Here is a 55,735-nt window from a genome sequence, read left to right on the forward strand (position 1 = left end):
CGTTTGGCGCGCAGCAGCCAGCGCAATTGGCTCACGCGGAAGCCTCCGGGGCATCCTCATCCTCAAACACAACTGTGCCAATATAGGGCAGATTGCGGTTGGCTTGGGCAAAATCAATACCGTAGCCGACGACAAAGGCGTCGGGGATTTCAAAACCGGTCCAAGTCGCTTTCAGCGGCACTTCGCGCCGCGCCGGTTTGTCCAAAAGGGCAATGGTTTCCAACTTGCGCGGATGGCGCGAGCGCAACAGCTCCAACACCGCCGTGAGGGTGTGGCCGGTGTCGACAATGTCCTCAACCACCAACACATCACGGCCCTCAATCGCCCCACGCAAATCCTTTAAGATTTTGACTTCGCGGGAACTTTCGGTTGTATTGCCATAAGAGGAGGCCTCGAGAAAATCGACCTCCACATTCATCTCCAATTCGCGCACCAGATCGGCGATGAACACAAATGAGCCGCGCAACAGCCCGACCACCACCAATTTTTCGGTGTCCTTATACTCATCGCGAATGAGGCGGGCGAGTTCTTCGATCCGTGCGGCGATGGCCTTGGCCGAAATCATGACGTCGATGTGATATGGCCGTTGCGACATGCTAACCCCTTGCATTTTGTGTCTCAGGCATAGACATACCGAGGGACGACACAGAAAACCAGTGACCATGCCGACGCACCAAGAAACAAAACATCTGCCCTATAGCGCCGATCAAATGTATGCGCTTGTCGCAGACGTTGAAAGCTATCCCAAGTTTTTGCCGTGGAACGCCGCCGCGCGCATCCGCTCGCGCACGAGTGTGGGCGATCACGAGGTGATGTTGGCTGATCTGGTGATTTCGTTCAAAGTGTTCCGCGAAAAATTCGGCTCCCGCGTTACGCTGTTCCCGAATGACAAAAAGATCGACACCGAATATCTCGACGGCCCGTTTCGCTATATGAAAAGCTGGTGGCGCTTTCAGGATGCGGAAGACGGTGGCTGTGACGTCGAGTTTTTCGTCGATTTCGAGTTCAAAAATGCGATTTTACAGGGGATTATTGGCATGGTGTTCAATGATGCGATGCAACGGATCGTGCGCGCCTTTGAACGCCGCGCGGCAGAGCTTTATAAATAAACTTTTCGACTTTGAGATGTGAAAAAGGCGGGAGAAACCCCGCCTTTTGTGTTTTAGGCCGTGATCTTTACGAATTGTGGTCGTAGGCGCTTTCCCCATGTTGGGAGAGGTCAAGCCCGGCGTGTTCCGTCTCCGCATCGACCCGAAAGCCGATCAAAACCTTGGTGATATGGACCAAAGCCACGGTCACCACGGTGGTGAACAGGCCAACAATCGCCAAAGCGCCAAGCTGCGCCGTCCAAGTGCCCGCACCAAAAGCGGCGATCATGATCGTGCCAAAAATCCCGCCCACGCCATGGACCGCAAACACATCGAGCGTGTCGTCGATTTTCATTTTGCCGCGGATCAGATTGACCATCTCCTGACAAAGAATGCCCGCGATCGCGCCAATCACCAGCGCCTCCACCGGGGTGACAAAGCCCGAGGCCGGGGTGATCGAGGCCAGTCCGGCGATGGTGCCGGTGACGATGCCCACAAGCGAGGCTTTGCCATATTTGATCCGCTCCCAAAGCGCCCAGGTCATTGAGGCGGCCGCGGCCGAAATATGCGTCACGGTGATCGCCATGGCGGCCCCGCCATCGGCGGCCAATTGTGATCCGCCGTTGAACCCAAACCAACCGACCCAAAGCATCGCCGCCCCGATCATCACATATCCGGGGTTGTGTGGTGGTTTGTTGTCCACTTTTCGACGGCCCAGCATCACCGCGATGATCAGTGCCGCAAGCCCTGCGGTTTCATGCACAACGATGCCACCCGCGAAATCACGCGTGCCCGTGGCACCGAAAATCCCGCCATCGGCCATAAAGCCACCGCCCCAAATCCAATGGGCCACCGGTGCGTAGCACAACAGCATCCACAGCCCGGAAAAGGTCAGCACGAACCCAAAGGAAATCCGTTCGACATAAGCCCCGACAATCAGCGCCGGGGTGATGATGGCAAAGGTCATTTGAAAGGCAAAAAACAGCACCTCGGGCAGGGTGCCTTTTACGGTGCCAGCATCGATGCCCAGGAGAAAGATTTTGCCCAAACCACCCCAATAGCCATTGCCTTCCCCAAAGGCGATGGAATAGCCGACCGCAAGCCAGAGCAGGCTCATCAAACAGGCGATGGCATAGACATGCATGAACACGCTCAACACATTGCGCGCCCGCACCAGCCCGCCGTAGAACAGTGCCAATCCCGGCAATGACATGAATAAGACAAGTGCCGTGGCGATGAGAATCCACGCTGTATCCGCTCCGACCATATTCCCCTCCTAAGGTCAAAATTTACGCTTAGTGGCGCGTAAAGCGTCTTTGGCAGGGGTTAAAAAAGGGCAATTGCGGTTTCATAGGGCTTAAAAATGGAGCAAATTATAAAAAGTCTAAAAAATATCCTCAAAAATAAGCCTGAGCATAAAAAGTAATCGAAAAAGGAATGTCAGTCTTGGGAGGTGCGCACCAAGGCCGCTTTCAGCAGGTTCAGTGCATGTGTCACAGTTGCCGCGCGCACATGCGTGCGCCCCAAAGCGCCAAATTCGACGGTCTCAACGCGGCATTCTTTGCCTGTGTGTGCCAGTCCAAAACACACCCGACCTTCGGGTTTATGCTCTGATCCGCCCGGTCCGGCGATGCCTGTCACCGAAATCGCAAGCCCCACACCCGCGCGCATCAGAGCGCCCTCGGCCATCTCGCGCGCGATTGGTTCGGAGACGGCGCCATGGGCGTTTAGGGTGGCGGGGAGAATGCCCAACATCTCGATCTTGGCGGCATTGGAATAGGTGATGAAGCCGCGATCTACCACATCCGAGGAGCCCGCGATTTCGGTCAGCGCACCGATGATCAAGCCGCCGGTGCAGCTCTCGGCGGTGGCGATGGTCACGCCCTGCGCACGCGCCAAAGCCAAGACCTCTGTAGCAAGCGCCGCTTGGGTCATCGCATGATGATCCCGTGATAGACGCCGGCAAAAGCCACCACCACAAGCGCCGCAAACACCCCGGCGATCACATCATCCAGCATCACACCCATTGCATCACCCCGGCGATCGGCCTTGCCGATGATCCAAGGTTTCCAAATGTCGAACAGGCGGAAGGCGAGAAAGGCCGTGGGCCACGCAGGCCACAGCGCGGTCGAAGGGGCGCCCGCCATGGCCGATCCAATCGCGACCGGCAACAGCGCAATCCATTGCCCGACCACCTCGTCGATGACGATTTCAGAGGGGTCGTGATTGTCCGCCCCCTTGGTCATCACGCCGGTGGCCCAAAGCCCGGCCACAAAGGCGACAACGATTCCGATGATCACGCCGGGCACGCCAAAGGCCAGATCGAGCGCCCAAAACAGCGGTACAGCGGCGGCCGAGCCCCAAGTGCCGGGGGCAGGGGTCATATAGCCGACGCGGGCGAGGGTGGCGATCAGTTCTGCAATGGGTTTCATGTCAACGATCCTTGATCAGCGCTGTTTCATCAATGCGGCTGTTGCCAGTGCGGCAATGCCTTCTTCGCGCCCGGTGAACCCGAGCCGTTCCGAGGTGGTGGCTTTGACAGACACTTTATCCATCGCGATGTCCATAATCTCGGCCAAGGCCAGGCGCATTGCCTGCGCATGTGGCCCGACTTTGGGGCGTTCACAGACCAAAGTGACATCGCAATTCATCATCTCATAGCCCTTGTCGCGCGCAAGTTTGATCGCATGGCGCAGGAAAATATGGCTTTCGGCGCCTTTCCATTGCGGGTCTGAGGGGGGGAAATGTTGACCAATGTCGCCTTCGGCCAGCGCGCCGTAAATCGCATCGGTCAGCGCGTGCATCCCCACATCGGCGTCCGAATGGCCCTGAAGACTGCGACCATGTGGCACTTTCACACCGCAGAGCCACACATGATCGCCCTCGCCAAACCGGTGCACATCATAGCCATTGCCAAGCCGAAATTCCATGCCATGCGTCTCCTTTGGTCCCACCTGATTTGCGGCCTCGCGCGCGGCCAAAAGCCGCTCTGCGCGGGCGAAATCTTCGGGGTGAGTGATTTTAAAATTATCTTCCGAGCCTTGGGTGATCCTCACCTCAATCCCGGCCTTGCGCGCCACTTCGACATCATCGGCGGCCTCACCCAGATGGGTTTGATGCGCGCGCAGGATGGCGTCAAAGTCAAAGCCCTGTGGCGTTTGGGCGCGAAACACTCCGCTCCGCTCGCGGGTGCCCTCGACACGGGTGCCGCTGTCATGCTCTGCACCGACCCAAAGCGCATCCGTGACGGCCAAGGCCGGGGCCGCGCCCGAGCTGGTGTCGAGTGCCGTCATCACCGCTTGGATCACCTCACGGGGCACCAGGGCGCGCGCTGCGTCATGGATCAACACCTGATCCACGCCCTGACCGTCCAGCGCCGCAAGCCCGGCTTTGACCGAGCCAGAGCGGTGCGCCGCACCCGGCACAAGCCTCACCTTTTCAAGCCTGTGCGCCAACGCCAGATCGTCGGGGTGATGCACCACCACGATCTCATCAACCAGATCGCGAAAGGCCGCCACGGCGTGATCAATCACCCGGGTTTGACCCAGCGCCTGCCATTGTTTGGGCAAAGCTCCGCCCGCGCGGGTTCCGCGTCCGGCAGCGACGATCAAAGCGGCGCGTTTTGGAAGTCTTTTTGTCATGCGGATGGGATAATCGGTGATGCGCAGCCTTGCAATGGCGCTGTTTTCACCGCCAGTGCGATTAAATTTTGTGCGTCGGCCTGTTTTCGCACCTTTTTTACCCTCATTCCTTTGCGACTCGCGGGCGTGAGCGCTACCCCTGTTTGAAATGCACAAGGATTAATCGCTTGCCCGTTCGTTTGGCGCACCTCACCCTCGACCCGCCGGTGTTCTTGGCTCCTATGGCCGGAATCACCGACCTGCCGTTCCGCGCGCTGGTCGCCTCCTTTGGGGCCGGACTGGTGGTCTCTGAAATGGTTGCCTCTCACGATATGGTCAACGCCCGTGCCGGATCGCGTGAAAAGGCCGAGCTGGGGTTTGGCGTCGACAACACCGCCGTGCAATTGGCCGGGCGAGAGGCGCATTGGATGTCTGAGGCCGCCAAGATGGTCGAAGCCAATGGCGCGAAACTCATCGACATCAACATGGGATGTCCGGCGAAACGTGTGGTCTCGGGCTACTCCGGCTCGGCATTGATGCGCGATCTGGATCATGCTCTGAGCTTGATCGAAGCCGTCGTGGCGGCCGTGTCGATCCCGGTGACGTTGAAAACCCGGCTGGGCTGGGATGACGCGCTGCGCAATGCCCCGAACTGGCGCGTCGCGCCGAGGCGGCGGGCATCGCGATGATCACCATTCATGGCCGCACCCGCTGTCAACTTTACAAAGGTCAGGCCGACTGGGCCGCGATCCGCGCCGTCAAAGAGGCGGTCAGCATCCCGGTGATTGCCAATGGCGACATCATTTCGACCGATGCCGCGCGCCGTGCGCTTGCGGCCTCAGGGGCCGATGGTGTGATGATCGGACGCGGGGCGCAGGGGCGGCCTTGGCTGTTGGCACAGGTCGCGGCCAATCTGACCGGCGCGCCCGCGCCAATTGCGCCGACGGGTCGTGATTTTGCCGATTTGGTGGCCGGACATTACGAGGCGGGCCTGGGCTTTTACGGCACAGAGTTGGGCGGCCGGGTCATGCGCAAACATTTGGGATGGTACATGGACGAGGCGGGCACGATGGATGAGTTGCGGCGGCGGATTTTAACCGCAAAAGCCCCCAAGGCGGTGTTCGACCTCTTGCCTGACGCGTTTTGCACAGAAGGACTTGCCGCATGAGTGATGCGCGTTTTGACACGCTCTGGCCCTCGCTGCCCGTGCCGGCCTTGATGATCAATGAGGCCGATCAGATCGTTGAGATCAATTCGAGTGCGGAGTTGTTCCTCAACGCCTCGGCCAAATCGCTTAAAAACGTGCCGGTGTTTGACAAATTGGCCATCGACGCACCGCTGGAAGAAGCCTTTTCACGGGTCCGTCGCGACAATTCGGCGATGTTCATCAACAACGTTGATGTGTCGGGGGCAATGCCGCCCCGGTGCAATGCAATATCCAAATCGCGCCACTGCAAGGCGTCGAGAACTGGCTCATCCTGTTGATGGAACCGCGCCAGATCGCCGACCGTCTGGGGCGTTCGCATCAGGTCAAAACCTCGGCGCGTTCTGCCATTGGCATGGCGGAAATGTTGGCGCATGAGATCAAAAACCCACTGGCGGGGATCACCGGTGCGGCCCAGCTTTTGTCGATGAGCCTGAGCCCCGAGGATTTGGAACTCACCGATTTGATCGTCGCTGAAAGCCGCCGGATCGTGGCCCTGTTGGAGCAGGTTGAACAATTCGGCAATCTGCGCCCGCCGGAAAAGCGCCCGATCAACATCCACGACCTGTTGGACCGCGCCCGCAAATCCGCCGAGCTGTCTTACGCGGCCTCGATGAAATTTGTTGAGGAATTCGATCCCTCTTTGCCGCCGACCTATGTCGATGGCGATCAATTGTTGCAGATTTTCCTGAATCTGTTCAAAAATGCATCAGAAGCTGCGGGAAAAGCCGGTGGGACGATCCGTTTGCGCACCTTCTATGACCTCTCTTTGCGCCTGCGTCGCAAGGATGGCTCGGGGGCGGCCCTGCCGCTTCAGGTCGAGATTATTGATGATGGCCCCGGCCTGCCGCCGGAGATTGCCGCCGATATTTTTGAACCTTTCGTCTCAGGACGTGAAAATGGCACCGGGCTCGGCCTTGCCTTGGTCTCAAAGATTATTTCCGACCATGAAGGTTGGATTTCCGTGGACTCCGTGCCCGGTAAAACAGTGTTTCGGATTTCTCTCCCCGTCGCCCCGCGTGATGAACGCGCCGATGGTTAACGAGAGACGTCATATAAGTGTGAAAATCCCCGTTCAAAAGGGGCAGAGCGCGGAACAGGTCCTTATTGGTCTGTTCCCAACGCGAGACGGACAAGGAGAACGATAATGGATGGCACGATTCTCGTCGCGGATGACGACCGTACAATCCGCACGGTTTTGACCCAAGCGCTGACCCGCGCGGGGTGTAAAGTCCATGCGACCTCATCATTGGTCACTCTGATGCGCTGGGTGGAAGAGGGCAAAGGCGATCTGGTGATTTCCGATGTGATCATGCCCGATGGCAACGGGCTTGAGGCCCTGCCGCGCATCGCGGAACTGCGCCCCGGCCTGCCGGTGATCGTGATTTCGGCGCAAAACACCATCATGACCGCGATTCAGGCTGCCGAAGCGGAGGCGTTTGACTACCTGCCCAAGCCCTTCGATCTACCGGATTTGATGAAACGGGCAGCGAAAGCTTTGGAGGTCAAGCGCCGCGCCAATCCTGCGCCCTCAAATGCCAAAGCGCCCTCGGAAACGGTGCAAGAAGACCTGCCTTTGGTGGGCCGTACCCCCGCGATGCAGACGCTGTATCGGTTGGTCGCACGGGTGATGAACACCGATCTTCCGGTGTTGATCACCGGCGAAAGTGGCACAGGAAAGTCCCTGATTGCGCGCGCCATTCATGATTTCTCGGATCGCCGCAGCCTGCCGTTTGTGGTGGTCTCTGCCTCGGATTTGGCAACGATGGAAGGCCCGGCGACGGTGATTTCGCGGGCTAAAAACGGCTCGATCCTGTTTGATGAGGTCGGCGATCTGGACGAGGACGCACAAGCGCGGATCGTGCGGATGCTTGACAGTTTCACCGACAATGCGCCACGCATCATGGCCACATCTCAGGCCGATCTGGGCGCGAAAATGGAAACCGGTGCCTTCCGTCAAGACCTGTTTTACCGCTTGGGCGGGGTGACAATTTCTGTGCCCTCGCTGCGCGAACGGGTCGACGATATTCCGCTTTTGGCCGATTTCTTTCTGAGCAAGGCCGAGCGCGATGGCATGGCGACGCGCCGCTTTACCAATGAGGCGCTGGATCTTGTGCGCGCTTACAGCTGGCCCGGCAACGTTCGGCAGTTGGAAAACACCATCCGCAGACTGATTGTCACCGCCCCCGAAGAGGAAATTACCCGCACCGAGGTCGAATTGGTGCTCGGCAATCAGCCCGCGATCGAGCCTTTGCAAGGCGGGGGGGAGGGTGAAAAGCTGTCCTCGTCTGTGGCCAAGCATCTGCGCCGCTACTTCGACCTGCACGGCGGGGTTTTGCCCTCTCCGGGCCTGTATCAGCGGATTTTGAAGGAGGTCGAAGGGCCGTTGATCGAAATCGCGCTCGATTCCGTTGGCGGAAATCAGGCCAAATGTGCCGATTTGCTTGGGATCAACCGCAATACCTTGAGAAAAAAGATCAACGACCTCGATATTCAGGTGACACGCCGCCGCAAACTGATGTAAATAGGCCACATCCGTGGTGATTTGGGCGCAGTGACAGGAATATCACGCCGCTGCGACCTTCGTGCCACGGTGAAGGGGGGCGTTTTGGCATCGGGTCACCGGGCCAGAGCGGTCTGGTGGATCTGTACGAGGTGGGCTTTTGGCACAGACAATCGGCAAGCAAAGCTGGAACAGGCTCATGCGCCTGCGACGCCAGCGTCGGTTGCAAAACGCTGCAACTGTGGCGGTGTTTGTGCTTGGCCCGGTCTTGGCGATCTCGACCTTTTTGGTGCTTGGTCCGTTGGACCACGGTCCCGCGTCGGGGTCGCTGCGTGCCGTACTTTTGGCCGATGTGGTCTATGTCCTTGTGGTGGCGGGGCTTGTTGCCCAACGCATCGCTCGGGTCATCGCCGCCCGCCGCGCCCATTCCGAGGGCTCTCGGCTGCACCTGCGCCTCTCTGGCGTCTTTGTTCTTCTTGCCCTGATTCCGACCATCACTGTGGCGATTTTTGCCGTGGTGACGGTGAATTTTGGTCTTGAGGGCTGGTTCTCGGATCGGGTGCGCAATGTGGTCGGGTCCTCCTTAGAGGCCGCCAAAGCCTATGAGAGCGAGCATCACGACGGTCTGGCCGAAGACACGCGGGCGCTGGCGAATTTCATCATCGAGCGCCGTCGGTCCATGACGATCCTGCCCGATGGCGCGCTGCGTCAGGTGCTCAATCAGGGGCAAGGGTTGATCCAGCGCGGTTTGCGTGAAGCCTATGTGATTGATCGCGCGGGCGACATCCGGGCGCGGGGCGAACGCTCCTATCTGTTTGATTACGAACAGCCCTCAGAGGCTGATCTGCGCCGTGCCGAAACCGGCGAATTGGTGTTGATTGACGATTGGGATCGCAACGAGAGCCGCGCCTTGCAGCGGCTTGCGGGCTTTTCGGATCGCTATCTTTATGTCACCCGCGATGTCGATGGCAAAATCCTCAATCTGCTCGACGACACCCAAGATTCCATCGCGCTCTACAACCAGTTGGAAAGCGAACGCGGACGGCTTTTGTTCGAATTTGGCCTTTTATATCTGGGCTTTGCGATCATTTTGATCTTGGCGGCCACCTGGCTTGGCCTGTGGTTTGCCGAACGTCTGGCGCGCCCCATCGGGCGGTTGGCGGGGGCAGCGAAACAGGTCGGTGAGGGGGACCTGTCGGTGCGGGTTCTGGTCGAGGATGGCGATGATGAGATTGCGACGCTGGGGCAGGTGTTCAACCAAATGACCGGCCAACTCAACATCCAGCGCAACGAACTTTTAGATCGCAACGAACAAATCGACAGCCGTCGCCGCCTGTTTGACTCGGTGCTTTCATCGGTGACGGCGGGGGTGATGGGCCTGGACGCCGAGGGGCGGGTGACCCTGTCCAACCGCTCGGCGCACGCGCTTTTGTCCGTGGGGGAGCGCGATGTGACGGGCGAGGCGCTGGCGGTGGTGGTGCCGGAATTCGGCCCGCTGTTTGACCTGTTGCGCAGTCAGGCGCGCGAAGTGGTGCAAGAGGAAATCCGATTGATCCGATCCGGCGCGCAAGAAAGCCTGTTGGTGCGGATCGCCACGCGGCGCGACGTGGACGGGTTGCTTGAGGGCTATGTGGTGGTGTTTGACGATGTGACGGACCTTGTTTCGGCACAGCGTTTGGCCGCTTGGGGCGATGTGGCGCGCCGGATCGCGCATGAAATCAAAAATCCTCTGACGCCAATCCAATTGTCGGCCGAACGCATTTTACGCAAATTTGGCAAAGGCCTCTCCGCGGAGGGGCGGGCCGATTTGGAGCAATACACCTCGGTGATCGTGCGTCAGACCGGGGATTTGCGCCGCATTGTCGATGAGTTTTCAAAATTCGCCCGGATGCCGACGCCTGAGCGGCGTGATCATGATCTGGTCGAATTGGTCAAAGGTGCCGTGTTGTTGCAACAAAATGCCCAGCCCGATGTGACCATCACCGCCGAGATCACGCCCCGGTCCGCCTGGGCCGAGGTGGATGCGACGATGATCGGTCAGGCGTTAACAAATCTTATCAAGAACGCTGGGGAAGCCATTGAAAGCCTTTATGAAAACGGCATACCAGAGGGCCACGCGCCGCATATTCATGTGGCATTGAGGCGCGACGGCACGGATGCGGTTGTGACCATCACCGACAACGGGATCGGCCTACCCGAAGACCGTTCGCGCCTGTTTGAGCCCTATGTGACGACACGCGAAAAGGGCACCGGGTTGGGCTTGCCGATTGTAAAGAAAATCATCGAGGAACATGGGGGCACCCTGACATTGACGGACGGTGTGCCTCTTGATCCCTCGGGACAGATCGGGGCACGGGCGACGTTACGTCTGTCCTTGATCGAAGAGGTGGAAGTAGATGAAAAACAAAAGCTTGCAGTATAATGTTGAGGTAAAGGGTGTGACACATGGCTGACATTTTGATTGTCGATGACGAACGCGATATCCGGGAATTGATCGGAGATATTCTACGCGACGAAGGCTATGACACGCGCTTGGCGTCGAACTCTGAGGAATGCCTCAAAGAGATCGCCGATCAGGTGCCCTCGCTGATGGTGCTCGACATTTGGTTGAAAGACAGCGGCATGGATGGGATCGACATTCTCAAACATGTCAAACGCGAACATCCCGACGTGCCGATCATCATCATTTCCGGTCATGGCAATATCGAAATTGCCGTGGCGGCGATCAAACAGGGCGCTTACGATTTCATCGAGAAGCCGTTCAATATTGATCAGTTGATGGTCGTTGTTGGCCGGGCGATGGAGACTTCGCGGCTGCGGCGCGAAAACGCCTCGCTCAAACGTTCCGGTGGTGCCGAGGTTGAAATGATCGGCGTGTCCTCGGCGTTCAAACAGCTCAAAATCAACCTCGATAAGGTGACCAAATCCAACGGGCGGGTGATGTTGACCGGGCCTGCGGGCGTGGGCAAAGAAGTGGCTGCGCGCTTCATTCACACTCATTCCGATCGCAAGGACGCCGCCTTTGTGACCGTGTCCTCGGCCACGGTCGAACCCGACCGGATGGAAGAGGTGCTGTTTGGCCGCGAAAGCCCGGAGCGCGGGATTGAAAAAGGCTTATTGGAACAGGCCCATGGCGGGGTGATCTATTTCGACGAGGTGGCGGATATGCCGCTTGGCACCCAGTCGAAAATCCTGCGTGTGCTGGTTGATCAGAGGTTCACCCGCGTCGGCGGCACGGCGAAAGTGTCAGTCGATTTGCGGGTGATTTCGTCCACTGCGCGCGATTTGGCGACGGAAATTGCCGCGGGCACCTTCCGCGAGGAGCTCTATCACCGGCTCAATGTGGTGCCGATTGAGGTGCCCGCGTTGGAAAAACGCCGCGAGGACATCCCGGAACTGGCCAATCATTTCATTGAGATGCTCAACCGTACCCAGGGTCTGCCGCTGCGCGCGCTCTCCGAAGATGCCGCCGCGATGCTGCAAACCATGACGTGGCCGGGCAATGTGCGGCAGTTGAAAAACGTGATCGAACGGGTGTTGATCCTGGGCGAGGCATCAGGCGACATCGAGGCCGAAGAATTGCCGTCGCAGGAGGGGGCGACCGAGGATGACACGCGTGCCATTCTGTCGCCCGCCATCGCAACCTTGCCCCTGCGAGAAGCGCGCGAATTGTTTGAGCGTGAATATCTTTTGACGCAAATCAACCGCTTTGGCGGCAATATCTCCCGCACCTCGACCTTTGTCGGCATGGAACGCTCCGCTTTGCACCGCAAACTCAAATCCTTGGGTGTGATGACCGGCAACAAACAGGGCGGGCGCGTCGCCTATATCTCTGAAGATGCCGAGTGAAGCCCGCGAGACGAGTTGACCGAAGGGATCAGACATGACAAGCCTCTTAGCTGAAACGACGATGTCAAAACAGTCAGGGATGATGCAATGAAAGTCATCATTTGCGGCGCGGGGCAGGTGGGTTGGCAGATCGCCAAGCAACTCTCGGGCGAAAAAAACGACGTGACCGTCGTCGACAACAACCCCGCCCTGGTGCGCCGCGCGACCGATACGTTGGACGTGCAGGGGATCGAAGGCTTTGCCTCCTACCCGGATGTGTTGGAAAAAGCGGGCGCACGCGATGCCGATATGATCATCGCCGCGACCTATTCCGATGAGGTCAATATGGTCACCTGTCAGGTGGCGCATTCGGTTTTTGCCGTGCCGCGCAAAATCGCGCGTCTGCGGGCACAAAGCTATCTGACCGCGATTTATTCCGATCTTTACCGCCGTGATCACATGCCGATTGATGTGGTGATCAGCCCGGAAAAAGAGGTGGCCGAGGCCGCGCTGCGCCGTCTGGCCGCGCCTGCCGCCTTTGACACCCAAGCATTTTTGGCGGGTCGAGTGCATCTTATGGGCATCTCCTTGGTCGAAGATTGCCCGGTGCTCAACACCTCGCTGCGCGAATTGTCGGACCTGTTTTCCACCCTGCGCGCCATCGTTGTCGGTGTGCGCCGCGACGGACGTTTGTTTGCCCCGGACCCGAATGATCAACTCTATGCGGGCGATGCGATTTACGTCTTTACCCACTCGGATGACATCACCCGAACCCTTGAAATCTTTGGCAAAAAGCAAGGCAAACAAGACCGGGTCGTGATCCTTGGTGGCGGCAATGTTGGATTGGCCGTGGCGCAGGCTTTGGAGGCGCGCACCGACCGGGTGCGGGCCAAGATCATCGAGAAAAACCGCAAAGTGGCCGAACGCGCTGCCGACAGTTTGGAGCGCACCATTGTGCTCAATGGTGATGCGTTGGACCAGGAACTGCTCTCTGAGGCGGGCATCAGCCGCACCGACGCGGTGCTTTGCGTCACCGACGACGATAAGGTCAATATGCTCTCCGCTGTGCGCGCCAAACAGGCGGGCTGTTCGATGGCGATCTGTCTGGTCAATGACCCGACCTTGGTGCCGATCCTCACCGCGCTCGACATCGACGCCTATATCAACCCGCGCGCCACCACTGTCTCCTCGATCCTGCGCCACATCCGCCATGGTCGGGTGCGCAATGTCTACTCGGTCGGCGATGGCGAGGCCGAGGTGATCGAGGCGCAAGTGCTCTCCACCTCACCAATTTCCGGCAAGCGGATCAAAGACATCGCTTTCCCCGAGGGCGTATTGGTCGGTGCGATTGTCAAAGGCGATAAATACATCAAACCCACGGGCGACACCCGCGTTGATGAGGGCGATGTGATCACCATCTTCTCGCTCGCCGCTGACGTGCCTGAGGTTGAGCGCCTGTTGCAAGTGTCGATCGACTTTTTCTAATGAACCGCTTTGCGCGCATGCCATTTTTTGTCCAGCTCATGCTGGTGTCTGGGACGGCGATGCTGATCCCGGCGGCCTATGCCATTGGTTTGCGCGAATGGGACGATGCGCGCGCTTTTGTCTATGCGGCGGTGTTGTTTTCCTCGCTTGCGATGTTCATCGCCATCGCCCGGTTTCGCCCCGAACGCACCGAAGATCGCGACAGCACGCGCGACCGCGACCGCGAGGGCCGCAATCAACTTTTGACGCTTCTGGCAACCTACACGTTGCTGCCGCTGATCCTTGCCGTGCCCTTTGCCGAGGCAACCAAAACCACCACCTATTTCAATTCTTATTTCGAAATGGTTTCGGCGCTGACCACCACGGGGGCGACCCTGTTTGATGATCCGACGCGATTGTCACGCCCGGTACATTTGTGGACGGCGTTGGTCGGTTGGCTGGGGGGCTTGTTTGCCTGGGTCACGGCTGTGGCGGTGTTGGCACCGCTGAATCTGGGCGGGTTTGAGGTGATTTCATCGCGCGAGCCGGGCCAAAGCGAGGTCCGCGCCTCACAAATCACCCGTATCGCCGCCGCCCCCGAACGGATGGCGCGCTTCACCGCCAAATTGTTTCCGATCTATCTGGGCCTGACCTTGGCGCTGTGGTTCGCGCTCTCCATGGTCGGCTCCTCCGCCTATGTCGCGCTCTGTCATGCGATGTCGGTCATGGCCACCTCGGGCATCTCGCCTGTGGGCGGGTTGGCGAATGGCAGCGCCGGGTTCATGGGCGAGCTTTTGGTCTTTGCCTTCTTGTTTTTGGCTCTGTCGCGCAAAACCTTCACCGCCGATCACCCGCGTCCCGATGCGCCGCCTCTGTGGCGCGATCCCGAGATGAAAATTGCGCTGGCCCTGATGATCTCCGTGCCGATTTTCCTGTTCCTGCGCCATTGGGTCAGCGTGTTGGAAGTGTCCGGCGATTGGACGTTCTGGCGGGCACTGTCCTCGCTTTGGGGCAGCTTGTTCATGGTGCTCTCCTTTCTTTCGACCGCAGGGTTTGAAAGCTCCGGTTGGGCCGAGGCGCGGCTGTGGTCCGGCTTGCAGGCCCCCGGTGTGTTGTTGATGGGGTTGGCGATCTTTGGCGGCGGCGTGGCGACCACGGCGGGCGGGGTGAAACTGATCCGGCTTTACGCCTTGGTGCGTCACGGCGAACGCGAGATTGAAAAACTGATCTCACCGCATTCGGTCGGGGGCGCGGGTGCCAATGCGCGGCGCATCCGCCGCGAAGGTGCCTATGTTGCCTGGGTCTATTTCATGGTCTTTGCCTTCACCATCGCCTTTGTGATGATGTTGTTGGCGCTGTTTGGCGTGGAATTCGAAGAGGCGGCGGTGTTTACCATTTCGGCGCTGACCACGACCGGGCCTTTGGTCAAAGTCGCAGGCGAAGCCTCGATGAGCTACGCCAGCTTGTCTGACCCGCAAAAAGTGATCTTGGCCGGAACCATGGTTTTGGGGCGGCTTGAGATGTTGGCAATTATTGCGCTGTTGAACCCGGAATTCTGGCGGCGTTAGCGGTCGTAGTGACGCAAAATTGTGCCGCCTTTCCCGGCATCTGGCCAAAATTCATGCCGTTATCTTGACATTCCTTAAGAACTCCTGCGAACGTGTCGCCAAGTGCTGTCGCCCGAGGGGCAGCTCGCATCATAAGCGCAAGAATAAAGGCAAAGTCTCATGGCCGGTGACAAACAGAATCTTCAAGACGCATTTCTCAATCATGTCCGCAAAACCAAAGTCCCCGTAACGATCTTTTTGATCAACGGGGTCAAGCTTCAGGGCGTGATCACATGGTTTGACAATTTCTGCGTGCTTTTGCGTCGCGATGGTCAAAGTCAGCTTGTTTATAAACATGCGATCTCGACCATAATGCCGGCGCAACCGATCAATCTCTACGACGGCGAAGAGTAAGCGTTGGGGGCTGTGCGACGCCGCAGCCTGACAATGCCTTACGACGCATGACACCGGCATTTTGTCCGGGGTGGCATGGGCCTTTGGGGCTGTGCCTTTTTGCGTTTCCCGGTGTCGCACCCTTGTAAATCAGAGTGCAAACCGCTACCTGCGGCAGAGTAGAGATTGGGTGAAATCCGGGGCGCAAACCGCCCGTGATCATCCGCAACCCCTAAGGAACACGATTGTCCGAACTGCACGAACATGAGGTGTTGAAGACCCGCGCATGGGTCATCCACCCAGATATCACATCAGATCGCAGCCGTCGCGACCCGGTCGCAGGGCTAGAAGAGGCCGTGGCCTTGGCCGATGCTTTGCCCGAACTCGAGGTGGTCGGCTCCGAGATCGTGCGCTTGCCGAAAATGCAGCCCGGTCAACTCTTTGGTTCGGGCAAAATCGCTGAACTGAAAGAGCGGTTGAAAGCGGCTGAGGTGGATTTGGTGCTGATCGACGGGCGCGTCAGCCCGGTGCAACAGCGCAATCTTGAGAAAGAGTGGAAGGTCAAACTTCTCGACCGCACGGGGCTTATTTTAGAGATTTTCTCGGATCGCGCCCGCACCCGCGAAGGGGTGTTGCAGGTCGAAATGGCCGCGCTCACCTATCAACGCACCCGTCTGGTGCGGGCCTGGACCCACCTTGAACGGCAACGGGGTGGTTTGGGCTTTGTCGGTGGTCCCGGCGAGACCCAGATCGAGGCCGACCGTCGCGCCATTGACGATCACCTGTTGCGGCTCAAACGCCAGCTTGAGAAAGTTGTCAAAACCCGCGAATTGCACCGTGCCGCGCGCGCCAAGGTGCCGTTCCCGATCGTCGCCCTTGTTGGCTATACCAACGCCGGGAAATCGACGTTTTTCAACAAGGTCACGGGCGCGGATGTGTTCGTGAAAGACATGTTGTTCGCCACGCTCGATCCGACCATGCGCTCCGTGGTTCTTGAGGCACCGCAGGGCGGTACAGACCGCGAGATCATCCTGTCGGACACAGTGGGCTTTATTTCCAGCCTCCCGACCCAACTGGTCGCCGCTTTCCGCGCGACGTTGGAGGAGGTTCTGGACGCCGATCTGATTTTGCATGTGCGCGACATTTCTCATGAGAAAAGCGAAGAACAGGCGGCGGATGTGCGCAAAATCCTCACGGATCTTGGCATCAAAGAAGATGCGCCGATGTTTGAGGTGTGGAATAAAATCGACCTGTTGGACAATGAGGCCCGTCAGGCCCGGCTTGAGCGCGCCCAATCCGAGGATGACAAATTCGCCATTTCCGCAGTGACGGGCGAAGGGGTGGCCGATCTTTTGGCGGCCATTTCGAAATATTTCGAAGAAGAAAAAATCAGCCGCGCGTTTCTGCTGCCCTATGCGCAGGGCAAACAACGCGCTTGGTTGTTTGCGGAAGGTGTGGTGGAACAGGAGACGGCGACCGAGGAGGGCTATCAGATGACGGTGCTCTGGACGCCGCGGCAAGAAAAGCAATTTCGGGAGATCTAAGATGGCGGACAAGATGGTGGCAAAAATGTACATGCTGTTGTTGGAGGCGACGGCAGGGCCGAAAATCGCCAAGCGCCCCGGTCTGCGCAACGCACTCATTGGATTTGTTGTTGCCCCCGCTCATGGCGTGGCTTTGGAACGCGCTGTGTTCAACCTGCGTGCGCAAGGCTGGGACAAAGTGTTTGTCAAAAACTGCAAAGCCATCTCCGCCAACCCCGACCGTCTGACCGATCCGGACCATAAGGCTGCGGCACAAAAGGCGCTGAAAAACGGCGCGGCGTTCATTGTCTTTGCGGGCAAGGCCAAGCGGCGCAAATTGAACGCCTGAGCAAGGTTGAGCAAGGGCTTGGTGTTAGTGCTGCGTGCTCATCACCCGCGCCGGATTGCCGACGACGGTCACACCGGGAGCCACATCTTTGGTCACAACACTGCCCGCGCCAACAATCGCGCCATCGCCGATTGTCACGCCGGGCAAAATGATCGCGCCGCCGCCGATCCAGACATCTGAACCGATGCGGACGGGCAGGGCGCGTTCGATTAACTGGCCGCGCAGCTTCGGATCGCGGTGATGATCGGCACAATAGATTTGCACCTTGGGTCCCAACATCGACCGCGCGCCGATCTCGACCCGGCCACTGTCCAAAATCACGCAGCCAACGTTCAAAAACGCCGCCTCGCCCAGATGGATGTTGAGGCCGTAGACGCAATGAAACTGGCCTTCGATCCGGGCAGTGTCCGGCGCTGATCCCAAAAGTGCGCGCAGCTCGGGGGCGATGTTGCCGCGTTCACTGGGACGCGTGGTGTTATGGGCGTGGACCGCGTCAAAGGCCCGCAAACGGCGTGCGTCCAACGCCGGATCAAGGCAGCAATACCACCCGCCCGCCTGCATCTTGTCAAACTCGTCCATGGCCACTCACCGGATGAAACCACCGCAGGATGTGCGGCTCAATGTGAGAGTTTCATGGTCACAATCCCGGCCAAAATCAAGCCCGCTGCGATCAAACGCGACAGGGTGGCCGCTTCGCCCAAAATGACGATCCCCACGATAAAGGCACCCACGGCACCAATGCCGGTCCAAACCATATAGGCCGTGCCCAAGGGGAGGCTGCGCATTGCCACGGCCAAAAGGCCAAAAGAGCAGAGTGCGATGACGATGGTCAAGAGGGTCTCAACGGGGCGGGTGAACCCGTCGGATTGTTTCATGGTGAAGGCCCAGACCACTTCGAGTAGCCCTGCGATGGTGAGAAAAACCCAAGCCAAATGATGTTCCTTTGAGCGCGTGTGTTGGGACAAGGATGCGGCAGTGCGGCGGCTCTGGCAAGTCCTTGTTAAAAATATTTCCAGTTAGGAAATAGGGGTGATTTGAGAGTGACGCGGATCAATCCTGATGCAGGTCTGATCCGCGTCATAGCGCTCACTGATCTTGCGCATCTGCGGGGATCAAATGGGTCACGCCCACACCCGCCGCGCGCGCCAGATCGGGGTCCAAACTCATCGGCACATATTCGCCGCGCCGCCACAGTTCACCCAGATCATCGTAATGACGTGACAGCGGATGCCCCGATTGCCCGGTGGCGGTGATAAACACCGAACTGTCAGGATCGGCAAAGTCATAGACACCGCGATAGGCCGCGCCATGCACGTTGGCAAAAGGATCATCGCCCTCGCCAGAGGTCACGCCACGCATCAAAGTGTTGTCACCACCTGAGGTCGATTGCCGGATGTTCACCACCCATTTCAGGAACGGCACATGGCCCAAAACCGGATGGTCGTGTTTGGCGATATGCGCGTCCCCCCACCGCAGGCTCTCAAGATTGGTCGAATAATGCTCGCCGATCCACAACAGCGCGTCGTCCAAGGCCAGGCGGGCAATGTCGGTACAGGTCTCGACTGGCGCGGATTGCAACACGTCACACCACACAGAGGCACCGTCGATATTGCGGTAGACCCGTTCGATAAACAGTGGCTCAACATGGGTGAATTCATGCGACAGCGGGCCAATCTCGTCGCGGATCAGGCGATCTTGCAGAGCGCGCATCCAGGCGTAATAGATCAAAGGTTCCGGCAGATGTTCGTTCATCTCACCATTCCATTCCGCCAAAAGATCAAGCGCACGTTGGCGTTGGCGCTCGGGCGTGCCCTCAGGGGCGGCCTCACCAGTGAACCAAAGATCGGCACCCACAAGCGGCAACAGGGCGCGTGCCGAGGGCGATACCACGTCGTTTTGCACTTCGATGAAGCTCTCGCGGGTGTGGACCTCGCGCGATTGCATCAGCCGTTGCCACCGTTGAATGCGCTGACTGTCGCCCCAGTGATAGGACAGGTGATCAGGGAAGGGTGCATCAACGGTTTTGTTGTTGGTGTTGCCGATGATCTCATCCGGCCCTGCGTCGAATTCGGGCAGATCGTCATAGCTGCGCCAGCCCTGCCAGCGGTTGGTTGCGATCCAGCCGGGGGAAGGAATGCGGCCTTTGGATTGATGGGCGGCGTCACGCAGAGGCGCGCGACCGATGACTTTCATCGCCACCCGATCCGGGTCAGTGAGCGCCAGATTGAGCGCAGGGGCGGCGAAATCACGTCCGGCCGCCAAAGCGGAGGTCATCGTATGGGCGTGGTTCAACGCCACAACCCCCGACATCGAGCGGTCATCTGACACCAGCGCCGTCCAAGCCACCGACATGGCATGGCCCGGCGGCGTGATTGTGCCAACATCAAAGGCGCTTGGCGGGAGGATCGGCCCGTTTTCTGACCATTGCAGCGTCAAGGTCACCGGGGCCGCGTCTTTGATCTGGATGATCGAGGGCCGCGTGCGCATGGGTTTGAACCCGTCTGGGGTCAGAACCTCGCCCTCCTTGTCCGGGTTGAGCTTTTCAACATAAAGATCGGCGTCATCGAGATAGGCGGCGGTGATGCCCCATCCGAAATCCTCGCCCCGCCCCGACACAACACCCGGTATTCCCGGCACAGTCGCGCCAATCACGCCTCCGGTGGAGAGTTCCAGCCGCGCCAAATACCACGCCCCCGGAGCCGAAAAGCCCAGATGCGGGTCATTGGCCAATAGTGTTGCGCCCGAGGCCGAGCGTCCGGGGGCGGCGGCCCAAACATTGGACGCACCCGCAAGCCCGGCCTCGGGGAAAGGGGCGAGCGCGTACTTGGTGCCGGAGGCAGGGGTGAAGGGCGCAACATCGGGGAAAAGAGACGCGTATTTCGGCAAAAGGGCCGCGCCTTGACCCGGCGCGTCAGGCATCAAATCGGCCAGCCGTTCGGGCGAAATTAACAAAGAGGTGCGCGCACGCAAAACTTCGTTGGGGATCTGATCGGAAAGCTGCACCGCGACGAGTTTCAGAATGGCGATGGAATCAGTAGGCCGCCAATAGGCAATCTCGGTGGGGAACAAAAAGAACTCGGGCGCACCGCGTCCCAAAGCCCCTTTGTTGACCTCTTCGATCCACGCATTCACACCGCGCGCATAGGCCTCAAGCGCTGCCGTGGTTTCGGGTGTTTGCACCGCAACCGAAGCCTCCGCCGCGGCATAAAGCCCAAGGCGGCGCATCAATGCATCGGTGGCAAAGGTGCGTTGGCCATAAACCTCAGAAAGTTTGCCCTGCGCCGTGCGCCTGAGCAGCATCATCTGAAACAACCGATCCTGAGCATGAGCAAAGCCCAAGCCATAATAGACATCCGCATCCGTGGCGCCAAAAATATGCGGCACATTGGCATTGTCGCGGGCGATCTCGACCGGGGCGGAAATCCCCGCCACGGTGTGAGCGGCGTCATAATCGGGCAGGGAGCGCGAGGCCAACCAATAGGTCAACCAGATGCCCAGGACCGTGATGAGCACAAGGGTGGACACGAGTTTGAGCAACAACGAAAAAATGCGGGGCATGGAGGGCATGGCGAGGGGCATGGGGATCAGTCGTGTTGGGTCGGACCCGAAGGCCCGCTGTGCGGATATGGGTGTTGACGCGCCGCCCTGATGGGCTACGCTTCTGGCCTCGCGTTAAAGCACATAGATTGCAAAGGGGAAAGCCATGGCGAAAGTCGCATTTTTGGGTTTGGGCGTCATGGGATACCCGATGGCCGGGCATTTGACCGCCAAGGGGCACGATGTCACCGTCTACAATCGCACCACAGCCAAGGCACAGGCCTGGGCCGAGGCGCATCAGGGCGGGTGTGCCGCCACGCCGCGTGAGGCGTCTGAGGGGTGTGATTTCGTCATGGCCTGTGTCGGCAATGATGATGATCTGCGCTCGGTCTGTCTTGGCGCGGATGGGGCCTTTGCGGGCATGAAAAAAGGTGCGATTTTTGTCGATCACACCACGGTCTCTGCCAAGGTCACCCGCGAATTGGCCGAGGCCGCCGCCGGGTTTGGCATCGGCTATGTCGATGCCCCGGTGTCGGGCGGCCAAGCGGGCGCGGAAAACGGGGTGCTCTCGGTGATGTGCGGCGGGGCTGAGGCGGATTTTGCGGCCGCAGAGCCGGTGATGGCCGCTTACGGAAAAACCGTAAAACGTCTGGGCGCGGTCGGCATGGGCCAGACCGCTAAAATGTGCAACCAAATCTGCATCGCCGGTCTGGTTCAGGGCCTCTCTGAGGCGCTGCATCTGGCGGAAAAATCCGGGCTGGATGGGGAAGCTTTGGTAGAGGTGATTTCCGGCGGGGCCGCCGGGTCATGGCAAATGGTCAACCGCCACAAAACCATGTTGGCGGATGAGTACAACCACGGTTTCGCCGTCGATTGGATGCGCAAAGACCTGGCGATCTGCCTTGCCACGGCCGACGAGGTCGGCGCATCGCTGCCGGTCACCGCACTGGTCGATCAGTTCTACAAAGACGTCCAGAAAATGGGCGGCGGACGCTGGGACACGTCGAGCCTGATGAAGCGGCTGAAGGCGTTTGAGTGAGGCCTTTTTCGATGACATAGGTGTGTGACATGACGGCAATACTCGGGCGCATCCTCATTTACACGAAGAAGGTCGAAGAGATGGTGGATTTCTACACCGGCCTCTTTGGCTTTGAGGCTCATTGTGAAGAGGGTGACAGGTTGGTTGAGCTGCGTCACCCCGACACAGAGTTCGCGCTGTTGTTGCATCCGGCGTCAAAGGGGCAAAAAGAAGGTCAGGCGCTCATCAAACTCGTGTTTGATGTTCGCGATGTTGCGGGGTTCTGTCGCGAGGCTGAGGCCAAAGGGATCGCCTTTGGCCCGCTCCATCACGCCGACGGCTATGTGTTCGCCAATGCCAAAGACCCGTCCAAAAACTCTGTCTCTGTCTCAAGCCGCGTCTATCGCGACGATGGCGGGGTTTGAGACCGCAACACCCCCTTTCCCCCATGCCCATCCCCCTGCTATAAGGTCCCCGATCAAAGGACCCAAAACACATGACCGAAAAGAAAAGCTCAGGACGCGGTGCGCGCGAACTGCGGGTGAAAGTGAAATCAGCGCGGGGGCGCAAGCTCTCGTCGACGCTTTGGCTTGAGCGCCAACTCAACGACCCCTATGTCAAGCGGGCCCAGGATGAGGGCTACCGCGGGCGGGCGGCATTTAAAATCTTGGAACTGGACGACAAATTCCGCTTTCTCGTGCCCGGCGCGCGGGTGGTTGATTTGGGCTGTGCTCCGGGCGGTTGGTGTCAGGTGGCGGTCAAACGGGTCAACGCTTTGGGCGAGAAATCCGGCAAGAAAATCGGGACTATTCTGGGCGTCGATTTGCAACAGGTCGATCCGATCGCGGGCACCGAAATCCACCAACTTGATTTCATGGAAGACGATGCCGATCAAAAGGTCAAAGAGTGGCTTGGCGGCAATGCCGATGTGGTGATGTCGGACATGGCGGCGGCCTCGTCGGGGCACAAACAGACCGACCACCTGCGCATCATGGCGCTGTGTGAGGCGGCGGCGTATTTTGCCTTTGACGTCTTGGAACCGGGCGGCACCTTTGTCGCGAAAGTGTTGGCCGGCGGTGCGGAGGGCGATTTGCAAAAGCTGCTCAAACAAAAGTTTGAAAAGGTCATGCATGTCAAACCGCCCGCGTCACGGTCGGACAGTTCGGAAAAATTTGTTGTTGCCACTGGGTTTAGGGGCTGATCTTGGAGCGCTGGCTGAGGATTCAAGCGGGGCCTGCGGACCTGGCCTTTGATCCTGAGGTCGGCAATATTCGCCGTTTTTCTCTAAACGGTCACGATATCCTGCACACCGCCCATTGGGTTGGCACGCCCTCGGCGCAGGCCGCAGACAGCGTGATTGACGCCCATTTGGCCGGGGATTTTCTGGCTGCGCCCTTTGGCACGTCTGATCTTGTGGCTGACCCGCCGCATGGCTGGAGCGCCAATTCGCGCTGGCATCTGATCAGCCGCTATCAAGGCGCGGGCTGTGCCGGGATGAAACTGATGTTGGATCACGACATCATGGGCGCGCGGGTGACGAAAGAAATCCGGCTTTGCGAAGACCACCCCGTGCTCTACCAAACCCATGTGATCGAAGGCGGACCACAAGAGGCAACCGCACCGGGTGGTCTGACCTTTGCCCATCACCCGATGATCCGTGTGTCTCCCGGCGATGCCATTGCCACTTCGCCCAAGCGCGCGGCTTTGACGCCCGTTACTCCTTTGGAACCGGCGCATATTTTGGCCTATCCGGGGCGCAGCTCCGATCTGACGCGTTTTCCCGCCGCCAATGGTGGCACGGTGGACCTGACCCAATATCCGCGTGGCAGCGGGCATGAGGATTTCGTCACTTTGGTGGAGGCGGAGGCCGGTGTCGGTTGGACCGCCGTGACCCGTGCGGCGCAAAATGATATTGTCGTGGTGCTCAAAGACAGCGCGGTGATGCCGGTGACAATGCTGTGGATCTCCAATGGCGGGCGCGAGTATGCGCCGTGGGACGGGCGACATGACGGGGTTTTGGGCATCGAAGATGGCTGTACCGCCGGGGCGGAGGGTCATAAAGCGGCGCTTGGCGACAATGCGATTGCCCGCGAAGGCGTGCCGACCGCGCTCACCATCACGCCCAACACGCGCCACACGCTGCGCCATGCCATCGCCGTTCTGCCGCGCCCGGCGGGGTTTGATGGCGTAAAATCGCTGATGATCTGCGAAAATCGGCTTGTTTTGACCGCAATCAACGGGTCTGAGGCCGAAATCCCGTTTGAAAGCGGCTATTTCTCTATTTGAAATATACCTTTCTGATGTAGATCAACGTGGCGCAAAAGCACCGCTTTATAAGCTGCCACAGATCTCACAGGGAGCCCCCCCGCCATGCGGCTGACAATCCGAACCAATCTTGCCATGCGCGTGTTGATGGCCTGTGCCGTGAACTCCGGCCATATGGTGCGCCGCGCCGAGATTGCCAAGGCGGCGAATGCCTCAGAGAACCATTTGGCGCAGGTGGTGCATCTTTTGGCCAATGAGGGCTATATCGACACCACGCGCGGGCGGGCCGGCGGCATTGCTTTGGCACGCAGCCCCGACAGCATCACGATTGGCGACGTGTTTCGCCATTTCGAAGCGGGTGTGCCCTTTGCCGAATGTTTTGCCGGGGCCGACAACACCTGTCCGCTCAGTTCCGTGTGTCGGTTGCGCGTGGCGTTGATGGCGGCACTTGAGGCGTTTTACGGCGTGTTGGACAGTATGACCCTGCAAGATATGGTCGAAGACAACGCCGGGCTTGAGGCGCTGTTGAACCTGCCACACCCGGATATGATGCTGCCGCAGGGGGGCTGCACGATTGCGCCGCAGCTCTAAAGCTCGGATTTATTTTGCCCGGTATGCTTTGGCCCAGACTTATTCCGCTCGGCGTTTGGCCCGCAAATGCGGCTGATCCGGCTCGCGCAGCACCACGGTCAGTCCCGCCGCCAGCACCAAACAAAGCGGCACCACCGACAAAGCCAGAGCGTGATCATTGTCGGTGAAGTCCAAAAGCACCCCCACAAGCGGTTGAAACACCAAAGCCGCCCCAATCCCGATCATATTGACAAAGGCGGTGACGGTGCCGACGGTTGATTGATCCTGGCCCTCTTTGGCCATGGCAAAGGTCAGCATCTGCCCGCCACAAGACAGCCCGCCGAGGAACAACAGGACAGACACGATCCAGAGCTGCGTCAGCGGGAGGAAAATCACCACGCTCCACGCCAGCATCGCCAAGATCGCACAGCCAAACACGATCCATTTGCGATGGCCCAACGCGTCAGACACCGCGCCCCACAGCACCGATCCCAATGCCATCCCCCAAAACACCATCGACACGGCGGTTTCGGCGGCAACGGAGGAGAGGCCGTGATCTGCGGTCAATTCCTCGTTGCCCCAAAGCCCGCCGTAGACGTTGATGGGCATGTAAACCAGAGCGCCAACACAGGCGACCAACCAGACCTGGGGGCTTTTGATCACCTGTTTGAGCGGGCCGATGGGAGAGGGGTGGGTGGCACTGTCCCCCGCAGAGGGCGCATCACGAAAGGCAAAAAGCGCGAGGACAAAAAGCGCCAATCCAAAGACGCCAATGCCAATGAAACTTGGCCGCCAGCCCGCGCTTTGCACCAAAGAGGTGAGCCAAATCACCCCCACCGCCGTGCCCAACATGCCCACCGCATTGACCAGACCTGACAAGAGGGCAAAGCGTTTGGGGGCAAACCAATGGTTGACCACGTAAAGCGCGCCGACAAAGGCGAACGAAGCGCCAAACCCGGTCAAAATCCGCCCCAAAGCCGCGACAAAGGCCGATGGCGCGACCCCGATCAACATCATCCCACCGGCACAAAGCGCAATTGCGGGCACCACAAAGCGGCGCGCGCCATAGCGGTCAAGCAAAAGCCCGACACCGATTTGCATCGGTGCGTAAATCCAAAAGAACAAAGAGGAAAACACCCCAAGCCCGGCGCGTGACAGACCCAAATCGGCACTGATCGTCTCTGTCGCGGTCGAGGGGGAAACGCGGGTGACGAATTCAAACAGAAAAAACACCGCCGCAATGCTCAGCGCAATGATGGCGTGACGAGAGTGTTTTCCGTCCGCAGCGACAAGATTGGGCTTTGAGGTCTTGGACAGTTTGGCGTTTTCCATGGGGTTTGGCCTTTCATTCTTCTCCCCGGTATCTGGGCTTTGCTCCGCTCATGCAAGCCGAAGAGGTTGTCCTGCCGCGCACGCGCTCACGGCGAGAGATGGGGTCGGGGCCTCAACCCGTTAAAGGCCCCTCATTTCAAGAGCCGTAAGAGCGGTGTTCAGCACGGTGTCAAACGGCGCTTTGGCGTCGATCTCAATCACGTCTGGCTCACCTGATGGCGGTTCTAACGTGGCGAACTGGCTGTCGATCAAGGTGGCGGGCATGAAATGATCCGCGCGGGCGCTGACGCGGGTTTGGGCCATGCCTCGGGGCAGGGCAAGGTAGATAAAAACCACGCCCTCCCGCTCACGCAACCGATCCCGATAGGCGCGTTTGAGCGCGGAGCAGGAGACGACGACGCCCGCGTCCTGAGCCATTTCTGCCGCGATCCGGTCCAACCACGGGGCGCGCGTCGTGTCATCCAATGGCCGCCCCGCCGCCATCAGGGCACGGTTTTCGGGCGGGTGAAGATCATCGCCCTCGACAAAGCGTCGCCCAAGCCGCGCCGCAATGGCCCGCCCGAGCGTGGATTTGCCACACCCGCTCACTCCCATAATGACAAGGCTCTGTGCCATGCTGTTCCGCCTGTTCGTTGTTTGTCTCTGTATGGTGTCTCTGTGATCCATCAAAGGCATAGTGATCCATCAAAGGCATAGGCTCCGACAAAGCCGCCCGTGTTTGCAAGACACCATACCCTCTTATATCGGCAAGGCTCGTCCGATCTGAGCGGATTGACCTCACGCGTTTGTGTACTGATCCGTCCTCATATGCTGACGTGGGTCAATGCCATTGTCGTGGTTTTCTGTCAGGCTGCGCCTATTGAACAGGACTCGCTGTCTGGCGTGCTGCGTGCGCGAGGTGGGATTTTAAAAGGGTCAATATACGATGAATGTGACGCCGAAAGAGGCTCAAAGCCAGAGTGATCAACCGGGCAGGGATGCTGCGGATCACAGGCCTCCGGTTGCCCCCGTGCGGGTCACATCGCCGCCATTCGTGGCGGTGTTGTTGATGTCGCCTTTGACGGGGATGTGCCCCATATCCATGATCTGCTCTATGCGGGCGATGTGGCGCTTGAGGTGGCGGCGCTGATCGGCGACGGTTTGGTGCGCGCCATGGCCTTGGCCCCCGTGCGTGGGCTTGGTTTGGGCATGGCGGTGCATAGCACCGGCGGGCCGATCACCGTGCCCGTGGGGGATGAGGTCTTGGGGCGAATGCTGGATGTGTTCGGCGCGCCGATTGACGGACGTCCTGCGCCCAAAGGTGTCGCACAGCGCTCCATCCACCAAGCGCCGCCGAAGCTGAGTGATCGGGTGTTGCAGTCAGAGACGCTTGAGACCGGGATCAAGGCGATTGATCTTTTGTCTCCGATTGAGCGCGGCGGCAAAACCGGACTGTTTGGCGGCGCGGGGGTGGGCAAGACCGTGTTGATCACCGAGTTGATCAACAACACCGTCCAACATCACAAGGGCGTCAGTCTGTTTTGCGGCATTGGCGAACGCTCGCGCGAGGCCGAGGAGCTGTACCGCGACATGGGCGAGGCCGGGGTGCGCGACAAGACGGTGATGCTGTTTGGGCAGATGAACGAAGCCCCCGGCGTGCGATTTTTGATCGGCAACACCGCCCTGACCATGGCGGAATATTTCCGCGACGACAAAGGTCAGGATGTGTTGCTGTTGATCGACAATATTTTCCGATTTGTTCAGGCCGGGTCCGAAGTCTCCGGGCTGATGGGGCGGATGCCGTCGCGGGTGGGGTATCAGCCGACATTGGCGACCGAATTGGCCGGGTTGGAAGAACGGATCACCTCGACCCACAAAGGCTCTATCACCTCGATCCAAGCGGTCTATGTCCCGGCTGACGATTTCACCGATCCGGCGGCGGCGCATATCTTTTCGCATCTCTCGGCCTCGGTGGTGTTGTCGCGTAAACGCGCCAGTGAAGGGCTTTATCCGGCGGTCGATCCGCTCGCCTCGGCCTCGGTGATGTTGACGCCCTCGGTGGTGGGTCAACGCCATTATGACATCGCCCGCGCGGTGCGCCGGACCTTGGCCGACTACGAAGAATTGCGCGACATCATCGCCATGTTGGGCCTCGAAGAACTGTCCTCGGCGGATCGGGCCACCGTCGCGCGCGCGCGTCGGTTGGAGCGGTTTTTGACCCAGCCGTTTTTCACCACCGGCTCTTTCATGGGCACGACGGGCAAATCGGTGCCGATCGCGGACACGTTGGATGGCTGTGAGACCATTCTGGGCCAAAGCCAATTCGATCTGCCTGAAAGTGCCTATTACATGATCGGCGGGTTGCAGGACCTGAAGGGGACGACATGAGCCTTTCGAGTGAGATGAGCGTCACCTTGCGCCTGCCGACCAGGACGCTGTTTGAAGGGCAGGCAACGCGGCTGACGGCGGTGGCGCAAAACGGCGGTTTTGGGATTTTGCCGAACCATATGGATATGGTCACGGCGCTTGTGCCGTCGGTTTTGACGCTGGTTCTGACGGATGGCAGCGAAGTGATTTTTGGCCTCGATGAGGGGCTTTTGGTCAAAAAGGGCCATCACGTCAGTGTCTCCACCCGGCGCGGCGTGGCGGGCGATGATCTTGTCAGCCTGCAAGACCGGGTGCAGGACAGTTTCGTGCAGATGGACGAAGACGAACGCATCGCGCGCGCCGCCCTGTCGCGGCTTGAGGCCAATATGGTGCGCCGTTTTGCCGAGTTGCGAAAGCCACCGCTATGAGCAAATCCCCTGATCCCAAATCAGACCGGTCTGCCCGCGACATTGCGCGTCATGCCCAGCGGATGAAATCGACCCGCGATCATCCCGCCCCAAGCCCGTTGCGTGGCATCAGCACCTTTGGCATGGTCGGTTGGTCGGTTGCCGTGCCCACGGTTGGCGGGGCGTTTTTGGGTCTGTGGCTGGACCGGGTTGCACCACAGACGTTTTCATGGACCATCGCGTTGATTTTGGGCGGTGTGGTTCTTGGCGCATTCATCGCCGGGGCATGGGTCAGCAAAGAAGGAGGCGAGCGATGATGTCAATAGACGCGGTGAGCGTGGATTGGATGGCTTTGCTCATCGGGCTGGTCAGTGGCGCGGTGATGAGTGCGGTGTTTTTCGCAGGTCTGGCCTATGGCATGCGGCGCGCTTTAAAGGCCGCACACCCGGTGTCTGTGCTGATCCTGAGCGCGGCTTTGCGCATGGTGCTTTTGCTTGGCGCGGGCTGGATCGTGGTGGCATGGGGCGGGGTTTGGGCCTTTGCCGGCTTTGCTTTGGCCTTTGTGATCCTGCGATTTCTCGCCATTCGTTTGGACCTGTTCACCCCCGGATCAGGAGCCACATCATGACCCTGTCGCCTGACCAAACCATCCTGTTCGACCTTTGGGGTATCCCTTTGAATGCCACGGTGTTTTTCACTTGGATCGTTATGTTGGTGCTGACTTTGGGCTCTATTTTGATCACCCGAAATCTGCGCCCCGATGTGCCGCCAAATCGCTGGCGGACCACGTTGGAGGTGATCGTTCAGGGCATCGAAAGCCAGATCAAAGAGATCGCTGGGCGTTCGGATCGCCCGTTGCTCTACTATGCCGGGACGCTGTTTTTATTCGTCGCCGTCTCCAACCTGTTGCTGGTCATTCCGGGGTTTGAACCGCCCACTGCGTCGCTGTCCACCACCACTGCGCTGGCGCTCTCGGTGCTCATTGCCGTGCCACTGTTTGGCATCACCAGCCGGGGCCTTGGGGGCTATCTCAAGACCTATCTTGAACCCTCATTCATCATGCTGCCCTTCAATATCATTTCCGAATTTTCGCGCGGCGTCTCTTTGGCCGTGCGCCTCTACGGCAACATCATGAGCGGGGCGGTGATTGCCACGATCCTGCTCGGGGTTGCCCCATTTTTCTTTCCGGTGATCATGGATGTTCTGGGTCTGCTGACGGGCATGATCCAAGCCTATATTTTCGCCATTCTGGCAACGGTTTACATCTCAAGCGCCACAGACTCTTCAACAGCCTCTTCATCCGACCCCGCACATCCTCCCCAGACTGAAAAGGAAACATTATGACTGATCTCGGTCTCATTGCCGCCATCTCGATCTTTACAGCGGGCATCACCGTGTCGTTTGGCGCCATCGGTCCGGCGCTTGGCGAAGGGCGGGCGGCCTCCACTGCGCTTAGCGCCATTGCCCAACAACCTGACGCCGCCTCAACCCTGTCGCGGACCCTGTTTGTCAGCCTTGCGATGATCGAATCCACGGCGATTTATTGTTTCGTCGTGGCGATGATCCTGCTCTTTGCCAACCCGTTTTGGAACGCAGCCGTTGCGGCGGCTCAGACGGCTGCTCCGGGTGTGGGCGGGTAAATCATGTCCATCGACTGGATCACAGTTGCGGCTCAGATCGCCAATTTTCTGGTGTTGATCTGGCTTTTGAAACGGTTTTTATACCGGCCGATTTTGGATGGCATCGACGCGCGCGAGGCCGAGATTAAGGCCCGGATGCAACAGGCCGCTGAGGCCGAAGCCGCCGCCAAAACGACGGAGGCCTCCTATCGCGCCCAGATCGCAGAGATGCAGTCGGCACAATCCGATGTCTCTGAGCGCCTGCGCCAAGAGGCTGAGGCCGAGCGCGACATGCTTTTGGCCGAGGCCCACGCCCGCATCGACCAAGAGCGCAAAGGCTGGCAGGCGCATTTGACAGAAGAGGGGCAAAAATACAGTACCAAATTGTACCGCGCAGGGGCAGGGGCATTGTTGTCTTTGACCCGTAAGGCCCTGATAGATTTGGCAGATGATACATTAGAAGGGCGTATGGCCCACCACCTTGCGAGCCAAATCAAACCGATGGTCCCTGACATCAAACAGGCCTCTGGACCGGCGACAGAGGCGGTTTTTACCAGTCACGCGGCCCTGCCAGAGGCGGCACAAACGGCCCTTGGTACGGCGTTTCAGGCCGATTTTCCAGATGTGACACTGGCATTTCAAACCAATCCAGACCAAGCGCCGGGGCTTGTCCTGCGCATGGGCGGCGCACAAGTGGCGTGGACCGTGGACACGTATTTGGAGGGGTTGGATGCGGTGATGCAGGACCACCTGTCCATGGGGGCCGACCTCAAGGCGCATTCAAATGACGCATGACAGCGATATGCAGGGCGGCGATATGAATGTCCCGAGGATCGACCCCGACCATCTGGTGGAGACGCTGTTGACGCTCAAAGCCCCCAAACCGCATCTCAGCGAGATCGGCAGGGTCACGGAGATTGCCGATGACATCGTGATTGTCACCGGGCTGGAGCGCGCGCTCTCTGATGAGGTGTTGCTGTTTGAGGGGGGGTGCAGGGCATCGTTTTGGACCTTGAACCGGACCGTTTGGGGGTGGTGTTGCTGGGCCCATCTGATCGGATTGCCGTGGGCGATACGGTGCTGCGCTCGCACCGGGTGGTCAGCACGGCCGTGGGTTTTGCGCTGTTGGGGCGGGTGGTCAATGCGCTTGGCGCACCCTTGGACGGTTTGGGGCCGATCAAAGCCCAAGCCCAACATCCGGTCGAAGCGGAAGCGCCGAAAATCCTCAACAGACAGGCGATCAAGCGCCCTTTGGCCACGGGGATCAAAACGATTGACGCCGCTGTGCCCGTGGGGCTGGGGCAGCGCGAATTGATCATCGGGGATCGGCAAACTGGCAAAACCTCTCTGGCGGTGGACGCGATCCTGAACCAAAAAGACAGCGATCTGATCTGTCTTTATTGTGCCATTGGTCAGCGTGGCGATGCGGTGGCCAAAGTCATCGGAGCGCTGCGTGACGGCGGTATGATGCCGCGCACGATTGTGATGTCGGCAGGCGACGAAGACGCCGCAGGTCTGGCCTATGTCGCGCCCTATGCGGCGATGAGCCTGGCGGAATTTTTCGCCGCTCAAGGCCGGGATGTTTTGGTGGTGTTGGACGATCTGACCCACCACGCGCGCTCCTATCGCGAGCTGTCGCTGTTGCTGCGCCGCCCGCCGGGGCGCGAGGCCTTTCCGGGCGATATTTTCTATATCCATGCCCGGCTTTTGGAACGTGCGGGGGAATTCACCGATGAGGCGGGCGGTGGCTCGATAACCGTGCTGCCCGTGGTCGAAACCCAAGCCGAAAACCTCTCCGCCTATATCCCCACCAACCTGATTTCCATCACCGATGGCCAGATTTACCTGTCGCCCAGATTGGTGCGCAAAAACCAATTTCCGGCGGTGGATTTGGGCGTGTCCGTGTCCCGTGTTGGCGGCAAGGCGCAAAGCCAAGCGTTCAGGTCCGTGGCGGGCAACCTGCGGGTGATGCTGTCGCAATTTGAGGAGTTGGAAGACTTTGCCCGCTTTGGCACACGGCTTGATGAGGCGACACGGGCGCGGTTGACACGCGGGGCTGCGGTGCGCGGTGCCTTGCGACAGGCCGAACGTGACCCGATGTCGGCGGTCGAACAGCTCACGGTTTTGGTTGCCGCGATGGAGGGGCAGTTTGACGGGTTGAGCGAGGCGGAGACCATGGCGGTGATGGGGCGGTTGCGCGCCCGCGCCCGTGCCGATCTGAATGATCTGGCCAAACGCATTGCTGAGAACGCGCCGCTCAGTGACGCGGATCGGGCTCGGATGGTCGAACTGGGTCAACAGGTGCAACAGGCGGGCGATGTGACGGGTAAGGGGGGCGCAGGATGACCCAGTCGCTTGAACGCCTGAGCCAACGCAGCGAGAGCATGAAAAGCATTCGCGGCATCGTGCATACGATGAAAACCCTCTCTGTCATCAACGCCGCGCCCTATGACCATGCCGCCCGCGCCATAGAGGCCTATCACGACACGGTTTTGACCGGGTTTCAGGCGTTTTTGCATCACTACCCATTGGACGCGCGGGACACGCCGATTGCGATGCGGGTGCTGATTGTCTTTGGCTCGGATCACGGATTATGCGGCAATTACAACGAGGCTCTGGCGGCTCATGTTGCGCAAGCATTGACCGATTGGCCGGAGGGGCCGCGCACCCTGCTTTGTGTGGGCGCACAGATGCAGGATGCGTTGACGGATCAAGGTTTGGCCCCAAAAGAGACCCTGTTTCCGCCTGCCTCGGTCGACGGGATCGGACGTCTGTCCAATCTGTTGACCCAGCGCCTTGACGACATTCGCCACATGGTTCATCCGGGCGACATCTCTGTGTCTCTGGCCTATTTCACCCGCGAGGACGGGGCCGGGCAAGTGCCAGACATCAAATCCCTTTTGCCGCTCGATCCTGCGCTTTTGCACGACCTGTCCGCGACACCATGGGTCTCGCGCACGCTGCCATCTTTTACAATGCCGGCCGAGGAGATGCTGATGGCGCTGATCCGCGAACATCTGTTTGCCAGCATGTTTCGTGCGGCCGCCGAGGCGCTGGTCACGGAAAACGCCGCGCGGATGTCTTTGATGCAGCAGGCGGAACAGTCGATTGACGACCGGTTAGAGGGGTTGATCGGGCAAATGCGCGCGGTGCGTCAAGATGACATCACCACCGAATTGTTGGATGTGATTGTCGGTTTTGAGGCGCTCAAAACGGGCAAAAAGCGTAAGAAACGCACGGAATGATCGCCACAGCGCATGGGCCTTACATGGGCCTTTCATAGGCCTTTGGGGTCTTGTGTTTCGGAGGCCACTTTGGGCAGCCCCCGAAAAGATCAGATCGCAGACCTTATATTTTGACCCCGGTCAGGCGTTTACTGCGTTGTATACTTCGGTTTCAAAATCCATTCTGGACCTGTTACGCTTTCGTGTCATTCTACGCGCTCGTTTAGGCCACCTTCTGCTCGAATGCGACGAGGCTTTCCAGCTCAGTGCTAAGTGTCGGCGGCGTGGATTGTCGAGGCCGTTTATGTACTCGAAAATCGCCATCTCAGCCTTACGTCGTGTTGCCGTCATTGATTGATATTGGCACGACTGGGCCGTTTGTGCGTGAGGCTCAACGGCACCTAGCTCAATGGGGGCTTGCACCTGTGGCGGCTCTTATGGCGCAGGAAGCGTCAGACAAGCTGGGCGTCCCTGTCACCATTGATGTGATGCGGCCCTTGCAAGCGTTCGATGCGGGTGGCCGTGCGCGGGCCATGGCGCAAATAGTGGAGGCGATGGCGATGGCGAAAGAAGCGGGCGTTGATCTCGATAAAGCGGCGCAGATCGTTAATTTTGCGCCAGAGGGTGGCACGATGTAAATTGAGGATGTGGCGGGGGTTTTTGGCTATGCGGACGGCCTTGATTTCCCCCCGCCACACTCTTTGTCAAAATAGCGCACTCCGACCCCTCGCAGAAATGCGGGGGTTATTTTATTGGATGCGTTGCCTTGATAGTGACGCGCCTGCCATGACTTCTTTTGAGATTTCATCCCATTCACTAGCTTTAGCTAATGAGAATGTAACGGCATCGTTAAGAGCTTGGTCAAGGGTTCCGCAAATAGATTTAATGTCTTCGGCGGATAGGTCATTTGCAGATTCGCTTAGTACCGCTGAAATCACCGAGATACGCGCAAGGCTATCAATTAAGCCTGTATAGGGGGCGCTCTCGATAAAGCGACCATCAAAATCGGCTCTATTAGCATCGCTCATATAACTTTCCTCCAATTGCTAAAAAGTGCAGTGAAGGTAGGCCGAAACGTGGTCTCTGGCAATAACTTCTATCTGTTCCCCCAGTGTTCCCCCAGAGTATTTACGAACCAAAAAGGGCCTAGCTGAAAGTCAGCTAAGCCCTTGAAGTCTTTGGCTCCGGCGGTAGGGATCGAACCTACGACCAATTGATTAACAGTCAACTGCTCTACCGCTGAGCTACGCCGGAACATGTGGCGCTGTATAGCTATGTGATTTGGGCCGTGCAAGGGGGTTTTGTGACAAAATTTGGATTTTTGTGCCGCTTTCTTTTAACGCACTGAAAAGGTCGCGGTTTCAGAGAGTTTTGGCGTGGCTGAAATCCTGTTTTGTTGTTCCAGGTCAATGAGATGAGCCAATGTGTTGCGCGCAGCTATAGGCAGGTGGGAGTGGGGGAGATCTGTGTAGACGGCGCGGGTGAGCGTGGTGAGATCCATTGGGGTATCGGCCAAAGCGCGCAGTATTTGCGCCTCACGCGCGCCGCGGTGGAGCAGCAGGAACTGGATCCGTTCCCTTGGGGCTTTGACCGGTGCGCCGTGACCGGGCAGGAGCTGGGCCGGGGCGTGGGTCATCAGCAATGCACAGCTGTCGCGAAAGGCCGCGGCATCGCCATCGGGCGGGGAAATCAACGACGAAGACCAGCCCATGACCAAATCGCCGGAAAACACTGTGTCACGAAAACCAAAACAGAGGTGATTGCCCATATGTCCGGGAGTGTGCAACGCTTTGATCGCGCCCGCCGGGGTGTCCAGCACGGTGTTATGGGGCACACGCTCGTCGGGAACAAAGCTGTGATCTAAGCCTTCGCCTCCGGCCAAAAGCCCATTGCGGGCCAGCGCGTCCATATGTGCGGCGCGCCCCGCCTGGGCATCGCCAAAGGCAAAAACCGGCGCGCCGGTTTCTTTAGCCAAAGCGCGCGCGCCAGCGCTGTGATCGACATGCGCGTGAGTGACGAGGATATGGCTGAGGCGGGTGCCATGGGGCAGGGCGTTTAAAATCGCTTGGCGGTGGCTGGCGTCATCTGGGCCGGGGTCAATCAAAACGCGGGCGTTTCCTGTGCCCAACACATAGGTATTTGTGCCCCAATAGGTCATCGGCGAGGGGTTCGGCGCCAAAATGCGGATCACGGCGTCGTCAAGCTGGGTCAGGGTGTCTGGGCGCGGGTCCACTCGATTTCTCTTTCCATTGATGCGGCAGCAAGGCTACCAATAGCGCATGTTTTTTACTTGGCTCAAAAAATATATGCCACGCGGGCTTTATGGGCGCGCGGCTCTGATCCTTTTGGTGCCCGTTGTGGTGATCCAACTTGTGGTCATGGTAACCTTTTCGCAACGCTATTTTGAAGACATCACGCGTCAATTGATGCGCGGGGTGGTGGCCGAATTGAACCTTTATGTGGCGGCGGTGGAGGGCATTCCTGAGGCGCAAATCCCGGCAGCCCTTGCAGAACTGGACGCGCGGTTGGAGTTTTCCTCCACCTTCGGTACCACCGAGCCAGTTTCTACCGCGCGGCCTTGGTATGACATCTCCTCAAGGGTTATTGCTGCGGATTTGCGCGCAGGCATTGAGGGGGTCGAGGGCGTGGATGTCTTGACGCAGACCGCTGTGGTGCATCTGTCGATTCTGACCGACAAAGGCCGGCTGGATGTGACCTTGCCGCGTCGCCGTGCCTCGGCCTCAAACCCGCATCAGTTGATGGTCTGGACCCTGTTCACCGGCGTGGCGATGTCTTTGATTGCCGCGATTTTTCTGCGCAACCAATTGCGGCCGATCCGGCAATTGGCGCGCGCCGCCGAAAGCTTTGGTCGCGGTGAAATCCGCCCCTACAGGTTGGCGGGCGCGGTCGAAGTGCGGTCCGCCGGGGCGGCATTTCTCAATATGCGGGCGCGTATTGAACGCCAGATCGAACAACGCACTTTGATGTTGTCCGGCGTGTCACATGACCTGCGCACGCCTTTGACCCGTATCCGGCTTGGTCTGGCGATGCTCGATGTTCCGTCGGATGAGGCCGAGGACATTATTGCCATGCAATCCGATCTGGATGAGATGGAGCGGTTGATTGATGCCTTTTTGGCCTTTGCCCGATCGGACACGTTGGAAGAGCCGGTGCGGCTTGACCTCTGCGCCCTGATTGTTGCCGCAAAAGCCAAGGCCGAACGTGCCGGGGGTCGTGTCAACCTTGGGAAGATGCCTGCAGAGGAGGTGTGGCTCACCGCACGCCCCGAAGCCTTGGCGCGCGCGCTCGACAATCTGGTTTCGAACGCCCTGCGCTATGGCAATCAAACCCAACTCAGCCTACGCCTTTTTGAGCGCGCGGTGGTTCTGTCGGTCGAAGACGACGGACCGGGGATCGAAGAATCGGCCCGCGAACGCGCTTTGCAACCTTTTGTGCGGCTTGACGAAGCCCGCAATCAAAACCGCGGCTCGGGCGTTGGGCTTGGCCTCGCCATTGCGCTCGATGTGGCGCGCCGCCATGGCGGTACGCTTAGACTTGGGGTCAGCGAGACGCTTGGTGGCTTAAAAGTCGACTTGGTTTTGGCGCGCTGACTTGGCACATCACAGCACCAAACCCGCGCCAAAGTCGGGAGAGGGCGTCAAAATGCCCGTCTCTCCAGCAGTTCTTTGATGTGAAAGAGTTTTGGTAGGCCCGGCAGGACTTGAACCCGCAACCAAAGCGTTATGAGCGCTCTGCTCTAACCAATTGAGCTACAGGCCCCTACCAATGCCGTGACTATTGCGGACGCGCGCCGGGGTCAAGAGTGGCTGTGATTGCACGTGCTTTTGCAAGCTCACGCTTTTCTTTATCCCCCATCTGCGTTAAAGCGCGGAGCAAATGATGCCAGTTTGGGGACCAGAGATCATGAGCGACGGCAAAAACGGCCTGACATATGCGGATGCGGGTGTGGATATTGATGCGGGCAATGCGCTTGTGGAGCGGATCAAACCGGCGGCGAAAAAGACGGCGCGTCCGGGGGTGATGTCCGGGCTGGGTGGCTTTGGTGCGCTGTTTGATCTGAAAGCTGCCGGGTATGATGACCCGATCTTGGTCGCCGCCACCGATGGTGTTGGCACCAAGTTGCGCATCGCGATTGACACCGATCACGTCTCCACCGTGGGCATCGACTTGGTGGCCATGTGCGTCAATGATCTGGTCTGTCAGGGCGCGGAACCTTTGTTTTTCCTTGATTATTTTGCAACGGGCAAACTCAAACTCGACAATGCCACTGCCGTGATTGAAGGCATTGCCAAGGGCTGCGAACTCTCTGGCTGTGCGCTCATTGGCGGTGAAACCGCCGAAATGCCGGGCATGTATGAGGATGGCGATTTTGACCTTGCGGGCTTTGCTGTAGGCGCAATGGAGCGTGGCTCCGATTTGCCGGCAGGGGTTCAGGCGGGCGATGTATTGCTGGGGCTTGCCTCCAACGGGGTGCATTCCAATGGCTATTCCTTGGTGCGTAAAACCGTTGAAGTTGCAGGTTTTCGGTGGTCCGACATTGCGCCGTTCTCGGATGAGACCTTGGGCGATGAATTGCTTAAACCGACCCGGCTTTATGTCAAACCCGTGCTCAAAGCGATCCGTGCGGGCGGCGTTCATGCCCTTGCCCATATCACCGGCGGTGGCCTGACCGAAAACCTGCCGCGTGTTTTGCCCGAAGGGTATGGCGCCGACATCAACCTGAATGCTTGGACTTTGAGCCCGGTGTTTGCTTGGCTGACCGAAACGGCGGGCCTGTCGCAGCACGAATTGCTCAAAACCTTCAACGCCGGGATCGGCATGGTCGCCGTGGTGGCCGCCGATCAGGCCGAGGCCCTGAGCGCATTGCTTGAGGCAGAGGGCGAAACGGTCTATCGCCTTGGCGAAATCACCGTGGGCGGCGGCGTGACCTATGAGGGCGAACTTAAGTGAGCGGGACACATAAAAAGGTCGCCATCCTGATTTCGGGTGGCGGCTCCAATATGGTGTCGCTGGCAAATTCCATGGTGGGCGATCATCCGGCGCGGCCCTGTTTGGTGCTCTCCAATGTGCCGGGTGCGGGCGGTCTGAACAAGGCCTCCGACATGGGCATTGCCACTGCCGTTGTCGATCATAAAGACTTTAAGGGGGATCGAGAGGCCTTTGAAGAGGCATTGATTTCCGCGATTGATGCCCACGCACCCGATGTCATTGCTCTGGCCGGGTTCATGCGTATCCTGACGCCGCGCTTCATCACCCATTATGCGGGCAGGATGCTCAACATTCACCCCTCGCTTTTGCCGAAATACAAAGGTCTTCATACCCATCAACGCGCGATTGAAGCGGGTGATGCGGAGGCCGGATGTTCAGTCCACGAAGTCACCGCCGAGTTGGATGGCGGGCCGATTTTGGGACAAGCGCGTGTGCCCATTTTGGCCGATGACAGTGCCGAAACCCTCGCCGCACGCGTGCTGCCGCGCGAACACGCGCTTTATCCCGCCGTCCTTAGACGCTTTGTCGTTGGGGATGTCACCCGTGTCGATCTGTAAGGCCGCTGTTCCCCGCGTTTTGGGCAAAGCACTTTCTTTTCGCCCGCAAACCCCGTATCACGGTCCAATCGGCGGGATGACCCCGCGCCGCTCAAAAAAGAAGTCTAGATGATCACACTCACAACGACCGAGGGCCTTCAGGCCTTCTGCGACCGCGCCAAAAAGCAAGCCTATGTCACGGTCGACACCGAATTCCTGCGCGAACGGACCTATTATTCCAAGCTCTGCCTCGTTCAGCTCGCCATTCCGGGCGATGCCGAAGAAGATGCGGTTTTGTTGGACCCGTTGGTTAAGGGCCTCGATCTTGCGCCGCTCTATGAGCTGTTTCGCGACACCAATGTCGTCAAAGTGTTTCATGCGGCGCGTCAGGATCTTGAGATTTTCTTCATCCAAGGCGGCGTGATCCCCGATCCGCTGTTCGACACGCAAGTCGCGGCCATGGTCTGTGGCTTTGGCGAGCAGGTTGGCTACGAGACCTTGGTGCGCAAAATTGCCAAGGAAAACTTGGACAAGACCTCGCGCTTTACCGATTGGTCGCGCCGTCCGTTGACCACGGCACAGGAAAACTATGCGCTGGCCGATGTGACCCATCTGCGCGTGATTTACGAATTCCTGCGCGATGAGATCAAACGCGAAGGTCGGGAGCGATGGGTGGCCGAGGAGCTCGAAATCCTCACCTCGCCCGCGACCTATGTGGTGGAGCCGGAGGAGGCGTGGAAACGGGTCAAAACCCGCACCAGCTCGGGCAAATTCTTGGCCGCGGTCAAAGAACTTGCTGCCTTTCGCGAGATTTATTCGCAAAGCCGCGACATCCCACGCAACCGCGTGTATAAAGATGATGCTTTGTTGGAATTGGCCTCGACCAAACCGACCTCGCTACAAGACCTGTCGCGTTCACGGCTTTTGCTGCGTGAAGCGCGCAAGGGCGAGATCGCCGACGGCATTCTGCAAGCCATTGAAAAGGCATCCAAATACACTGCCGCCGAAATGCCAAAACTGGACATGAGCAATGATAAGTTGCAGGTCAATCCGGCTTTGGCCGACATGTTGCGGGTGCTGCTTAAGGCGAAATCCGACACCTATAATGTCGCGGCCAAAATGATCGCTTCCGCGTCCGATCTGGATATGATCGCCGCCGGAAAACGCGACCTTCATGCGCTGAAAGGCTGGCGCTCCGAGGTGTTTGGCGTGGATGCGCTGCGCCTGTGCAAAGGCGAGATCGGCCTTGCCGTCAAAGGTCAGCGCGTGGATGTGATCGAACTGTAAAGGATCGGGCTGAGGGGCCTCGCGCGCCTCAGCCCATTCTTTAGCTTAAAGCCATTACAAAGCGTGGGCCTCTGGGGGCCAAAGGTGCGAATCCACAGGCCAAATAGGCCGCTTGTGCCGGTTTGTTTTCCGCATGGGTGCCGACCGTCAGTTGCACACAGTCCAGATTTCGCGCGGTTTCCCGCGCCGCCTCGATCAGGGCGCGACCAATGCCCATGCCGCGTTGAGCGTCATCGACGTAGAGATGGTGTAAATCCATGGTGCGCAGGCCAAATTGCAACTGAAGCCCACCGACAAGCGCGGCATAGCCGACGATGTTCCCGTGATTTTCCGCCACCAAAATCCGTGCCCAAGGCGAGGGCGCATAAATCAGGTCGATCAACGAGGCTTCATCAAGGCTCATGCGGTCGCCATTGTGGCGTGTCAAGGCGTCGATCATTTGCAAGACGCGCGCAGAATCGTCCCGTTCCATCGGACGGATGGACAGGGGCACATGCGTCAAATGAGAGGCTGAGGCGAGGCGGGGTTTGGTCATCTCTTGGGTCTCCTGATTACGCGCCACAGGACACCAAGAAAGGTAAAGCCGCCCTATGGCGGCCGTGAAATTTACATGACAAATGGCCGCTTCCTATGTGGAGCGGCGATAATACGAGGTCATGGCGCATGTTTGTGTCATGGGGCAGAGTGTGCGAGAGGCGGCGCGGCCTGTCAATCTGAAAACGTGGCATGAGGTACTCTGAGGCCCTTAGGGGGCTCGCTGTGAAAGGAGCGTCTCAATGGTTTGGATTTGATCAAACATCAAGGCCTGATTGTATGAAATCGCGAAAAAACCCGCCTCTTTTTAACGATTTGAGGCGGGTCTTCGCTGATTTGGGCTGTTGTTTCGGGGCTTAGCCGTCGTAATCGACCTCTTCGGTCAATTTCAATGCTTCACCGCGCTCGTTGGCGATGGCCATCAGGCTAAGGTTGTCGGGCGTCAAATCACCCCAGCTTGCGACCAGGGCCGAGGGCTTTGTGCCCGGCACAACCGGGTATTCCGAATTGGCTTCTGCGTAGATTTCCTGCGCTTCTTTGGAGGTCAAAAATTCAATGAATTGAGTGGCCTCAGCGATGTTCTTCGAGGCTTTTGTCAGCGCCACGCCGGAGATATTCACATGGGTGCCGCCGCCCTCGACGTCAAATTTCGCGAAATCTAGACGTACCGAGTCGGCCCAGACCTTTTGCTCCGGGTCAGCCAACATTTCGCCCATGTAATAGGTGTTGCCCAAGGAAATATCGCATTCCCCGGCCCAAATCGCCTTGACCTGTGCGCGGTCATTGCCTTGGGGTTTGCGGGCAAGGTTGTCTTTAAGGCCTTGAAGCCATTGCTTTGTTTCTTCTTCACCGTGGTGAGCGAGGTAGGCGGAGGTGAGGCCGATCATGTAGGTGTGCATGCCAGAGCGGGTGCAAATCCGGCCTTTCCATTTCGGGTCCGCGAGGTCTTCGTAGGTGGTCACTTCGCCGGGGGCCACGCGCTCTTTCGAGGCATAGACAATCCGTGCGCGTGTGGTCACGCCCCACCAATTGCCCTCGGGGTCGTGGTAGGCGGCGGGGATGTTGTTTTCAAGTGTCTCGGTCATCAATGGCTGGGTCACGCCCGCATCGACGGCCTCGGAAATGCGTGCAATATCAACGGTTAGGATCACATCCGCGGGGGATCGGTCACCCTCTGCCTTGAGCCGTTCGACCAAGCCTTTTTCGAGGAAAGCGACGTTGACTTTGATGCCGGTTTCTTTGGTGAACGCCTCGGTCAGCGGCGCGATCAATTCGGGCTGACGGTAGGAATAGACGTTCACATCGGCGCTTGCTGCCGTGGCGGCCAGCGTCAAGGCGGTGGTCAGGGCGAGGTTGGGTTTAAAAGACATCAGACTCTCCAAGGCTTCATTTGCGCCGCTTAAACCCGACAAAAATGCTTTGGTCAATAGGTGATTGATTTACTCAGGAAAAGTCACAGCACTATTTTCCGGCTTTCTCGCTCGCTTTTACCGCATCCCAAAGGGCATCCATTTCCGCCAAATCACTGTCCTGCGGGGATGTACCTTTGGTTGAAAGGGCGTCTTCTACCGCATTGAAACGGCGTGTAAATTTCGCATTGCACCCACGCAGGGCCTCTTCGGCGTCAACGCCCAAATGGCGGCCTAGATTGACCACAACGAAAAGCAAATCGCCGAATTCCTCGACCACATCGGCTTGGGTTTTCGTGTCGCGCGCCTCGACCAATTCCGCAGATTCCTCAACGATTTTGTCGATCACATGCGACACATCCGGCCAATCAAATCCGACACGCGCCGCACGTTTTTGCAATTTTTGCGCCCGCATCAACGCAGGCAATCCCATCGCCACCCCGTCCAAGACCCGTGTTTCGCCACGCCGATCGCGCTCGGCGGCCTTTTCACGTTCCCAATCAAGGGTTTGTTGTTCTGGGCTTTTTTGATTGCTCTCATCGCCAAAGACATGCGGATGGCGTGAAATCATCTTGTCCGAGATCGCTTTGGCAACATCGTGAAAGTCAAAAAGCCCTTTGTCCGCCGCGATTTGCGCCTGAAACACCGATTGAAACAGCAAATCCCCAAGTTCCGATTTCAAATCCGCCATATCGCCACGGGTGATGGCGTCATCGACCTCATAGGCTTCTTCGATTGTGTAGGGCGAAATCGTCGCGAAATCCTGTTCAATATCCCAAGGGCAACCGCCCTGTGGATCACGCAGGCGCTTCATGATTTCCAAAAGCTGTTCGATGCCCTCGGGCACCGCGTGGATCGGGTCGGAATTGGGGGGCTGTGTCATGGTGCTAAGGTGACGCGGCAAAAGGGGCTTTGCAAGGCCAAAGCCGCTGGCTATAAGAGCGCATGACCAATATTTGCACCATCATTATTTGCTGCATTATCTGCTAACGAAAGTTACGCGGGGTCGGTCTCTTTTCTCTCAAAAAGTAAGCTGATAAGCCCGCGGGGATGGCCCTGAGGAGCGCTTATGACCGTGATCAAGCTGACCAACACGAAAACCCGCAAAAAAGAGGTTTTCACGCCGATTGATGCCGACAATGTGCGGATGTATGTCTGTGGGCCGACGGTTTATGACCGCGCTCATATTGGCAATGCGCGGCCTGTGATCGTGTTCGATGTGCTCTATCGGCTGTTGCGCCATGTTTACGGCGCCGATCATGTCACCTATGTGCGCAACTTCACCGACGTGGATGACAAGATCAACGCACGGGCCGAGGCGAGCGGTCGCTCGATCCGCGAGATCACCGACGAGACGACGCAGTGGTATCTTGATGATATGCGCGCCGTTGGGGCGATGGACCCAAATGAGATGCCGCGGGCGACCGAGTATATCCCGCAGATGATCGCGATGATCGAGACGCTGATCGCAAAGGGCCACGCCTATTCGGACGGGGCGGGGCATGTGCTGTTCTCGGTCAACTCCTATGAGAAATACGGCGCTTTGTCGGGCCGGTCTGTCGATGACATGATTGCCGGTGCGCGTGTCGAAGTGGCGGATAACAAACGCGATCCGATGGATTTTGTCCTATGGAAGCCGTCCTCAGAGGATCAACCGGGATGGGACAGCCCTTGGGGGTATGGTCGTCCGGGGTGGCACATCGAATGTTCCGCTATGTCTTATGATCTCTTGGGCGAGAGTTTTGACATCCACGGCGGCGGCAATGATTTGATGTTCCCGCATCACGAAAACGAAATTGCCCAAAGCTGCTGCGCCCATGGTCACGAGCATGATGGGGCAGGGTTCGCGACCTACTGGCTGCACAACGAAATGTTGCAGGTCGAGGGCAAGAAAATGTCCAAATCCTTGGGCAATTTCTTCACCGTGCGGGATTTGTTGGATGGCCATGACGGAATGCCGGGGGTGCCGGGCGAAGTGATCCGGTTTGTGTTTTTAAGCACCCATTACCGTAAGCCGATGGATTGGACGGCGGAAAAGGCGGAGCAGGCGTGGGAGACATTGAAAAATTGGCGTAAAGGAACTTCAGGTGTTGTTCCATCCCAGCCATTAGAAACTATCGTCGATGCGCTAGCTGACGATCTAAATACGTCCAAAGCCCTTACCGAATTGATGAATCTGCATTCGCGTTTGGAACTGGCTTCCGTTGGCGGCACGAATTTTCTAGGGGAGTTCGAAAGTAGCGCCGAAATGGCAAGTGCATTCCTAGCTTCAGCAAATCTACTTGGCCTACTTACATCTGATTTAGGGGGATGGGAGGTTTCTTCAGTTGATCTTTCTTCGTATGCCGACGCCCTCTTCGCTCTCCGCGCCACCGCTATGGACACCAAAGACTTCTCCGCCGTGGACGCAATGAAAACCGCGCTCCTCAACGCAGGTGTCGAAGTGCGGATGTCGAAAACAGGTGTTGAGCTTGAACCCGGACCGAACTTTGATCCGTCCAAATTGGAGGGATTGCTGTGAGGTTTGTTCTAAACGTTGAGGGCTGCGCCTGCCTGGGTGGGCGCAAAATGCGCCTGCCGGGGGGCAGGCAGGCGCAGCCCGGCGGTTCCCGCCGAGCGAAACAGAAATGGGGGGGCTCTTATGACCGCGCCTCAAAAAGACCGCCTCTACCTCTTCGACACAACGCTCAGAGACGGCCAGCAAACCCAAGGCGTGCAATTTTCCACACCGGAAAAGCACATGATCGCGGAAGCGCTCGACCATCTTGGCGTTGATTATATCGAGGGCGGCTGGCCCGGTGCCAACCCGACCGACAGCGAATTTTTCGCCAATCCGCCCAAAACCCGCGCCACGTTTCTTGCCTTTGGCATGACCAAACGCGCCGGGCGATCGGCGGAGAATGATGAGGTGCTCGCGGGCGTGCTCAACGCGGGCACCAAAGCCGTCTGTCTGGTCGGCAAGACCCATGATTTTCACGTCACAACGGCGCTCGGCATCACGCTCGATGAAAACGTTGACAACATCGCCAAATCCTTTGCCCATCTGGTGAAAGAGGGCCGTGAGGCGCTGTTTGACGCCGAACATTTCTTTGATGGCTTTAAGGCCAATCCCGACTATGCGCTGACCTGTCTCAAGGCCGCCTATGACAATGGCGCGCGCTGGATCGTGCTTTGTGACACCAACGGTGGCACGTTGCCGGGTGAGGTCTATCGGATCACGTTGAAGGTCATCGAATCCGGCATTCCCGGCACCCATTTGGGCATCCACACCCATGATGACACCGGCAATGCGGTGGCCAATTCTTTGGCGGCGGTCAATGCCGGGGCGCGTCAGGTGCAGGGCACGTTGAATGGTCTGGGCGAACGCTGCGGCAATGCCAATCTGACCACGTTGATTCCGACATTTTTGCTGAAAGAACCGTATAGGTCGACGCTCGACACCGGGGTGTCTGAGGCCGCGCTGAGTGATCTGGTCAAGGTGTCGCGCATGCTCGACGACATCCTCAACCGGGTGCCTTTGCGCAGCTCGCCCTATGTGGGCGCCTCTGCCTTTGCCCACAAAGCGGGTCTTCACGCCTCTGCCATTCTCAAAGACCCAACCACCTATGAACACATCCCGCCGGAGACCGTGGGCAATGCCCGGATCGTGCCGATGTCCAATCAGGCGGGGCAATCCAACCTGCGCTCGCGCTTGGCAGATATGGGACTGGATGTGTCGGAAAAGGCCGATCTGGGGCGGATTTTGGACCGGATCAAAGAGCGCGAGTCGGAAGGGTATTCTTATGACACCGCGCAGGCCTCGTTTGAATTGGAAGCGCGGCGCGAATTGGGTCTGATGCCTGCGTTTTTTGAGGTCGAGCGCTACCGCGCCACGGTCGAACGTCGCAAGGACGCCAAAGGCCGGGTCATCCACCTGTCCGAGGTCACGGTGGTGGTCAATATCGCGGGCGAGCGGCATTTGTCGGTGTCTGAGGGCATCATGGCGGATGGCTCCGACGGCGGCCCGGTCAACGCGCTCTCGAAAGCCCTGGTTAAGGATTTAGGACCGTATTCAGACTTGATTTCCGACATGGAACTGGTTGATTTTAAAGTCAGAATTACCAATGGCGGCACAGAGGCACGCACCCGCGTGATCATTGATCACGAGGACACATTGGGGCGGCGTTGGTCGACGGTCGGCGTGTCGTCGAACATCATCGACGCGTCTTTTGAGGCGCTTTTGGATGCGGTGCTGTGGAAATTGACGCGCGATGGCGCGCAGGCGCTCGGCGCAGAATGAGAGCGAAATAATGTCCGTACAAGCCTGCGCTGAGATCGTCCAAAAGGGCGACGAAGACCGGTTCCGCGCCACCATGGCCGCGCCTGTGGCCGCGCGCGAGGTGTTGTTTCCGATCCATGCCTTTTGTCTGGAGGTCGCGAAAGCGCCCTGGGTGACGAAAGAAAGCATGATCGCGGAGATGCGCCTGCAATTTTGGCGTGACGTGTTGACCGAGAAAACCGAAGGCAAAGCTCCGCGCGCCCATGAGGTGGCCGCGCCTTTGGCCGCCGTGTTGGACGTGGCGTCCGCTGAGGCGCTGGACGCCACGGTGACGGCGCGGCAATGGGATATTTACCGCGATCCGCATGAAGACGCGGCGGCGTTGTACCGTTATCTCCACGCGACCTACACGATCCCGCTGCATATTGCGGCGCGGCTTTTGGGGGCGCCGGATGCGGTCTCAAAGCCGCTCAACAGTCTGGGTCAGGGCGGGGCTTTGGCACGGTATTTCATGGCGATCCCGGCGCTTGTTGACGCGGGCCGGGTGCCGTTGCTCGATGGTCGGCCAGAGGCGGTGGCGACATTGGCAAAAGCCACGTTGGAACAGGCCCGTTGGGGCGCGCAGCAGTTGAGCAAGCTCAGCAAATCCGCACGCGCGCCAATGATCGACGCGGTGATGATGTTGCCGATCCTGCGGCAAGCGGCAAAAGACCCAAGCGCGGTTTTGGACGGCCGTCTGAAACAGGGGCCCGCGCGCAAATCCCTGCGCTTGGCACTGGCGTCTCAGTCGCCGACATGGGGCTTGTTCTAAAGCAGTTTTTTCTGAGTGTAATCCAAGACATAGACCCGGATCGCGGAGGCCAGACCACTGTCCACGCCGCGGGTTTCATCAATCTCGGCGGCCAGCACATTGATCGGTAGATCGCGCTCTTTGGCAATGGCGCGAAAGGCGCGCCAAAACGCGTCTTCGAGCGAGACAGAGGTGCGGTGACCGTGCAGCGTCAACGAGCGCTTGACCGGACGCGCGCTCATCTGTCGTCTTTCTTATGAGCGTCCAAAACGGCCTTGGCTTTGGCGGCTTGCGCCTGTTCCAGCGTCTTTTGCGCCTTGCTGCGACCGAATTTGACCGCATTTTCATCGGCCAATGCACGCTTGTCCGCGCGGGCCTTGGCCTTGCGAAACTGATTGAGATTGGTGACGGTGTGATCGGTGCTCATGGCGGCAATCTATCCCATACGCGGGCCAGCGCCAAGATGCGATGCGAAAGCCCCGTCCAGCGCGATGGAGAGACGGGGCTCATGTCTTGAGCTGAGATCGGTTTACATGCGTTGGAGTGGCACGCGCACGCCAATGCTCACAACCTGATTTTCGACGTCGAATTTCAGCGGGGTGACCGGGGATTCGCCGCCATCAATCGGGGTGCTGCCACCTTGGGCCGTGCCGAAATTATAGTAGCGATAGCTGGCCTCCAGGATGACGGGCCATTGGCCGGGTCTGGTGAGCTGCCAACTGGCACCAAAGCCTACGGAATAGGCAAGGCTGGTCGAACTGTCGCCCTCAAAGCTGCGATTGACCCCGGTCACCAGGCTGTCATTGGTCCGGGTCCAGTCGCCAACTTTGTTGTTGGCAAGACCAAGGCCGACCACGACAAAGGGGTTGAAGGTGGTGTTTTTGCCAGCCGCCTCAAGCGGCGAATAATAGAGACTGCCCATCAAGGCGTTGGTGTTCAGCGAGGCCGAGGTGATGTCGGCGTGACTGGCGCAATCCGACCCATCGGATGCCGAGGCGCAGGGGCCAGTGACGTTCATCGACTCGGAAAAGGCCACGCCCAGATCGAAACGATAGCCATTCATCCAATCAAAGCCTATTGCCACAGCACCAAAGCCGCCATCTTGGCCGCTTAGGTCAAAATTGACTTGCGGATCAGTCGGGTAGCCATGGGGTTGCCACGATCCATCGGTGATATCCGTGGTGGCCATGCCCAATTCGGCACGCAGATAGGGGCCGTAGGTGACACTGGCAAGGCCTGCACCGGGCAGGTTGTCGGGGGCCGCGGCCAGAGGCGCGGAAAGCATGGCGAGCACCGTCACACTCAAAGCGAGCGGTGCAAGGCGGGAGATGTGCGCGGACGGTTTCATAGGGGCTCCGTTTGTTTTTATCTGTACTCTGAGGGGCAAAAGCCACTGGTGCGGGAGGCCCCAGTGGGGCCTCGCCTTAGCGCTGTGTGGAGATAAAACGGGCAGGGCTTAACCGTGTCCTGCCAGTACCGCGATGCGAATGGCCTCGGCATCGGCCGCAAGGGCGGCGGCCTCGGCCGCACTCATCGGCACGCCGAGAATGGTCGTGACAGCGATCACCGTATCCGTCGAAATCGGGACAGTTTTATCGGAGGCGATCCCCAAAAGCGCGGCCAAAATCGTATTGATATCGTTGCTCACGCCGCTGGCGGCCAAGGGAGCTTGCCCTTCGAGATAGGCCTGAAACAAGGCCAGACTTTGCAGCGGGCTGTCGATGATCACAGTGTCATCCCAGTTGAGGGACAGCTCGGTGATCATGTCTTCGAGGCTCAGATTGTAGAATTCAACCGCGTCGCCCGACAATTCGGCAAGCGCTTCGGTGAGCGCCCGATCCAACACATGTTCGGGGGAACGGGCGACATTCAGACGGCCAATTTCAACCTCTGGGATGCCTTCGTCGGCCCAAACCGGCCCACCAGCCCCTGCGTTGGAACTGTCTTGATTGGCACGCGGACCTGAACCATCAGATGCGTCGCCCGGCCCACCTTGGCCAGACCCCTGTGCTCCGGTGGATTGGCCACCATGACCTTCTTCACCGCCGCTACCAGAGCCAGCGTTTGGGCCTTTTTGCCCCCCGTCGCCCTCGTCTTCGGCGGCATAAGCAGGTGTCACAACATCTACACTCATTACATAGGCCGTGGTTCCAACCAAAGCCGCACTCAATGCCAAAACAGACAATGCACTCATAAGTTTCGATTTTTTGGATGTGGCAAAGTATGTCATGATGTCCTCCCCCTGTCACATTATGTCCAATGGCTTTGGGGCGCGAAGTCTGCCCTTGCCGTGTTGGACGATGTCATCATTATAGATCACAGGCGGAAAATTACCTTGATGCGGGTCAAGGCGAAACAATACGTTCATTTAAATATTGTTATTCTTGCATGCTATGACTTTTTCGCATCACCTATGCGAAAATAACATATCTAAACGGGTCTCTCGTAAAATGCGCACAGCGTTGGGGGAGGGGCGTCCCTCAGGAAAACACTGTCACTGGGGCGCGCCCCCCCGCGTTACGAAACGGCTGGTGTGGATGTCGGGGGCGGTTGAGCACCGAGGATCATCTCCGTGGCGCGCTGGGATCAGTTTTGGATCGGGCCTTCTGGTCGATAGTGATCCATCACAGCATCTAACCTGTCGTTGGTGATCGCTGCATTCTCGCGTTGCAAACAGGGCAAAAGGATCGCCTTGTTGTCGTGCTGGCGCGCAGCAGTGGGTGCGTGATCGACGTCCGGGGCAACGTTCATGAAACAGGTGACGAACACCTGTTCTGGAATGCCCAAATCAGCAGCGATCAAATCCGTTGGACGGTTTGGATCTGCGCGTTTCAAATCCTGAGCCTGGAGCTGTGTGGCGCACAGCATGGCAAGGGCGAGCGTTGTGAGACGTATCATATTTGACCTCCTGTCGGTGAGGTCAATACGTGGGGCCTTCGGGGTTCCGTCGCCGTGACAGGCAAAAAGGGCGACCAGAGGCCGCCCTTTGTCACAGTCCTTTGGTGAGGAGAGGGGTTAGTCTTTCGGGCCGATCATCTGTTCCGGGCGGACCACGGCGTCAAAGGTGGCCTCATCGACAAAGCCCAAAGCGATGGCTTCTTCTTTCAATGTGGTGCCATTTTTATGCGCGGTTTTGGCAACTTTGGTGGCGTTGTCATAGCCGATGGTCGGGGCCAAAGCGGTGACCAACATCAAGCTCTCATGCAAGAGTTTCTCGATGCGCGGTTCGTTGGCTTCGATGCCCACCACCATGTTGTCGGTAAAGGCGGAGGCGCTGTCACCCAAAAGCTGCATGGATTGCAAGACGTTATAGGACATCATCGGGTTGTAGACGTTGAGCTCGAAATGACCTTGGCTGCCAGCAAAGCCCACTGCGGCGTCATTGCCCATGACATGGGCGCAGACCATGGTCAGCGCTTCGGCTTGGGTCGGGTTGACCTTGCCCGGCATAATCGAAGACCCCGGCTCGTTTTCTGGCAGGATCAATTCGCCCAAACCACAGCGCGGGCCGGATCCCAAAAGGCGGATGTCGTTGGCGATTTTGAACAGCGAGGCGGCGACGGTTTTGAGCGCACCTGAGAACATCACCATGGCGTCATGGGCCGCGAGCGCTTCGAATTTGTTCGGCGCGGTCACGAAGGGCAGGCCAGTGATCTCGGCCATGTTTTTCGCCACAGCTTCGGCCCAGCCTTTTTGGGTGTTGAGCCCGGTGCCCACGGCGGTGCCGCCCTGTGCCAGCTCATAAATCGCGGGCAGGCACATCTCGACGCGCTTGATGCCCATGCGGACCTGATGCGCATAGCCAGAGAATTCCTGACCCAATGTCAGCGGGGTGGCGTCCTGAGTATGGGTGCGACCGATTTTGATGATGTCTTTAAAGGCGTCGGCTTTGACGTCAAGCGCTTCGGCCAATTTGGTCAGACCCGGCAGCAACACATCACGCGCCTGCATGCCGATGCCGACATGCATCGCGGTCGGGAATGTATCATTCGAAGACTGACCCATGTTGCAATGATCGTTCGGGTGAACCGGCTTTTTCGACCCCATTTCGCCGCCGAGCATCTCAATCGCACGGTTCGAGATCACTTCGTTGGCGTTCATGTTGGACTGGGTGCCGGACCCGGTTTGCCACACCACGAGCGGGAAGTTGTCGTCGAATTTGCCGTCGATCACCTCGGTCGCTGCGGCGACAATCGCATCGCCCAACTCTTTGGCCAGATTGCCTTGGGCCATGTTTTCCATCGCGCAGGCCTTTTTGACCACGCCCAGCGCGCGGATGATCGGCACCGGCTGACGTTCCCAACCGATCGGAAAGTTCAGGATCGAGCGCTGGGTTTGCGCGCCCCAATATTTGTCGGAAGGAACTTCGAGCGGGCCAAAGCTATCAGTTTCGGTGCGGGTGGTGGTCACGGGGGTGGACATGGGGGGATCTCCCTTGGTGCAATGCCAAATATTGCCTTGGCTATACGCGCTCAGGGGGGCTCATGCAATGTATACGGACGCATACATCTCCATGGTAGCGCTAAAAGATCGCCGGGGTGGCCGCCTGTGCGTCTAAATCGGCTGACGCGTGTATTCAAACACCCGCGCGGGCGGCAAATTGGCCCAGATCGTGCCCTTTTTGCGTGCGGTGATGCCATGTTGGCGCTGCATTGCCGGGTCAATCGGAGAGCTGAACGCATAGGTGAATTGGGTAAAGACGCCGCCCGGACGCAGGCAGGCAAAGACCGAGGCAAGGATGCCGTCCTGTAGCTCGGGGCGGTTGAGCAACGGCACGCCGGACAAAACCGCGCCGACATTGGCGGGCAGAACGTGATGGATTTCGGTGGCGGAGCGGTTGAGCACCTGAACACCGGGGAATTTGCGGCGCAGATCGTCGCAGAACCGGGCGTTCAGTTCAAACAGGGTGAGCCGCTCAGGGGCCACGCCGCGTTCCAAAATCGCGCGGGTGAACACGCCGGTGCCCGGCCCGATTTCAACGATAGGCCCCTCACTCTGCTCAAGCCCTGCCGCCATGACCCGCGCCATCGCCGAGGAGGAGGGCGCAATCGCGCGCACATCGTCAGGGTTGCGGATCATCTCTCCTAGGAAAACAGCAAAATCGCGCGGCATATCGGCTCTCCTCTGGCGTGACGCTGAGATAGCAGTGCCGATAGGCGCGTGATCTGACAAGGGGAGAGCTGTGCGTGTTACGCAAAATTCACGAAGCTGTTTCGTGGTCGTTAAATGAGGGCCAGTTAAAAGGGGCCTGTTAAAAAGGGGCCGCGCGGGCCCCTCTCTCATTTGCGAAACTTGTCGAGCGAGACGATTTCCGCCTCTTTCGGCCCATCCGCTGTGGCGTCTGATGTGTCGGTCTCTTCCTTGCGCTCAAAGCTTTTGACTTCGGCGTCATGCGGGATCTCGTCACCGTCCATCTCTTCGACATCGTAATCTTGGGTCTCAAAGCGCAGGCCGAATTCCACGGAGGGGTCCACAAAGGTGCGGATCGCGTCATAGGGAATGTACAAAGGCTCCGGGCTGTCTCCGAAATTCAATGTGATCGCCACGCCATCATCGGTGACGTCAAGATTGTCGAACCAATGCTGAATGACGATGGTCATTTCCTCGGGATAACGATCCGAGAGCCAATCGGCCAGTTCCACATCCGGGTGCATGGTGTCGAAGGTGATAAAGAAATGATGATCCCCCGGCAGGCCATCTTTGGCCACGCCGTCAAGCACCTTACGGATCAGACCACGCATCGCGTCATGCATGAGGTTCCCGTAGTCGATGGTTTTGGCCATCTGTGCATCCTTTCTGTGTCTCCTGTGGTGCAGCATACGAGATTCTGCGGCTAAGGAAAGAGGTCATCAAAGGACAATATGAAACGCGAGCCCCGCAAGTGCCACAAGGGCCAGCACTGTCATCAATCCGCGTTTGAGCGCAAAGAGCAAAACCGCCGCCAGTGCCATAAGGGCGAGGGCCTTGAGATCAAGGCTCTGCAGCATCGGTAGATCAAGGCGCACAGGACCGGCCTCTATCCGGGTGGTTTGGGCAAAGAGCACATGCAGGGTGAACCACCAAGACAGCGAGGCGATAACGCCCACCACGGCGGCGGTGATCGCCTTGAGCGCGCCGGAGAGCCGCGGGCGGGTGCTGATCCAGCCGATGTACGGTGCTCCGGCGAAAATCCAGAGAAAACAGGGCACAAAGGTGACCCAAAGCGTCAAAGCCGCGCCGATCACGCCGCCCCACAGGCCCAAAGGGGTGGCCGCCATATAGCCGACGAACTCGGTCACCAAAATCAGCGGTCCCGGCGTGGTTTCGGCCAGTCCCAAACCGTCAAGCATGGCCTCGGGCGTGAGCCAGCCTTGGGTGTTCACCACCTCTTGGCTCATATAGGCCAACACCGCATAGGCACCGCCAAAGGTCACCACGGCAAGGCGCGAGAAAAACAACCCGATCGCCAAAAGCCGCTCTTGGCCCGTGGCCCAAAGGGCAAGCAAGGGCGCGGCCCACAGCGCGCCCCATACGAGGAGCGTGCGGGGGAGATGGTGGGCTTTGGGTGCGGCGTGGGGTTGGACCTCTGCGGGGGCAGCGGTGAGCGCTCCGACGAGCGCGGCCGCAAAGACGATCACCGGGAACGGCACGGCAAACACCGCAATCATCACGAAAGACATCACCGCCAAAGCCCAACGATCCGGCCGCCCCAAAGCCTTTTTCCCCAAACGAAACAGGGCTTGCAGCACGATCAGGGTCACTGTGGCTTTGACGCCTAAAAACAGCGCTTCAGAGAGGGGCAGGTGGCCGAATTGGGCGTAAAGGGCGGCCAGCACCAACATGACCAACGCGCCGGGGAGGACAAAAAACAGTCCCGCGATGACGCCGCCGGGCACGCCGCGCAAACGCCAGCCGCAATAGGTGGCAAGCTGCATCGCTTCGGGACCGGGCAACATCATGCAAAAGGACAGCGCGCTGAGAAACCCGTCCTCGTCCATCCAATCGCGGCTTTCGACCACTTCGCGGTGCATCACTGCGATTTGTGCTGCTGGTCCGCCAAAGGACAATAGGCCAATGCGGGCGAAGGTTTTGAGAAAGTCGGGCAGGGGTGCCGGGGGCAAGGGTATCGGGGGCAGGGGCGTCATCTGAGCGCTCACGTTTGTCCGGGCCACATGTCCGGCGCGCCTTTGGTAAACGCCCCTGCCTCTGGGTCAAGGGGTCGTGCGTCAATTCGCCAAAGAGAGGCGCACCAAACCGCCGGTTTCGCCCTCAAGCACGCCATGCTCCGCCGAGGTCGGTTTCACCATCGCCTCAACCAAGACCGGCACCGAGGTCCAATAGGGGATGTACCATTCCTGATCGACCTCCAGGATCAACACCTCGTCCTTGGTGGCGTCATAGGCGCCGATCACGGAGACATGCGGGCCGTCCCAGTCGCCGGTGACGACGCCTTGGTTGAAATAGACCATCATCGCGTCTTCGGCGCTTTGCTCATTCAGCGTCAACCACGCGCGCACGGTGGCGAGTGTGGCATCTGAGGCATCGGTGGGTTTAAAGGAACTGACTGTATAGCTGTCGAGACCGGCCGCTATGAGCGCCTCACCGGCATAGGTTTCAAGTTCGGCAAAGGTCACACCATCGCCGCCCTCGGCGGAGATGTCCGACCAATGGGCATCGCCGACGCGCTCCAACAGGTCGGGTTGGGTCATCACCGTGTCTTCGGCATTGGCGGGCAGGCCAGAAAGCCCGTTGACCGCGCCTGTGATGGCGGCAACCGAGCAGGCGGAGGTGGTGAATTGCATTTTAACATAGGGCGAGAAGGCCCAGTAATCAGGCGCGGGTGCTTGGCGCAGATAGTCCGTGGCCTGTGTGACGGGGGTCGCGTTTGGCCCGAGTTTCGGCAGCGGCGCGTCCTGTGCGCTCAGGGGCAAGGACAGGGACGCAAGCGTTGCAAGTGCCAGTGGAAGAGCAAAGAATTTGGTCATGGATCACCTATGGAAAGACGCCGGACAGGCGATGATCTGCCTCGGATGGACCGGCCTGTCCGACGACAGCGACCGGGTGGGGCTCTGCGTTTCGACATAGGGCGGGCATT

Annotated in this window: 57 protein-coding genes, 2 tRNA genes and 3 pseudogenes (1 of these 62 cut by a window edge); 33 read left to right on the top strand and 29 right to left on the bottom strand. The window is 58.7% G+C overall.

Annotation, left to right across the window (positions count from 1 at the left end; translation table 11 throughout):
- Both DA792_RS07035 and hpt read right to left on the bottom strand, forming a co-directional pair.
- Positions 1-35, bottom strand: partial view of a hypothetical protein gene (locus DA792_RS07035; RefSeq protein WP_107719321.1) — the start only. 157 nt of this gene lie to the left of the window's left edge; 35 of the gene's 192 nt are visible here — the first part of the coding sequence; its start codon is at positions 33-35; its stop codon lies off the left edge, out of view.
- A complete protein-coding gene (hpt, locus tag DA792_RS07040) occupies positions 32-595 on the bottom strand; it encodes a hypoxanthine phosphoribosyltransferase (RefSeq protein WP_107719323.1) in 564 nt (187 codons plus the stop codon). The genes DA792_RS07035 and hpt overlap by 4 nt, the downstream gene beginning before the upstream one ends.
- Before the next feature lie 67 nt (positions 596-662).
- On the opposite strand from hpt, the gene DA792_RS07045 reads away from it, so the two are divergent.
- Entirely contained in the window at positions 663-1,109 is a 447-nt protein-coding gene (locus tag DA792_RS07045) for a type II toxin-antitoxin system RatA family toxin (RefSeq protein WP_107719325.1), read from the top strand.
- A gap of 67 nt (positions 1,110-1,176) precedes the next feature.
- Here the strand turns inward: DA792_RS07045 and DA792_RS07050 are convergent, their stop codons facing one another.
- From DA792_RS07050 to DA792_RS07065, 4 genes are all read right to left on the bottom strand, one after another.
- Positions 1,177-2,355 (bottom strand): ammonium transporter, encoded by a 1,179-nt coding sequence (locus tag DA792_RS07050; protein ID WP_107719327.1) that lies wholly within the window; start codon positions 2,353-2,355, stop codon positions 1,177-1,179.
- 173 nt (positions 2,356-2,528) lie between these two features.
- Positions 2,529-3,023, bottom strand: a complete 495-nt coding sequence (locus tag DA792_RS07055; protein ID WP_107719329.1) for a CinA family protein — start codon at positions 3,021-3,023, stop codon at positions 2,529-2,531.
- Positions 3,020-3,520 (bottom strand): phosphatidylglycerophosphatase A family protein, encoded by a 501-nt coding sequence (locus tag DA792_RS07060; RefSeq protein WP_107719331.1) that lies wholly within the window; start codon positions 3,518-3,520, stop codon positions 3,020-3,022. Before DA792_RS07060 ends, DA792_RS07055 begins: the two co-directional genes overlap by 4 nt.
- A gap of 15 nt (positions 3,521-3,535) precedes the next feature.
- Positions 3,536-4,729 (bottom strand): bifunctional 2-C-methyl-D-erythritol 4-phosphate cytidylyltransferase/2-C-methyl-D-erythritol 2,4-cyclodiphosphate synthase, encoded by a 1,194-nt coding sequence (locus DA792_RS07065; protein WP_107719333.1) that lies wholly within the window; start codon positions 4,727-4,729, stop codon positions 3,536-3,538.
- Positions 4,730-4,950: 221 nt separating this feature from the next.
- On the opposite strand from DA792_RS07065, the pseudogene dusB reads away from it, so the two are divergent.
- From dusB to DA792_RS07115, 10 genes and pseudogenes are all read left to right on the top strand, one after another.
- Positions 4,951-5,876: pseudogene (dusB, locus tag DA792_RS07070) on the top strand (tRNA dihydrouridine synthase DusB).
- Positions 5,873-6,954, top strand: a pseudogene (locus tag DA792_RS07075) (two-component system sensor histidine kinase NtrB). The pseudogenes dusB and DA792_RS07075 overlap by 4 nt, the downstream one beginning before the upstream one ends.
- A gap of 105 nt (positions 6,955-7,059) precedes the next feature.
- The gene (locus tag DA792_RS07080; RefSeq protein ID WP_107719335.1) at positions 7,060-8,436 is read left to right on the top strand and encodes a response regulator; all 1,377 of its coding nucleotides are present in this window, start codon (positions 7,060-7,062) and stop codon (positions 8,434-8,436) included.
- Positions 8,437-8,614: 178 nt separating this feature from the next.
- Positions 8,615-10,837 (top strand): sensor histidine kinase NtrY-like, encoded by a 2,223-nt coding sequence (locus DA792_RS07085; RefSeq protein WP_107719336.1) that lies wholly within the window; start codon positions 8,615-8,617, stop codon positions 10,835-10,837.
- Between the two features lie 23 nt (positions 10,838-10,860).
- The gene (gene ntrX, locus DA792_RS07090) at positions 10,861-12,264 is read left to right on the top strand and encodes a nitrogen assimilation response regulator NtrX (RefSeq protein WP_107719338.1); all 1,404 of its coding nucleotides are present in this window, start codon (positions 10,861-10,863) and stop codon (positions 12,262-12,264) included.
- An 87-nt stretch (positions 12,265-12,351) separates the two neighbouring features.
- Entirely contained in the window at positions 12,352-13,728 is a 1,377-nt protein-coding gene (gene trkA / locus DA792_RS07095) for a Trk system potassium transporter TrkA (protein ID WP_107719340.1), read from the top strand.
- 17 nt (positions 13,729-13,745) lie between these two features.
- On the top strand, positions 13,746-15,275 hold the full coding sequence (locus DA792_RS07100; protein ID WP_254679463.1) for a TrkH family potassium uptake protein: 1,530 nt from the start codon (positions 13,746-13,748) through the stop codon (positions 15,273-15,275).
- A 159-nt stretch (positions 15,276-15,434) separates the two neighbouring features.
- A complete protein-coding gene (hfq, locus tag DA792_RS07105; RefSeq protein WP_009571238.1) occupies positions 15,435-15,668 on the top strand; it encodes an RNA chaperone Hfq in 234 nt (77 codons plus the stop codon).
- Between the two features lie 224 nt (positions 15,669-15,892).
- Positions 15,893-17,191, top strand: coding sequence for a GTPase HflX (gene hflX, locus DA792_RS07110; protein ID WP_107719343.1), 1,299 nt, complete (start codon positions 15,893-15,895; stop codon positions 17,189-17,191).
- Between the two features lies 1 nt (position 17,192).
- The gene (locus DA792_RS07115) at positions 17,193-17,519 is read left to right on the top strand and encodes a hypothetical protein (protein WP_107719344.1); all 327 of its coding nucleotides are present in this window, start codon (positions 17,193-17,195) and stop codon (positions 17,517-17,519) included.
- A 24-nt stretch (positions 17,520-17,543) separates the two neighbouring features.
- Here DA792_RS07115 and DA792_RS07120 read toward each other — a convergent pair whose 3' ends face one another.
- From DA792_RS07120 to DA792_RS07130, 3 genes are all read right to left on the bottom strand, one after another.
- Positions 17,544-18,098 carry a sugar O-acetyltransferase gene (locus DA792_RS07120; protein WP_199908132.1) on the bottom strand — a complete coding sequence of 185 codons (555 nt, stop codon included), beginning with the start codon at positions 18,096-18,098 and terminating at the stop codon, positions 17,544-17,546.
- Positions 18,099-18,136: 38 nt separating this feature from the next.
- Complete coding sequence (locus DA792_RS07125) at positions 18,137-18,451, bottom strand: DMT family transporter (protein ID WP_107719346.1); 315 nt, start codon at positions 18,449-18,451, stop codon at positions 18,137-18,139.
- Positions 18,452-18,605: 154 nt separating this feature from the next.
- Positions 18,606-21,077, bottom strand: a complete 2,472-nt coding sequence (locus tag DA792_RS07130; RefSeq protein ID WP_199908133.1) for a penicillin acylase family protein — start codon at positions 21,075-21,077, stop codon at positions 18,606-18,608.
- A 145-nt stretch (positions 21,078-21,222) separates the two neighbouring features.
- Between DA792_RS07130 and DA792_RS07135 the strand changes: the two genes are divergently transcribed.
- From DA792_RS07135 to DA792_RS07155, 5 genes are all read left to right on the top strand, one after another.
- On the top strand, positions 21,223-22,095 hold the full coding sequence (locus DA792_RS07135; RefSeq protein WP_107719348.1) for an NAD(P)-dependent oxidoreductase: 873 nt from the start codon (positions 21,223-21,225) through the stop codon (positions 22,093-22,095).
- A 29-nt stretch (positions 22,096-22,124) separates the two neighbouring features.
- Entirely contained in the window at positions 22,125-22,499 is a 375-nt protein-coding gene (locus DA792_RS07140) for a VOC family protein (RefSeq protein ID WP_107719349.1), read from the top strand.
- Positions 22,500-22,570: 71 nt separating this feature from the next.
- Complete coding sequence (locus DA792_RS07145) at positions 22,571-23,275, top strand: RlmE family RNA methyltransferase (protein WP_107719350.1); 705 nt, start codon at positions 22,571-22,573, stop codon at positions 23,273-23,275.
- 2 nt (positions 23,276-23,277) lie between these two features.
- Complete coding sequence (locus tag DA792_RS07150; RefSeq protein ID WP_107719351.1) at positions 23,278-24,360, top strand: hypothetical protein; 1,083 nt, start codon at positions 23,278-23,280, stop codon at positions 24,358-24,360.
- An 84-nt stretch (positions 24,361-24,444) separates the two neighbouring features.
- Positions 24,445-24,930, top strand: coding sequence for an RrF2 family transcriptional regulator (locus tag DA792_RS07155; RefSeq protein ID WP_107719352.1), 486 nt, complete (start codon positions 24,445-24,447; stop codon positions 24,928-24,930).
- A 39-nt stretch (positions 24,931-24,969) separates the two neighbouring features.
- Here DA792_RS07155 and DA792_RS07160 read toward each other — a convergent pair whose 3' ends face one another.
- Both DA792_RS07160 and DA792_RS07165 read right to left on the bottom strand, forming a co-directional pair.
- The gene (locus tag DA792_RS07160; protein WP_107719353.1) at positions 24,970-26,241 is read right to left on the bottom strand and encodes an MFS transporter; all 1,272 of its coding nucleotides are present in this window, start codon (positions 26,239-26,241) and stop codon (positions 24,970-24,972) included.
- Between the two features lie 120 nt (positions 26,242-26,361).
- Entirely contained in the window at positions 26,362-26,856 is a 495-nt protein-coding gene (locus DA792_RS07165) for a gluconokinase (protein ID WP_107719354.1), read from the bottom strand.
- 453 nt (positions 26,857-27,309) lie between these two features.
- Between DA792_RS07165 and atpD the strand changes: the two genes are divergently transcribed.
- The 9 genes from atpD to DA792_RS07210 all read left to right on the top strand — a co-directional run bounded on the left by atpD (position 27,310) and on the right by DA792_RS07210 (position 33,858).
- Positions 27,310-28,608 (top strand): F0F1 ATP synthase subunit beta, encoded by a 1,299-nt coding sequence (gene atpD / locus DA792_RS07170; protein ID WP_254679465.1) that lies wholly within the window; start codon positions 27,310-27,312, stop codon positions 28,606-28,608.
- Positions 28,605-29,015, top strand: a complete 411-nt coding sequence (locus DA792_RS07175; RefSeq protein ID WP_107719356.1) for an ATPase — start codon at positions 28,605-28,607, stop codon at positions 29,013-29,015. Before atpD ends, DA792_RS07175 begins: the two co-directional genes overlap by 4 nt.
- Positions 29,012-29,311, top strand: a complete 300-nt coding sequence (locus tag DA792_RS07180; protein ID WP_107719357.1) for an AtpZ/AtpI family protein — start codon at positions 29,012-29,014, stop codon at positions 29,309-29,311. Before DA792_RS07175 ends, DA792_RS07180 begins: the two co-directional genes overlap by 4 nt.
- Complete coding sequence (locus DA792_RS07185) at positions 29,308-29,622, top strand: ATP synthase subunit I (protein ID WP_107719358.1); 315 nt, start codon at positions 29,308-29,310, stop codon at positions 29,620-29,622. The genes DA792_RS07180 and DA792_RS07185 overlap by 4 nt, the downstream gene beginning before the upstream one ends.
- A complete protein-coding gene (locus DA792_RS07190) occupies positions 29,619-30,338 on the top strand; it encodes a F0F1 ATP synthase subunit A (RefSeq protein ID WP_107719359.1) in 720 nt (239 codons plus the stop codon). The genes DA792_RS07185 and DA792_RS07190 overlap by 4 nt, the downstream gene beginning before the upstream one ends.
- On the top strand, positions 30,335-30,634 hold the full coding sequence (locus DA792_RS07195) for a F0F1 ATP synthase subunit C (RefSeq protein ID WP_107719360.1): 300 nt from the start codon (positions 30,335-30,337) through the stop codon (positions 30,632-30,634). Before DA792_RS07190 ends, DA792_RS07195 begins: the two co-directional genes overlap by 4 nt.
- 3 nt (positions 30,635-30,637) lie before the next feature.
- Positions 30,638-31,408: a F0F1 ATP synthase subunit B family protein gene (locus DA792_RS07200; RefSeq protein WP_107719361.1), complete on the top strand. Its 771-nt coding sequence runs from the start codon at positions 30,638-30,640 to the stop codon at positions 31,406-31,408.
- Positions 31,409-31,618: 210 nt separating this feature from the next.
- Entirely contained in the window at positions 31,619-32,959 is a 1,341-nt protein-coding gene (locus tag DA792_RS07205; RefSeq protein WP_254679506.1) for a F0F1 ATP synthase subunit alpha, read from the top strand.
- Positions 32,956-33,858: a F0F1 ATP synthase subunit gamma gene (locus DA792_RS07210; RefSeq protein ID WP_107719362.1), complete on the top strand. Its 903-nt coding sequence runs from the start codon at positions 32,956-32,958 to the stop codon at positions 33,856-33,858. The genes DA792_RS07205 and DA792_RS07210 overlap by 4 nt, the downstream gene beginning before the upstream one ends.
- 202 nt (positions 33,859-34,060) lie before the next feature.
- Here the strand turns inward: DA792_RS07210 and DA792_RS23445 are convergent.
- Positions 34,061-34,179: pseudogene (locus DA792_RS23445) on the bottom strand (IS3 family transposase); the annotation flags it as partial.
- A 38-nt stretch (positions 34,180-34,217) separates the two neighbouring features.
- Here DA792_RS23445 and DA792_RS07215 point away from each other — a divergent pair.
- The gene (locus DA792_RS07215; RefSeq protein ID WP_217621088.1) at positions 34,218-34,475 is read left to right on the top strand and encodes a hypothetical protein; all 258 of its coding nucleotides are present in this window, start codon (positions 34,218-34,220) and stop codon (positions 34,473-34,475) included.
- A gap of 111 nt (positions 34,476-34,586) precedes the next feature.
- On the opposite strand, the gene DA792_RS07220 is transcribed toward DA792_RS07215, so the two are convergent.
- The 3 genes from DA792_RS07220 to DA792_RS07230 form a co-directional block, all read right to left on the bottom strand.
- A complete protein-coding gene (locus DA792_RS07220) occupies positions 34,587-34,865 on the bottom strand; it encodes a hypothetical protein (protein WP_107719364.1) in 279 nt (92 codons plus the stop codon).
- Between the two features lie 151 nt (positions 34,866-35,016).
- Positions 35,017-35,091: transfer RNA gene (locus tag DA792_RS07225), tRNA-Asn, on the bottom strand.
- A gap of 82 nt (positions 35,092-35,173) precedes the next feature.
- Positions 35,174-36,070 (bottom strand): MBL fold metallo-hydrolase, encoded by an 897-nt coding sequence (locus DA792_RS07230; RefSeq protein WP_107719365.1) that lies wholly within the window; start codon positions 36,068-36,070, stop codon positions 35,174-35,176.
- 46 nt (positions 36,071-36,116) lie between these two features.
- Here DA792_RS07230 and DA792_RS07235 point away from each other — a divergent pair, with 46 nt between their 5' ends.
- Positions 36,117-37,448, top strand: a complete 1,332-nt coding sequence (locus DA792_RS07235) for an ATP-binding protein (protein WP_107719366.1) — start codon at positions 36,117-36,119, stop codon at positions 37,446-37,448.
- A 92-nt stretch (positions 37,449-37,540) separates the two neighbouring features.
- Here DA792_RS07235 and DA792_RS07240 read toward each other — a convergent pair.
- A tRNA-Ile gene (locus tag DA792_RS07240) sits at positions 37,541-37,617 on the bottom strand.
- Positions 37,618-37,761: 144 nt separating this feature from the next.
- On the opposite strand from DA792_RS07240, the gene purM reads away from it, so the two are divergent.
- The 3 genes from purM to rnd all read left to right on the top strand — a co-directional run bounded on the left by purM (position 37,762) and on the right by rnd (position 40,670).
- Positions 37,762-38,808 (top strand): phosphoribosylformylglycinamidine cyclo-ligase, encoded by a 1,047-nt coding sequence (purM, locus tag DA792_RS07245; protein WP_009571207.1) that lies wholly within the window; start codon positions 37,762-37,764, stop codon positions 38,806-38,808.
- A complete protein-coding gene (gene purN / locus DA792_RS07250; RefSeq protein WP_107719367.1) occupies positions 38,805-39,404 on the top strand; it encodes a phosphoribosylglycinamide formyltransferase in 600 nt (199 codons plus the stop codon). The genes purM and purN overlap by 4 nt, the downstream gene beginning before the upstream one ends.
- Before the next feature lie 108 nt (positions 39,405-39,512).
- Entirely contained in the window at positions 39,513-40,670 is a 1,158-nt protein-coding gene (gene rnd, locus DA792_RS07255; protein ID WP_107719368.1) for a ribonuclease D, read from the top strand.
- A 40-nt stretch (positions 40,671-40,710) separates the two neighbouring features.
- Here the strand turns inward: rnd and DA792_RS07260 are convergent, their stop codons facing one another.
- From DA792_RS07260 to mazG, 3 genes are all read right to left on the bottom strand, one after another.
- Complete coding sequence (locus DA792_RS07260; protein WP_107719369.1) at positions 40,711-41,205, bottom strand: GNAT family N-acetyltransferase; 495 nt, start codon at positions 41,203-41,205, stop codon at positions 40,711-40,713.
- Positions 41,206-41,560: 355 nt separating this feature from the next.
- Positions 41,561-42,574 (bottom strand): Fe(3+) ABC transporter substrate-binding protein, encoded by a 1,014-nt coding sequence (locus DA792_RS07265; protein ID WP_107722600.1) that lies wholly within the window; start codon positions 42,572-42,574, stop codon positions 41,561-41,563.
- A 91-nt stretch (positions 42,575-42,665) separates the two neighbouring features.
- Positions 42,666-43,496 carry a nucleoside triphosphate pyrophosphohydrolase gene (mazG, locus tag DA792_RS07270; RefSeq protein ID WP_107719370.1) on the bottom strand — a complete coding sequence of 277 codons (831 nt, stop codon included), beginning with the start codon at positions 43,494-43,496 and terminating at the stop codon, positions 42,666-42,668.
- A 186-nt stretch (positions 43,497-43,682) separates the two neighbouring features.
- Between mazG and cysS the strand changes: the two genes are divergently transcribed.
- The 3 genes from cysS to DA792_RS07285 all read left to right on the top strand — a co-directional run bounded on the left by cysS (position 43,683) and on the right by DA792_RS07285 (position 47,682).
- Positions 43,683-45,134: a cysteine--tRNA ligase gene (gene cysS / locus DA792_RS07275; protein WP_107719371.1), complete on the top strand. Its 1,452-nt coding sequence runs from the start codon at positions 43,683-43,685 to the stop codon at positions 45,132-45,134.
- A 120-nt stretch (positions 45,135-45,254) separates the two neighbouring features.
- Positions 45,255-46,892 carry a citramalate synthase gene (gene cimA / locus DA792_RS07280; protein WP_107719372.1) on the top strand — a complete coding sequence of 546 codons (1,638 nt, stop codon included), beginning with the start codon at positions 45,255-45,257 and terminating at the stop codon, positions 46,890-46,892.
- 10 nt (positions 46,893-46,902) lie between these two features.
- Positions 46,903-47,682, top strand: coding sequence for a squalene/phytoene synthase family protein (locus DA792_RS07285; protein ID WP_107719373.1), 780 nt, complete (start codon positions 46,903-46,905; stop codon positions 47,680-47,682).
- Here the strand turns inward: DA792_RS07285 and DA792_RS07290 are convergent.
- The 10 genes from DA792_RS07290 to DA792_RS07335 all read right to left on the bottom strand — a co-directional run bounded on the left by DA792_RS07290 (position 47,679) and on the right by DA792_RS07335 (position 55,625).
- Entirely contained in the window at positions 47,679-47,903 is a 225-nt protein-coding gene (locus tag DA792_RS07290) for a ribbon-helix-helix domain-containing protein (protein ID WP_009571198.1), read from the bottom strand. The genes DA792_RS07285 and DA792_RS07290 overlap by 4 nt on opposite strands.
- Positions 47,900-48,088: a DUF4169 family protein gene (locus DA792_RS07295; RefSeq protein WP_107719374.1), complete on the bottom strand. Its 189-nt coding sequence runs from the start codon at positions 48,086-48,088 to the stop codon at positions 47,900-47,902. Before DA792_RS07295 ends, DA792_RS07290 begins: the two co-directional genes overlap by 4 nt.
- 102 nt (positions 48,089-48,190) lie before the next feature.
- Positions 48,191-49,009, bottom strand: a complete 819-nt coding sequence (locus DA792_RS07300; RefSeq protein WP_107719375.1) for an outer membrane protein — start codon at positions 49,007-49,009, stop codon at positions 48,191-48,193.
- A 108-nt stretch (positions 49,010-49,117) separates the two neighbouring features.
- Positions 49,118-49,891, bottom strand: a complete 774-nt coding sequence (locus tag DA792_RS07305; protein WP_107719376.1) for a hypothetical protein — start codon at positions 49,889-49,891, stop codon at positions 49,118-49,120.
- A gap of 356 nt (positions 49,892-50,247) precedes the next feature.
- Entirely contained in the window at positions 50,248-50,559 is a 312-nt protein-coding gene (locus DA792_RS07310; RefSeq protein ID WP_217621089.1) for a hypothetical protein, read from the bottom strand.
- 117 nt (positions 50,560-50,676) lie between these two features.
- On the bottom strand, positions 50,677-52,071 hold the full coding sequence (gene fumC / locus DA792_RS07315) for a class II fumarate hydratase (RefSeq protein ID WP_107722602.1): 1,395 nt from the start codon (positions 52,069-52,071) through the stop codon (positions 50,677-50,679).
- Between the two features lie 144 nt (positions 52,072-52,215).
- Positions 52,216-52,773 (bottom strand): class I SAM-dependent methyltransferase, encoded by a 558-nt coding sequence (locus DA792_RS07320; protein ID WP_107719377.1) that lies wholly within the window; start codon positions 52,771-52,773, stop codon positions 52,216-52,218.
- A gap of 167 nt (positions 52,774-52,940) precedes the next feature.
- The gene (locus DA792_RS07325) at positions 52,941-53,444 is read right to left on the bottom strand and encodes an SspB family protein (RefSeq protein ID WP_107719378.1); all 504 of its coding nucleotides are present in this window, start codon (positions 53,442-53,444) and stop codon (positions 52,941-52,943) included.
- A gap of 66 nt (positions 53,445-53,510) precedes the next feature.
- A complete protein-coding gene (gene chrA, locus DA792_RS07330; protein ID WP_107719379.1) occupies positions 53,511-54,785 on the bottom strand; it encodes a chromate efflux transporter in 1,275 nt (424 codons plus the stop codon).
- 81 nt (positions 54,786-54,866) lie between these two features.
- On the bottom strand, positions 54,867-55,625 hold the full coding sequence (locus DA792_RS07335) for a phytochelatin synthase family protein (protein WP_107719380.1): 759 nt from the start codon (positions 55,623-55,625) through the stop codon (positions 54,867-54,869).
- Between the last annotated feature and the right edge of the window lie 110 nt (positions 55,626-55,735).

This window comes from Celeribacter baekdonensis, from assembly GCF_003047105.1.
In the GTDB taxonomy this organism is placed as follows: Bacteria; Pseudomonadota; Alphaproteobacteria; order Rhodobacterales; family Rhodobacteraceae; genus Celeribacter; species Celeribacter baekdonensis_B.

What these genes read in the sequence shown, in the direction of transcription:
- DA792_RS07165 (WP_107719354.1), bottom strand. Translation starts at nt 26,856, where the DNA reads ATGGCACAGAGCCTTGTCATTATGGGAGTGAGCGGGTGTGGCAAATCC.
- DA792_RS07335 (WP_107719380.1), bottom strand. Translation starts at nt 55,625, where the DNA reads ATGACCAAATTCTTTGCTCTTCCACTGGCACTTGCAACGCTTGCGTCC.
- DA792_RS07180 (WP_107719357.1), top strand. Translation starts at nt 29,012, where the DNA reads ATGAGCAAATCCCCTGATCCCAAATCAGACCGGTCTGCCCGCGACATT.
- DA792_RS07295 (WP_107719374.1), bottom strand. Translation starts at nt 48,088, where the DNA reads ATGAGCACCGATCACACCGTCACCAATCTCAATCAGTTTCGCAAGGCC.
- DA792_RS07320 (WP_107719377.1), bottom strand. Translation starts at nt 52,773, where the DNA reads ATGCCGCGCGATTTTGCTGTTTTCCTAGGAGAGATGATCCGCAACCCT.
- DA792_RS07185 (WP_107719358.1), top strand. Translation starts at nt 29,308, where the DNA reads ATGATGTCAATAGACGCGGTGAGCGTGGATTGGATGGCTTTGCTCATC.
- DA792_RS07140 (WP_107719349.1), top strand. Translation starts at nt 22,125, where the DNA reads ATGACGGCAATACTCGGGCGCATCCTCATTTACACGAAGAAGGTCGAA.
- trkA (WP_107719340.1), top strand. Translation starts at nt 12,352, where the DNA reads ATGAAAGTCATCATTTGCGGCGCGGGGCAGGTGGGTTGGCAGATCGCC.
- DA792_RS07130 (WP_199908133.1), bottom strand. Translation starts at nt 21,077, where the DNA reads ATGCCCCGCATTTTTTCGTTGTTGCTCAAACTCGTGTCCACCCTTGTG.
- DA792_RS07265 (WP_107722600.1), bottom strand. Translation starts at nt 42,574, where the DNA reads ATGTCTTTTAAACCCAACCTCGCCCTGACCACCGCCTTGACGCTGGCC.
- DA792_RS07175 (WP_107719356.1), top strand. Translation starts at nt 28,605, where the DNA reads ATGAGCCTTTCGAGTGAGATGAGCGTCACCTTGCGCCTGCCGACCAGG.
- DA792_RS07300 (WP_107719375.1), bottom strand. Translation starts at nt 49,009, where the DNA reads ATGAAACCGTCCGCGCACATCTCCCGCCTTGCACCGCTCGCTTTGAGT.
- ntrX (WP_107719338.1), top strand. Translation starts at nt 10,861, where the DNA reads ATGGCTGACATTTTGATTGTCGATGACGAACGCGATATCCGGGAATTG.
- DA792_RS07195 (WP_107719360.1), top strand. Translation starts at nt 30,335, where the DNA reads ATGACTGATCTCGGTCTCATTGCCGCCATCTCGATCTTTACAGCGGGC.
- DA792_RS07055 (WP_107719329.1), bottom strand. Translation starts at nt 3,023, where the DNA reads ATGACCCAAGCGGCGCTTGCTACAGAGGTCTTGGCTTTGGCGCGTGCG.
- mazG (WP_107719370.1), bottom strand. Translation starts at nt 43,496, where the DNA reads ATGACACAGCCCCCCAATTCCGACCCGATCCACGCGGTGCCCGAGGGC.
- hpt (WP_107719323.1), bottom strand. Translation starts at nt 595, where the DNA reads ATGTCGCAACGGCCATATCACATCGACGTCATGATTTCGGCCAAGGCC.
- cimA (WP_107719372.1), top strand. Translation starts at nt 45,255, where the DNA reads ATGACCGCGCCTCAAAAAGACCGCCTCTACCTCTTCGACACAACGCTC.
- DA792_RS07100 (WP_254679463.1), top strand. Translation starts at nt 13,746, where the DNA reads ATGCCATTTTTTGTCCAGCTCATGCTGGTGTCTGGGACGGCGATGCTG.
- chrA (WP_107719379.1), bottom strand. Translation starts at nt 54,785, where the DNA reads ATGACGCCCCTGCCCCCGATACCCTTGCCCCCGGCACCCCTGCCCGAC.
- DA792_RS07305 (WP_107719376.1), bottom strand. Translation starts at nt 49,891, where the DNA reads ATGACATACTTTGCCACATCCAAAAAATCGAAACTTATGAGTGCATTG.
- DA792_RS07285 (WP_107719373.1), top strand. Translation starts at nt 46,903, where the DNA reads ATGTCCGTACAAGCCTGCGCTGAGATCGTCCAAAAGGGCGACGAAGAC.
- DA792_RS07085 (WP_107719336.1), top strand. Translation starts at nt 8,615, where the DNA reads ATGCGCCTGCGACGCCAGCGTCGGTTGCAAAACGCTGCAACTGTGGCG.
- DA792_RS07120 (WP_199908132.1), bottom strand. Translation starts at nt 18,098, where the DNA reads ATGGACGAGTTTGACAAGATGCAGGCGGGCGGGTGGTATTGCTGCCTT.
- DA792_RS07220 (WP_107719364.1), bottom strand. Translation starts at nt 34,865, where the DNA reads ATGAGCGATGCTAATAGAGCCGATTTTGATGGTCGCTTTATCGAGAGC.
- DA792_RS07135 (WP_107719348.1), top strand. Translation starts at nt 21,223, where the DNA reads ATGGCGAAAGTCGCATTTTTGGGTTTGGGCGTCATGGGATACCCGATG.
- DA792_RS07160 (WP_107719353.1), bottom strand. Translation starts at nt 26,241, where the DNA reads ATGGAAAACGCCAAACTGTCCAAGACCTCAAAGCCCAATCTTGTCGCT.
- DA792_RS07045 (WP_107719325.1), top strand. Translation starts at nt 663, where the DNA reads ATGCCGACGCACCAAGAAACAAAACATCTGCCCTATAGCGCCGATCAA.
- DA792_RS07210 (WP_107719362.1), top strand. Translation starts at nt 32,956, where the DNA reads ATGACCCAGTCGCTTGAACGCCTGAGCCAACGCAGCGAGAGCATGAAA.
- DA792_RS07115 (WP_107719344.1), top strand. Translation starts at nt 17,193, where the DNA reads ATGGCGGACAAGATGGTGGCAAAAATGTACATGCTGTTGTTGGAGGCG.
- DA792_RS07080 (WP_107719335.1), top strand. Translation starts at nt 7,060, where the DNA reads ATGGATGGCACGATTCTCGTCGCGGATGACGACCGTACAATCCGCACG.
- DA792_RS07290 (WP_009571198.1), bottom strand. Translation starts at nt 47,903, where the DNA reads ATGAGCGCGCGTCCGGTCAAGCGCTCGTTGACGCTGCACGGTCACCGC.
- DA792_RS07065 (WP_107719333.1), bottom strand. Translation starts at nt 4,729, where the DNA reads ATGACAAAAAGACTTCCAAAACGCGCCGCTTTGATCGTCGCTGCCGGA.
- DA792_RS07325 (WP_107719378.1), bottom strand. Translation starts at nt 53,444, where the DNA reads ATGGCCAAAACCATCGACTACGGGAACCTCATGCATGACGCGATGCGT.
- DA792_RS07155 (WP_107719352.1), top strand. Translation starts at nt 24,445, where the DNA reads ATGCGGCTGACAATCCGAACCAATCTTGCCATGCGCGTGTTGATGGCC.
- purM (WP_009571207.1), top strand. Translation starts at nt 37,762, where the DNA reads ATGAGCGACGGCAAAAACGGCCTGACATATGCGGATGCGGGTGTGGAT.
- DA792_RS07310 (WP_217621089.1), bottom strand. Translation starts at nt 50,559, where the DNA reads ATGATACGTCTCACAACGCTCGCCCTTGCCATGCTGTGCGCCACACAG.
- rnd (WP_107719368.1), top strand. Translation starts at nt 39,513, where the DNA reads ATGATCACACTCACAACGACCGAGGGCCTTCAGGCCTTCTGCGACCGC.
- DA792_RS07145 (WP_107719350.1), top strand. Translation starts at nt 22,571, where the DNA reads ATGACCGAAAAGAAAAGCTCAGGACGCGGTGCGCGCGAACTGCGGGTG.
- DA792_RS07200 (WP_107719361.1), top strand. Translation starts at nt 30,638, where the DNA reads ATGTCCATCGACTGGATCACAGTTGCGGCTCAGATCGCCAATTTTCTG.
- DA792_RS07235 (WP_107719366.1), top strand. Translation starts at nt 36,117, where the DNA reads ATGTTTTTTACTTGGCTCAAAAAATATATGCCACGCGGGCTTTATGGG.
- cysS (WP_107719371.1), top strand. Translation starts at nt 43,683, where the DNA reads ATGACCGTGATCAAGCTGACCAACACGAAAACCCGCAAAAAAGAGGTT.
- DA792_RS07190 (WP_107719359.1), top strand. Translation starts at nt 29,619, where the DNA reads ATGACCCTGTCGCCTGACCAAACCATCCTGTTCGACCTTTGGGGTATC.
- DA792_RS07060 (WP_107719331.1), bottom strand. Translation starts at nt 3,520, where the DNA reads ATGAAACCCATTGCAGAACTGATCGCCACCCTCGCCCGCGTCGGCTAT.
- hfq (WP_009571238.1), top strand. Translation starts at nt 15,435, where the DNA reads ATGGCCGGTGACAAACAGAATCTTCAAGACGCATTTCTCAATCATGTC.
- DA792_RS07260 (WP_107719369.1), bottom strand. Translation starts at nt 41,205, where the DNA reads ATGACCAAACCCCGCCTCGCCTCAGCCTCTCATTTGACGCATGTGCCC.
- DA792_RS07050 (WP_107719327.1), bottom strand. Translation starts at nt 2,355, where the DNA reads ATGGTCGGAGCGGATACAGCGTGGATTCTCATCGCCACGGCACTTGTC.